Origin of the sequence: Bradyrhizobium sp. Arg237L (genome assembly GCF_029990105.1) — a bacterium.
Taxonomy (GTDB): Bacteria; Pseudomonadota; Alphaproteobacteria; order Rhizobiales; family Xanthobacteraceae; genus Bradyrhizobium.
In genome coordinates, this window is the sequence record NZ_JAQMIL010000009.1 from 1 (window position 1) to 57,012 (window position 57,012).

Genomic DNA, 57,012 nt, shown 5'->3' on the forward strand with positions numbered 1-57,012 from the left:
ACGGGACCCATGGGTGCAACCGGCACCCGGCTTTCCCTGCGCCCTCTGCTATCGAGGAGGGTGGAAAGTGAAGCAAAGCTCGGGCGCAATGCGCCGCGAGAATGCGAACGCGCATCCGCTGTTTGAATCAGACGTAGGATGGGTAGAGCGCAGCGAAACCCATCATTCGCGCAGCGTGCTCGCAAAGCTGATGGGTTTCGCTTCGCTCTACCCATCCTACGGGACCGCTGTTTGAAAATTGAATCATGATTTGCGGCGATGCCGTAGGGTGGGCAAAGCGAAGCGTGCCCACCATTGCGAGCGCGGCGCTGGATGGTGGGCAGGGCGCAAGTGCGCCTTTGCCCCCCTACAGCCTGGATCGTCCGCTTTCGGGACGACGACGGCAGGGCTGTCACTTGTCCGGTGGCGGTGGATCGCTCGCCGCGCTCCGGCTGGCCATCAGCCCCAGCGCCAGCCCGCCGATCGCCAGGATCGGGACCAGCCGTTTCACGCCGATGGCGCGGACGAGCTGCAGGCCGGTTGCTAGCACCGCCGGGTTGGTGAGGAGGGATTGGCGTGCCGCCCGGGCCATCTCCTCGGCGCGCAGTCGCATCTGCCGCTTCCGTGCGACGTAGAGGGCGGCGGCGATCACCGCGACCACCACGAAAAGCGCGGCGCAGGCAAGACATGCCCAAATCGGCCCATTGGTCTGGTGCACCCAGACGAAGAACGCCGCACACAGGAAGCCGAGCGCAATGAGCGCGGTTGCGGCGATCACGACCGCAAGCGACGTCAGCCGCATGGCATTGCCCGCCTGCTCCCTGACGTCACTGACCAGTCGCTGCAGCATGGGGACGTGTCCGCCGCTACCTTCGCCAGGCCATGCCGATCAGGAAGCCGAGGCCGAGCGCAATGCCGACGGTCGCCAGCGGGCGCTGGGTGATGGCGTCCTCCAGCGTTTCCTCGATCGAGGAGTACGCGTCCTGCGCGGCGTCCATCATCGCGCTGCCGCGCTCCGACATGTCGTCGACGGCGGTTTCGGCGCGGTCGCGCGCCTGGTCGTAGCCGCGGCGTGCTTGCTTTCGCGCGCTGCCGGCGAACGAGTTGAGCACCTCGGTGATCTGGTCGGTCAGCGCGGCGATGTCGTCCTTCACGGTGGCGACATCCTTCTGCAGGCGTTCATAGGTTGCTTTGTCTGTCATGTTCTTCAATCCGAAATCGCTTGTCACCGACATCGAACAGCTCCCGAACCAATGTTGCTTCACCAATGTTGTTCTTGGCAGAACGCCGCGTCGGGAACTAAGTTCCCGAGCCGAAATCCGGTTCACGCCTCCGGCAGATGCGGCGAATTGACCGGCATCAGATGCTCCTTGAGGATCAGCGCGACGATCAGGAGTGGGGAGGCCAGGAAGGCGCCCATCGGGCCCCACAGCCAGGTCCAGAACGCCAGTGCGATGAAAATGGCGAGCGCATTCAGGGCAAGTCTTCGGCCGATGATGGTCGGGGTGATGAAATGCCCCTCGAGGAAGGTCAGCACCGCAAAGCAGGCCGGCGCGATCAATCCGGCGCTGATGGTCGAGAAGCTGACGAGACCGACCAGAACCAGCACCACGAACATCGCGACCGGCCCGATGATCGGGATGAAGTTCAGCGTGGCGGCGAGCGCGCCAAGGCCCGCCGGGTTGGGCATGCCAGTGACGGCACAGATCAGCCCGGTCCCGATCCCGACGCCGATATTGATCATGGTCACCATGAGCAGGTAGTTGCCGAGATGTCCCTCGATCTCGTTGAGGATGCGCAGGGTGCGGAGCCGCCAATCGCGATCGCCGAAGGCCATAACGAGCCCCCGCCGCAGATCCTTCCAGCTTGCGATGAACAGGATCAGGGTGGCGATGAACAGCAGGAATTCGGCAAAGGTCGGCGACAGGAATTCCACCGTCGGCTGCACCCATTCGAACTTCGGCAATTGCAACGGGGCAAGCGTCTCGGAGCCGCCGATCATGCTCTGCAATTGCTGCCACAGCGCGAGCGGCCGGTCGAAGATGTGCATCTTTTCTTTCAGCGCCGCTGCGAGCTCCGGCAACCGGGCGCTCCACTCGATCGCCGGAGCGGAAATCAATCCGATAATGAAGGTGGCGGCAGCGCTGACGGCGGCCACGATCAGCACTGCGGCGACCGCGCGGGGCACGCGGTAGCGCTCGAGGAAGCTTGCCGCCGGCGACAGCATGGTGCCGACGATGAAGGCCATCGTGATCGGCAGGAAGAAGGCCTTGGCCAGATAGAGCGCCGCGACGATGGCGATAACCAGGAGCCCGACCAGCGACAGGGCGACGAGCTCGGTGCGGCGGATGACCGGCGGCAGCTCGGCGTGGCCATCGGGGGCGGGCGTGCCTTCGGCGCCATTGGACAGGAGACGCTCACTGGGAAGGACACGCACGCTGGTTCTCTCCCGCCACGGGCGCATGTCAAGGCGACGCGCGGTGTGTGCGTGCCACGACCGGAAATTCTTGGAGGGCCAACTCCAGGCCGGCCGCCAGGTTCCATCGCGCGATCGTGAGCGGTTGTGTTCTTGACTGATGCGACTCTGCCACGGCGGAGCCGGAACCGCGAAGCGATGGCGCGCGTTTGGTTGGGGCAGAGCATCAGCGTGATGCGTATCCAATGGGGCAGCACATGACACCGTCATCCGCTCTATTCCGCCGATCGTCGCGCGCGGCAAACGCGCTTGTCTTCGCCGCCAGCCTGCTGGCGACGCCAATCGCTCTCTCGACCTCGGCAGGTGCTCAGTCGCTGGGCTACGCCCCCATCCGGCAGAGCGCCTTTCCGTCCGATGAGGCGTTGACGCCCGAAGCGAGGGACGCGGAGGCCGGCGTGCTGCCGGAGCGGTTGCGCCGTGCGGTGGTGCCGTTTGCGAGCAGCGAAGCGGCAGGCACGGTCATCATCGATACCGGCAACACCGCGCTGTACTATGTGCTCGGGCAGGGCCGCGCGATCCGCTACGGCGTCGGCGTCGGCCGCGAAGGCTTCACTTGGTCAGGCGTGCAGACCATCAGCCGCAAGGCGGAATGGCCGGACTGGTATCCGCCCGCCGAGATGATCAGGCGCCAGCCCTATCTGCCGCGGTTCATCGCCGGGGGTCCCGGCAATCCGCTGGGCGCGCGTGCGATGTATCTGGGATCGAGCGAATACCGCATCCACGGCACCAACGATCCCTCGACCATCGGCAAGTTCGTCTCCTCCGGCTGCATCCGGATGACCAATGAGGACGTCACCGATCTGTTTGGCCGCGTCAATGTCGGCACCAAGGTCGTGGTGCTGCCGAAGAATGCGCCAGTGCTCGCCCGCGGTTCGGATACCAGGACCACGATCAGCGTGCGCCCGGCGCCGCCGCGTCCGCAAGCCGCGGCGACCACGCTGCCGTCGGGCCAGCAGGCGATACGACTGAACGTGTCGTCGGTGAATTGAGGCGAAAATGGCCCCGATCTCGCATTGGCGATGGATATTCGGCGCGACGGCGCTCGTCCTTGCCGTCGCCGCGCCCGCGGCGCAGGCCCAGGATTTCATCTCGCTCCTGTTCGGCGGCTTCGGCCGGCCTCCGATGATCCGACCGCCGTTCGACGACGGCCCGCCCGCCGTGCAGCAACGGATTTGGCGGCCGCGCGCCTATGACCGCAGCTATGATCGCGCTTATAGCGGCGGGGGTCAGGCGTTCTGCGTGCGTACCTGTGATGGTCGTTACTTCCCGCTGCCGGTCTCCGACAATGCCAGTCGCGCGCAGAGCTGCAATAATTTCTGTCCGGCGAGCGAGACCAAGCTGGTCTATGGCGGCAGCATCGACAACGCCGAGACGGAGGACGGAACGGCGTATTCGGAACTGCCGAACGCGTTCCGTTACCGAAACGAGATCGTGGCGGGTTGCACCTGCAACGGCAAGGATCCCGGCGGGCTGGCGCAGGTCAAAATCGAGGATGATCCCACCCTGCGGAAGGGGGACATCGTCGCCAGCGAAAACGGCCTGATGGTCGCCGGCCGCCCCGACAAGCGCGGTGCCTCGCTGCAGCTCTCGCCCGCGCCCGACCGCATCCGCGCCAAATATGGGCGCGTGCCGGTGGTGGCGCGGGAGTGAGTGGTGAATAGGGGCTAGGCGGCGCGGATCTTGCCGAGGAAATCGGTGACTTGGTCGCCGAGCCCACGGCTTTGGGTCTCCAGCGTCTCCGAGGCGACGCGAACGTCCGCAGCGGCGGCCGCCGCGGTGTCCGCATCGGCCTTCACGCCGGTGATGTTCTCGGACACGTTCTTGGTGCCCTGGGCGGCAAACTGCGTGCTGCGTGTGATCTCCTGGGTCGCGGCGCCCTGCTCCTGGACGGCGGCGGCAATCGCGGTCGCGACTTCATTGACTTCGCCGATGATGCTGCCGATGCCCTTGATGGCGTCGATGGCTTCGCCGGCGACCTTCTGGATGTCGGCGATCTGCTCGGAAATCTCCTCCGTCGCCTTTGCGGTCTGGCTCGCCAGCGACTTGACCTCGGAGGCGACCACGGCGAAGCCGCGTCCGGCCTCGCCGGCGCGGGCGGCCTCGATGGTGGCATTCAGCGCGAGCAGGTTGGTCTGCGCCGCGATGGTGTTGATGAGGCCGATCACCTCGCCGATGCGGCCGGCGGATTTCGCAAGTCCCTGCACGGTGCCGTCGGTGTTGCGGGCCTGGTTGACCGCGCGGCTGGCGATACCGGCCGCATGCGCCGCCTGCTGGCTGATGTCGTTGATCGAGGCGCTCAATTCCTCGGAAGCCGCTGCGACCGTCTCCACGCTCATCGACGCCTCGCCGGACGCCTTTTCGGCGATCTCGACCCGTTCATTGGTCTGGCGCGACACGGCGGAAAGGTTGGCGGACGTCGCCCGCATCTTGCCGGAGGCGTCGCCGAGATGTTCGAGCGTCTGGCGCACCAGATGCTCGAACTCGCCGACATGGTTCTCGATCGTCTGCTGGCGGGCGGCTGCGCCGGCATTGCGCTCGCGCTCCTGCGCTTCGATGCGGAGCTTGTCCTTGGCCTGCTGCCTGAAGGTTTCAAGCGCACCGGCAAGCGCGCCGATCTCGTCCTTGCGCCCGGCATAGCCGCTATCGACATTGAGGTCGCCGGAGGCGACTTTCAGCATGGCATCGCGGATGTTGTGCAGCGGCGTGATGACGCGGCGGCCGATTGCGATCATGGCGCCGACGGTGACCGCGATCGCGCCGGCGAGCAGCGCAAGCTGTGTGATCAGCGAGCGCTGCGCCAGGGCGTATTGGGCGGCGGCGTGATCCTTCGCCGCATCGAGCGCTGCTTCCGCGACCGCCACGGCCGTCCCCATCCGGCCGACGGTGACCGGGCTCCACTGGTTCGCGGCCATCTCCGGCTTCCCGCCATTGGCAAGCGCCGCCATCAGCCGGTCGCGCAGCCTTTGATAATCAGGATCGAAATAGGCGGTCTTGGAGGCGGGAATCGCAGCCGCGAGCTTCGGCGGCAATTGCATGCCTGAGGTTGCCACCTCGAGCGCCTTCCAGGCGGCATCGATGCCGCCGACGAATTTGGTGTAGCTTTGGTGGATTTCCGGCGTGATACGGCCTGCACCGAGTCCGTCTGACACCAGCGCGGAGGCTTCGCCGGCGGTGTTGCGCAGCAGCCAGGCAGTCTGCTTGATGTTGAGCAATTGGTCGATCACCGCATCCTGGTGATTGACGTCGGCGGCAAGCGTTCCCGACAATTTATTGAGCACGTCGAGCAAGGCCTGCGTCGTTGCCTGATACTCCTTCGCCAGGTCGGCGCGACGCGCTTCCTTCGGCTTGGCCATCTCCTGCCAGAATTCCGTCTGCTCGGCCGTCAGCAGCGAGAACAGCCGTTCGAACTCCGCCACTAAGGTCTTCTGCTGGGCGAAGTCCATGGTCTTGAGCCGGGCGAGCCCGTTCGCCATCGCCAGCATTTCGGCATCGCGGAGGTCGCGAAGGTACTTCTCGATCCCGCCGTCCATCGGAGACCCGCCGGTCAGAAGGCGGTTGGTGGACGAACGATCGGTTCGCAGGCTGTGCATCGCCTTGAAAAGGTCGGCCGAGACGTCGGCAATCGTCGAAATCCGGCCCGCCGCCTGCAGCCGGCCCCAGCTATCCCACGCATTCAGCGAGAAACCGACGACGATGCAGAATGCAGTGCTCAGGATAACGATCTTCAGCAACGCGGATACAGAAAGGCGATTCAGCATGTGGCTCCCCCAAAGCTGTCGCCATTTGGAACAATAAGGGTAAAAATTTCCGGAAACGCTATTGCCGTATATTTACGGAGCGCGCTGAAATGACCGAGCTTTTCGCAAGTGGGCAAGTTCCCCGTCAGGAACCTCGCGGGCTTCCGGCAGTTAAGAAAGTGCTAACACGCCATTCATGACGTCCCCGGGGGCCGCATGCTCATCAGCATACTCATCACGTTTCTGGTCGTTGTCCTCGTCCTTTACCTGATCAACCTGCTGCCGCTCGACGCACGCGCCAAGCAGATCGCGCGTGTCGTCGTGATCATCCTCGGCGTGATCTCGCTCTTGAAATACATCTGAAATCCATCGCGGTGTTCTGACAACACACCAAGCAAAAGCCCCGGCGTCGGCCGCGGCTTTTGCTGCAAGAGCCTATCGCAGGCTTCGGAACCAGTCGTCCACATCCTTGCGGATCTGGTCCTTGGCGAAGCCGTAGCGTTGCTGCAGCTTGCCTTCGAGCTGCTCGCGGCGGCCTTCGATCACGTTAAGATCGTCATCGGTGAGCTTGCCCCATTTCTCCTTGGCGGCGCCCTTGAACTGCTTCCAGTTGCCCTCGATCCGGTTCCAATCCATTGCCATCTCTCCGATGCTTCAGTTGAGATGGCGTTGAAACGGATTGACGCCGCACGGGTTCCAACCACGCGGCGTCATGCTCTGTAGCCCGGATGAAGCGAAGCGTAATCCGGGGATGGTGGTCCCGGGTTGCGCTTTAGCTCCACCCGGGCAACGGCGATGTGCCAGATCAGCCGGCGGCCTTCGCTTCGCGACGGCGGGCGGTGAGAATGAACTCGGTGTAGCCGTTCGGCTGCTCGCGGCCCTTGAAGATCAAGTCGCAGGCCGCCTTGAAGGCGACACCGTCGAAGGACGGCGCCATCGGCTTGTAGAGCGGATCGCCCTTGTTCTGGCCATCGACGACGATAGCCATGCGCTTCAGCGACTCCATCACCTGGTCCCTGGTGACGACGCCCTGGTGCAGCCAGTTCGCCAGATGCTGGCTCGAGATGCGCAGGGTGGCGCGGTCTTCCATCAGGCCGACGTCGTGAATGTCAGGCACCTTGGAGCAGCCGACGCCCTGGTCGATCCAGCGCACGACATAGCCCAGGATGCCCTGGCAGTTGTTGTCGATCTCCTGCTTCACGTCATCGGGCGCCCAGTTCGACTGCGACACCGGAATGGTGAGGATGTCGGAGAGTTTCGCGCGCGGCCCACCCTTGGCCAGCTCCTGCTGGCGCGCGATCACGTTGACCTGGTGATAGTGCAGCGCGTGCAGCGTCGCAGCGGTCGGCGACGGCACCCAGGCGGTGGTGGCGCCGGCCTGCGGATGGCCGATCTTCTGCGCCAGCATGTCGGCCATCTTGTCGGGCGCCGCCCACATGCCCTTGCCGATCTGCGCATGGCCGGGCAGGCCGTCGATCAGGCCGATGTCGACATTCCAGTCCTCATAGGCCTTGATCCAGGGTTGCGCCTTCATGTCGTTCTTGCGGATCATCGGACCCGCTTCCATCGAGGTGTGAATCTCGTCGCCGGTGCGGTCGAGGAAGCCGGTGTTGATGAACATCACGCGCTTGCCCGCATTCTGGATGCTGGCCTTGAGGTTGACCGTGGTGCGGCGCTCCTCGTCCATGATGCCGACCTTGAGCGTGTTCTCCGGCAGCGAGAGCAATTTCTCGACCTCGCCGAACAACTCACAGGTCAACGCGACTTCATCGGGGCCGTGCATCTTCGGCTTGACGATGTAGACCGAGCCGGTGCGGCTGTTCTTCACCTTCGACTTGCCCTTGAGATCATGGATCCCGAGCAGGCCGGACACCGCGGCATCAAGGATCCCTTCCGGGATTTCCTCGCCCTTCGCATCGAGCACGGCGTCGGTGAACATGTGATGGCCGACATTGCGCATCAGAAGCAGGCTGCGGCCGTGCAGCGTCAGATCCTTGCCGTCGGGCGTCTTGTAGATGCGGTCGGCATTGAGCGAGCGCGTCAGGCTCTTGCCGCCCTTCTCGAAATCAGCCGACAGCGTGCCGGCCATGAGACCAAGCGTATTGCGATAGACCAGCACCTTGTCCTCGGCGTCGACGGCCGCGACGCTGTCTTCCATATCGAGGATGGTGGAGACCGCCGCCTCCAGGATCATGTCGGCGACCCCTGCCGGATCGTCCTTGCCGATCGGATGATTGCGGTTGATCGTCACGTCGATGTGCAGGCCGTTGTTGACGAGCAGCACGGCGCTTGGCGCGGCGGCATCGCCCTGATAACCCGCGAATTGCGTGGCCGATTTCAGTGCGGTGGTGTTGCCGTTCTTGAGCTTCACCGCGAGCTTGCCGCCGCTGACGCTGTAGGAGGTCACATCAGTGTGGCTTCCGGTCGCGAGCGGCGCGGCCGAATCCAGCAGCGCCTTGGCCTTCGCGATCACCTTGTCGCCGCGCGCTTTGTTGTAGCCCTTGCCACTCTCGCTCGGGTCATGCGGGATCGCGTCGGTGCCGTAGAAGGCGTCATAGAGGCTGCCCCAACGCGCATTCGCCGCATTCAGCGCATAGCGCGCATTGGTCAGGGGCACCACGAGCTGAGGACCGCAGATCTTGCCGATTTCTTCGTCGACATTGGCGGTCTCGACCTGCCTGGTCGGCGGCTCCGGGAGGAGATAGCCGATTTCCTTCAGGAAAGCGGTATAGGCGTTGATGTCGAACTTCTTGCCCTTGTTGGCGCGGTGCCAATCGTCGATCTTGGCCTGCAGCGTGTCGCGGAAGGCGAGCAGCTCGCGGTTTTTCGGCCCCAGTTTTGCGATGATGGCGGCGAGCCCCGCCCAGAAGGCGTCGGGCGCGATCCCGGTGTTGGGGGTCGCTTCCTTGGCGATGAAATCGAACAGGACAGGGGCGATCTTCAATCCGTGGGCTTCGACACGCGTCATGTTGGGCTTTCCAAGAGAAATGGCGTTTACGGACTGTTTTCGGGACGAAAACAGCAAAAAACGCGCCAAAAGGCGGGCGGTTCAGCGCCCTTTTAGCGCTAAAGCCACGGCCATGAGAAGGCCCCCCGGGTGGCCATATTACCCGCAACCGTCATGCCCCGCGGAGGCGGGGCATCCAGTACGCCGCGGCTTCTCGGTTCAACTACGATCATCTCCGAAATACTGGATCGCCCGGTCAAGCCGGGCGATGACGGAGGGAGTTGTTCTCTAAATATTCGCCGCGAGGTCGGCGACTTCCTCGAACAGGATGCCGGTTTGGGCCAGCATCCGTTCGATTTCGTCTACTGCGTCAGCGACTGTCCGGCTCGACGTATCGATGGTCAGTTCGTTACCCGCCGGCGGCTCGTAATCATTGGTGATGCCGGTGAAGGAGGGCAGGCCGCCCGCGCGGGCCTTGGCGTAGTGGCCCTTGGGATCGCGGCTTTCGCAGATTTCCGCGGGCGTCGCGACATAGATCTCGCGGAACGCGCTGTCGGCGATGCGGCGCGCGGCGGCGCGGTCGGATGCGGCGGGCGAGACCGCGGCGACGATCGCGATATGGCCGTTGCGCGCCAGATGCGTCGCGACCTCCGCGAGGCGGCGGATGTTTTCGCTGCGATCCGCGTGCGAGAAGCCAAGGTCGCTGTTGAGGCCGGCACGCAAGGTGTCGCCATCGAGCAGGATCGGCGAGCCGCCATTCGTGAACAGCCGCCGCTCCAGCGCAAGCGCCAATGTCGATTTGCCGGAGCCGGGCAGCCCCGTGAACCAGAGCACGGCGCCGCCATGACGATAGCGGGCCGCACGCTCGTCGGCGCGCAACGCGGATTCCACCGGCACGATGTCGACGGGCACGGCGCGCTGGCCGGCATCGACCGACAGCACGAGGCCGCCACCGGCGATCCGGCCGTTCACCTCGATCACCAGCCGCCCGGTGCGCGGGCTTTCATGATAGGGATCGGCAGCAATCGGCTGCGCCAGCGAGATGTCGATCTCGCCGACATGGTTGCGTGCGATCGAATTGGTTTCCTTGTTGGAGAGCGCGCCGGGATCGACTGCCTTGTCGATCGCGACCACGCTGGCGCGGGTCTCGCGCGTGCCGAGCCGGATCAGGATCTGGTCGCCCTTCGACAATGGCTTATCGTGCAGCCAGAAGATCCGGGCGTGGATGCGGCGGGTGTCGCGCGGGCTCAGGCCGACATGGCCGATGACGTCGCCGCGCTCGATGAAGAGCTCGCGGTCCAGCGTGATGCCGACCGAGCGGCCGGCCGTTTGCGGTCCCTGAAGCGGCGTCACCGGCCAGCTCTCGACGGTCTTGATCTTCGCGATCTTGCCGGCGGGCATGATCACGATCTCGTCGCCGGCCTTCAGGCTGCCGGATTCGATGCGGCCGGCGATGATGCGGCGGTCGTCGAACTTGTAGATCGCCTGCACCGGCAGTCGCAGCGGCAATGTTTCCGCCGGCCGCGCCGGCTCCAGCGCATCCAGCGCCTCGACCACGCTCGGCCCCTTGTACCAGCCGATCCGCGGCGTGTGCGCGGCAACGCCGTCGCCGTCGCGCGCGGAAATCGGAATCACCGCCGATGGCTTCACGCCAAGACCGGTCAGGTGCGCCGATATCTCGTCGCTGATCTCGTTGAAGCGCTCGGCGCTAAAATCGACCCGGTCCATCTTGTTGACGACGACAGCGACCTGCTTGATGCCGAGCAAATGCAGGAGATAGCCGTGCCGCCGCGTCTGGTCGCGCACGCCTTCGAGCGCGTCGATGATCAGCACGGCGCCGTCGGCCTGCGAGGCGCCGGTGATCATGTTGCGGAGGAACTCGGCGTGGCCGGGCGCGTCGATCAGCACCACGTCGCGCGAGCGGGTACGGAAGCGGATCTGCGTGGTGTCGATGGTGATGCCCTGGTCGCGCTCGGTCTGCAGCGCGTCCAAGAGGAACGACCATTCGAACGGCATGCCGCGCCGCGCGCTGACGGCCTTCAGCATTTCGAGCTTGCCATCGGGCAGGCTGCCGGTCTCGTGCAAGAGGCGGCCGACGAGGGTGGATTTGCCATGATCGACATGGCCGACGATGACGATGCGGACTTGCGGGCGCGTGGTGCCGTTCGGTGTCGCCGAAATCGCGCTGGGAAGAACCATGTTCATCGAAGATCGCCTTAACTTGCCAAGAGCTCAGAGATAGCCGGCGACACGCAGCCGCTCGAACGCATCCTCGGTCTCATGATCGAGTGCGCGGCCCGCGCGTTCCGGCACCTTGGTGTCTTCGAGCTCGGCCAGGATCTCATCGATGTCAGACGCGGTCGACGCGACGGGGAAGGTGATGTCGGCATCACCAAGCGAACGATAGCGCTTGCCGTCCTTCGCCAGATAAAGCGGGATGATCGGGATGTTCTCGCGTCTTGTGTAGGCCCAGATGTCGGCCTCGGTCCAATGCAGGATTGGATGGATGCGCAGATGCGCGCCTTGCGGCGGCGAGGCGTTGAAGTGATCCCAGAATTCCGGCGGCTGGTCGCGCACATCCCATTCGCCCTCGAGTCCGCGCGGCGAGAACACGCGCTCCTTGGCGCGCGTGGCCTCTTCGTCGCGGCGGATGCCGGCGATCAATCCGTCAAAGCCGTGCTTGACCAGCGCGAGCTTCAAGCCCTCGGTCTTGCGCGCAGCAGAGCGCGCCGCAGGCGGCAGCGTGGGGTCAACACTATCGATCGGCGGGCAGGGTTCGACGCGCAGGTCGATATCCCATTCCTTCGCGTACTGGTTGCGGAAGGCATACATCTCCGGAAATTTCTTGCCGGTATCGACATGCAAGGCAGGGAAGGGCACGCGGCCGAAGAACGCCTTGCGCGCGAGCCAGATCATCACGTTGGAGTCCTTGCCGAGCGACCACAACAGCGCGAGCTTCTTCAACCGGGCGAACGCCTCGCGCAGAATGTAGATGCTTTGCGCTTCGAGCTCGTCGAGATGATCCATTGAAGGGACGGTCGCGGGTGCTTCGACGAGGATTTTGCGCGACGCCTTTATTCCCTCGCGGGGCTCGGATGAGCGCAACCGTGCTGTGCCGGATTCGTTGTCGAGAAGATGCATCTCTGTGCCTTGGCCTTTGGAGGCGAAAATTCTATAGTTGCGATGCAATAGAGAAGAAATAAATTTCTCTTTGCGGGCGCTTGCCGACACATATATAGAATAAAATTCCAGTCAACCCATAAGTTGGGGAAGCGAGTGGCGCATGCGGTTCTTGCCGGTGTTCCTGGATCTGCAAACAGGCGTGGTGCTGTTGGTCGGCGCCGGCGATCTCGTGCGTGCGAAGCTGCGTCTGCTCGCAGCCGCCGGCGCGCGCGTCCGCTGGTTTGCGACCGACGGCAATCATGATGTGAGCGGGATCGATGTGACGCGCATCGAACTCGCGGCAGGCGATCCACTTGCTGCCGATCTCAGCGGTGTCATCGCGGTGCTCTGCGCGGGCGCCGGCGATATCGGTGTTGCGATGGCGGCGCGTGCGAAGGCTGTCGGCCTGCCCGTCAATGTGATGGACGATCTCGACCATTCCACCTTCATCTTCCCGGCGATCGTTGATCGCGGCGATGTCGTGGTCGCCGTCGGCACCGGCGGCGCTTCGCCTGTTGTGGCGCGCCGCGTGCGCGAGCGGATCGAGGCGGTGCTGCCCTCGCGCATCGGCGATCTCGCGTCTTTCATCGGCCAATTCCGCAAATCTATACACGCGCGCATAGGCGAATTCGCACTGCGCCGCCGCTTCTGGGAGCGCGTTGTCGACGGTCCGATCGGCGCGCTGGTGCTGGCCGGCAAGAGGGGCGAAGCGGAAAAGGCGCTGCAGCAGATTTCCGATCCCTCCGCCTTTGCCGGCGCGACCGCACTCGGCAAGGCCAAGGGCCATGTGACGCTGGTCGGTGCGGGACCCGGCGATCCGGATCTCCTCACTATCAAGGCGCTGCGCGCGCTGCAGGACGCTGACGTCGTGTTCTACGATGAATTGGTGTCATCGGAGATTCTCGACCGCGCGCGCCGCGACGCATCGCGCATTCCGGTCGGCCGCCGCGTCGGCAAGCCCGGCATCGGCCAGGACGCGATCAACGGACTGATGATCGAGGCTGCGAAATCAGGACAGCGCGCGGTGCGGCTGAAGGGCGGCGATCCCTTCATCTTCGGCCGCGGCGGCGAAGAGATCGAGGCGCTGCGCCAGGCGGGCATCGCCTATTCGGTGATCCCCGGCATCACGGCGGGCCTCGGCGCCGCCGCACAATTCGAGACGCCGCTTACCTTCCGCCATGAGGCGCTGCGCATCACCTTCCTCACCGCGCACAAGGCGCGCGACGCCGAGACTGTCGACTGGTCGGCGCTAACAGACAAGAAGATGACCGTCGTCGTCTATATGGGCATGACCGCGGCGCCGACGATCCGCGCCGGCCTCCTAGCCGCCGGTCGCTCGCCGCAAACGCCGGTCGGCGTGTTCGCGCGGGTGTCGCGGCCGGATGCCAAGGCTGCGGTCGGAACGCTCGAACATCTGCCGTCGCTGGTCGAGAAGATCGATGGCGGCCCCGCCATCCTCGTCATCGGCGACGTCGTCTCCCACTCCGCGCCGTGGCGTCAAGCCAACCTCAACCAAGTGATCTCGGAACTTTTGGAAGCTGCCGAATGACCTCTCCGCTTGAACAGAAGAAAATCAGAATTACCGGGCCTTCGGTAGTGACTGCCAACCGCACTCATGACGGCGTGGTGATCTATCGCACGCCGCAGCATGGCTGGTCGTCGCGCCTCGCTGATGCCGCGATCGTGCGCACATCCGACGATGCGCGGGCGCTGCTTGCCGAAGCGGTTGCCGACGATGTCGGTGCCATCGGTTCCTACATCGCGCCTGTCGAAATCAAGGACAATGGAGAGATTGCGCCCGGCAATCTCCGCGAACATATCCGGTCGGAAGGCCTCACCATCGAGCTTCCGGTTCCGGCTTAAGGTTTTCCCTCATGTACGCATATGACGAACTCGATCGCACGCTCCTTCACGAACGTGTCGAAGAATTCCGCGACCAGGTGAAGCGCCGCCTTTCCGGCGAACTCACCGAGGACGAATTCAAGATCCTGCGATTGCAGAACGGCGTGTATCTGCAGCTCCACGCCTATATGTTCCGCGTCGCGATCCCCTATGGCACGCTGTCGTCAAAGCAACTGCGCGCGCTTGCCCATGTCGCGCGCCGCTACGATCGCGGTTACGGCCACTTCACGACGCGGCAAAACATCCAGTTCAACTGGATCAAGCTCGCCGAGCTGCCGGACGCGCTCGCCGATCTTGCCGAAGTCGGCATCCACGCCATGCAGACTTCCGGCAACAACATGCGCAACGTCACCTCGGACCAGTGGGCGGGCGTCGCGCCCGGCGAGGTCGAGGATCCCCGCATCTGGTCAGAGCTGCTCAGGCAGCATACGACGCTGCATCCGGAATTCTCCTTCCTGCCGCGCAAGTTCAAGATCGCGATCACCGCGTCCGATCACGACCGCGCCGCGATCAAGATCCACGACATCGGCCTGCGGCTGCACAAGAACGCCGATGGCGAGACCGGCTTCGAGGTGCTGGTCGGCGGCGGGCTCGGCCGCACGCCGTTCATCGGCAAGGCCATCAAGCCGTTCGTGCACGGCCGCGACATCCTGAGCTATGTCGAGGCGATCCTGCGCGTCTACAACCAGTATGGCCGCCGCGACAACATCTACAAGGCGCGCATCAAGATCCTGGTGCACGAGCTCGGCATCGAGAAGTTCGGCAAGGAAGTCGAGGAAGAGTGGCAGCTATTGCGCGACAGCGCGCTGACGCTGGATGATGCCGCGATCGAGGAAGTGCGCTCGCGCTTCAGCTATCCCGCCTACGAGAAGCTGCCGCATATGCCCGACGAGCTCAAGCAGGCGGCGCATGATCCGCTGTTTGAGCGCTGGCGCAAGAATTCGGTGTTTCCGCACAAGGCGCAGGGCTATTCGATCGTGACGCTGTCGCTGAAGCCGGTCGGCGGCCCGCCCGGCGACGCCACCGCCGAGCAGATGGACGTGATCGCCGATCTCGCCGATCGCTATTCCTTCGGCGAGATTCGCGTCGGCCATGAGCAGAACCTGGCGCTGCCGCACGTCGCCAAGCGCGACCTACCGGCGTTGTGGAAGGCGCTCGACAAGGTCGGGCTCGCGACGCCGAACGTGAATCTGGTCTCCGACATCATCGCCTGCCCGGGGCTCGATTACTGCTCGCTCGCGAACGCGCGCTCGATCCCGATGGCGCAGGAATTGACGCGGCGCTTTGCCAATCATGACACCGCGGGCCTGATCGGCCGGCTGCACATCAATATCTCCGGCTGCATCAATGCCTGCGGCCATCACCATGTCGGCCATATCGGCATCCTGGGTGTCGAGAAGAACGGCGAGGAATTTTACCAGATCACGATCGGTGGCCGCGCCGATGAGAGTGCCGCGCTCGGCACGCTGATCGGCCCGTCGGTGCCGTATGCCGAGGTCGCCGACGTGGTCGAGGACATCGTCGAGGCTTATCTGGCGCTGCGCGATTCCCCCGATGAACTCTTCATCGACACGGTCAAGCGGCTTGGCGTCGAACCTTTCAGGGAGCGGGTCTATGCCACTCGTTAAGAACGGAAAAATCGCAACCGATATCTACGTCCACGTCTCCGAGGGCGCGGAGATTCCAGCCGAGGGCGCGATCCTGGTGCCGGCGGCGCGCTTCCTCGAAGATCCCGAGGCGCTGCTGCAGCGGCCGGGCAAGGTCGGCGTGATCTGGCCCAATAACCGTGACCTCGACGATCTCGTGCCGTATCTCGATCGGCTCGCTGCGGTCGCGCTGGTGTTTCCGTCCTTCCGCGACGGCCGTGCCTATAGCCAGGCGCGGCTGCTTCGCGAGCGCTATCGCTTCCAGGGCGAATTGCGCGCCACCGGCCAGGTGCTGCGCGACCAGTTCGTGTTCATGCTGCGCGCCGGCTTCGACGCGCTCGACGTGAAGAAGGAAAGCGATGCGGACGCCTTCGCGGAGACGGTGAAGCGCTACACGGTGTTCTACCAGCCGACCGGCGACGGCCGCGCCACCGCGCTGAGCCGCCGCACGCAATTGCGCCATTCCGAAAGCGCCAGCCCATGAAGGCGCTCGCGCCCGAGATGCCGGTCGAGGCGCGGTCGGCGCTGGAGCTCAATCGCGCCCTGCGCATGGCGGCGCCGTTCGAGGTCATCGAGTCCGCGCTGAAGACGGTCGGCCGCGAGCGCCTTGCTCTGGTCTCGTCCTTCGGCACGGAATCGGCGGCGCTGCTGAAGGTGATGGCCGATGTCGATCCGGCCATCCCCGTGATCTTTCTCGATACAGGCTGGCTGTTCGCGGAAACGCTTGCCTATCGCGACACGCTGATCGACACGCTTGGTCTGACCGATGTTCGCTCGATCAAGCCGCTCGAGGAGACGCTTGGTCGCGAAGATCCCGAGCGCGATCTCTGGTTCTCCGATCCCGACGCCTGCTGCCGCATCCGCAAGGTCGAGCCGCTCTCGCGCGCGCTGGCGCCGTTCGCGGCCTGGCTCAATGGGCGCAAGCGCTTTCAGGGCGGCGCCCGCGCCGACATTCCCGTGGTCGAGGAAGACGGCGTCCGCCTGAAATTCAATCCCTTCGCCAACGCGACGCGCGAAGAGATTGAAGCGATCTACCGGGACGGCAAGCTGCCGCCGCATCCGCTGATTGCCTCTGGGTACATGTCCGTCGGCTGCATGCCCTGCACCAGCCGCATCGCATCCGGCGAGGATGCGCGCGCCGGCCGCTGGCGCGGCCGTGCCAAGACAGAATGCGGCATTCATACGATGAAGACTTCTTAGGACAATGACGCTGCCACGCCGCAAACAATGAAATGCGGTTCCGTTGACTAAAGCGCTCTCCGCCGCGAGTTATGTTCCGCGTGCTCCGGTGTTGCTTCATCCGATTTGAATGGAGATAGAGATGGTTCGTCGTATCCTGCCGCTCGTCGCGGGTCTGCTGTGGGCGGGTTCGGCCTTCGCTGCCGATTACTCCCTGCTCAACGTGTCCTATGATCCGACGCGTGAGCTCTATGCCGATTTCAACAAGGCGTTTGCCGCCGCCTATCAGAAGGAGACCGGCAAGAGTGTCGAGATCAAGCAGTCGCATGGCGGCTCCGGCTCGCAGGCGCGCGCCGTGATCGACGGCCTGCAGGCCGATGTGGTGACGCTCGCGCTCGCTTACGACGTCGACGCGGTCGCGGCCAAAGGCCTGATCGCGCCGGACTGGCAGAAGCGCCTGCCGCAGAATGCCGCACCCTACACCTCGACCATCGTTTTCCTGGTGCGCAAGGGCAATCCCAAGGGCATCAAGGATTGGGACGACCTGATCAAGCCGGGCGTTGCCGTCATCACGCCGAACCCGAAGACCTCGGGCGGCGCGCGCTGGAATTATCTCGCCGCCTGGGGCTACGCACAGAAGAAGTTCGGCTCCGCCGACAAGGCCAAGAAGTTCGTCGCCGACCTCTATCAGAACGTGCCCGTGCTCGACACCGGTGCACGCGGCTCGACCGTCACCTTTGTCGAGCGCGGCGTCGGCGACGTGCTGCTTGCCTGGGAAAACGAGGCGTTTCTGGCGCAGCGCGAATTCGGCAAGGACAAGTTCGAGATCGTCTCGCCGCCGCTGTCGATCCTCGCCGAGCCGCCGCTCGCGATCGTCGATGCTGTCGCGGACAAGAAGGGCACCAGGGCGGTCGCCGAGGCCTATCTGAAATATTGGTATACCAGGGAAGGCCAAGAAATCGCCGCGCGCAATTCTTACCGTCCGCGCGATCCGGAGATTGCCAAGGAATACGAGAAATCCTTCGCCAAGGTTGAACTTTTCACCATCGACGACGTTTTCGGTGGTTGGACCAAGGCGCAGAAGGAGCACTTCGCCGAAGGCGGCATCTTCGACCAGATCTACAAGAATTGATCTGGTCGGGCCCGTGGGGGCAGAAGCAGGGGGATAGGTGAGCACAGCGGTTGCACGGCGCAGCACTTTGCCGGGATTCGGTCTCACCATGGGACTGACCCTGACGTGGCTCTCCGTTATCGTCCTGATTCCGCTCGCGGGTTTGTTCCTCAAGACGTTTGAGCTGAGCTTTGACCAGTTCTGGGGCATCGTCACCAGCCGTCGCACCCTGAGCGCGCTGAAGATTTCGTTCGGGCTTTCGTTTGCCGCGGCCTGCGTCAATCTGGTGATGGGCACGATCATCGTCTGGGCGCTGGTGCGCTACCGCTTTCCGGGACGGCGGCTGTTCGATGCGATCGTCGACATTCCCTTCGCGCTGCCGACCGCGGTTGCCGGCGTCGCGCTGACCCAGCTCTTTGCGCAGAAGGGCTGGTTAGGCGCGCCGCTTGCCGAACTGGGCATCAAGGTCGCGTTCACGCCGATCGGCATTTTCGTCGCCATGGTCTTCATCGGCATTCCCTTCGTGGTGCGGACGGTACAGCCTGTGCTGATCGATCTCGATCCCGAGATCGAGGAGGCCGCGGCAAGCCTCGGCGCCAACCGCTGGCACACGGTGTTTCGCGTGATCCTGCCGAGCCTGATCCCGGCGCTCCTCACCGGCTTTGCGCTCGCCTTTGCCCGTGCCGTCGGCGAATATGGCTCGGTGATCTTCATTGCCGGTAATCTGCCGAATGTCTCCGAGATCGCGCCATTGTTGATCGTGATCCGGCTCTCCGAATTTCGCTATGCGGATGCCACCGCGATCGCGGTGGTCATGCTGCTGGCTTCCTTCGTCATCATTTTCGCGGTCAATCGCCTGCAGCGCTGGGCGCAGACCCGCATTCCCACCCACTGAGGGGCCAGCATCGATGTCGCTGCAATCGAATCTGGCCTCCTCCACCACGCAGGTGCGGGCCTACGCCCCGACGGCAGACCTCAATGTCGTCTCGCCGCCGTCGCAGCGGGAGAAGGTACGCCCGCACACGGCGGCCTCGAAGCGGGATCTGCGCACCGAGCCCCGGCCGATCCGCTTCCTGATCGTCGCGCTGGCGCTGATCTTCCTCACCGTGTTCGTGGTGCTGCCACTGGTCGTGGTGTTCGCGTCGGCGTTTTCGCGCGGCGTCACGGCCTATTTCGCCGCGCTCACCGAGCCGGAGGCGCTCTCGGCGATCTGGTTGACGCTTCTGATCGCGGCGATCTCCGTCAGCCTCAACCTGATTTTCGGCGTGATTGCGGCCTGGGCGATCTCGAAATTCGATTTTGCCGGCAAGACTTTTTTGATCACGCTGATCGATCTGCCGTTTTCCGTCAGCCCCGTGATCTCGGGCCTGGTCTTCGTGCTGCTGTTCGGCGCGCAGGGCTTCTTCGGGCCATGGCTGCAGGCGCACAACATCCACATTCTGTTTGCGGTGCCCGGCATTGCGCTCGCCACCATCTTCGTGACCTTCCCCTTCGTCGCGCGTGCGCTGATTCCATTGATGCAGGAGCAGGGCACGCAGGAGGAGGAGGCGGCGACTTCGCTGGGCGCGTCAGGACTACAGACCTTTTTCCGCGTCACTTTGCCCAACATCAAATGGGGCCTGCTCTACGGCGTCCTGCTATGTAACGCGCGCGCGATGGGTGAGTTCGGTGCGGTGTCGGTGGTCTCGGGCCATATCCGCAACGAGACCAACACCATGCCGCTGCTGGTCGAAATCCTCTATAATGAATATCAGTTCGTGGCGTCGTTCGCGATCGCGTCGCTGCTTGCGATGCTGGCGTTGATCACGCTGGTCGTGAAGACGATCCTCGAACGGCGTCTGGACGAAGGGCAGATGGTCAGTGACGATTGAAGTCAAAAATATCGTAAAGAAGTTCGGCGATTTCGCAGCGCTCGATAATGTCAGCCTGAAGGTCGGCGACGGCGAGCTGTTGGCGCTGCTCGGGCCGTCCGGCTCCGGCAAGACCACGCTGCTCCGGATCATTGCCGGTCTCGACTGGCCCGAGGCGGGCGAAGTGACGATCGACGGCGAGGATGCGCTTGGCCGGGGCGCCAGCGAGCGCCATGTCGGCTTCGTGTTCCAGCACTACGCGCTGTTCCGCCACATGACGGTGTTCGAGAACGTCGCCTTCGGCCTGCGCGTGCAGCCGCGCGCGATCCGCAAGGACGAGAAGGCGATCCGCGCCCGCGTCAAGGAGCTGCTTGATCTCGTGCAGCTCGACTGGCTGTCGGATCGCTTTCCCAGCCAGCTATCCGGCGGCCAGCGCCAGCGCATCGCGCTCGCCCGTGCGCTCGCAATCGAGCCGCGCATCCTGCTGCTCGACGAGCCCTTCGGCGCGCTGGATGCCAAGGTGCGCAAGGAGCTCAGGCAATGGCTGCGCTCGCTGCATCAGGAAATTCACGTCACCTCGATCTTCGTCACCCATGACCAGGAAGAGGCGCTCGAGGTCGCCAACCGTGTGGTGGTCATGGACAAGGGCCGCATCGAGCAGATCGGCACCCCCGGCGAGGTTTATGACAATCCGGCGACGGCCTTCGTCCACGGCTTCATCGGCGAATCCATCGTGCTGCCGGTCGATGTCAGCGACGGCGCGGTCCGGCTCGGCGGCAGGCCGCTCAACATCGCCGCCAATGGCGCGGCGCCCGGCGCCTCCAAATTGTTCGTGCGCCGCCATGACATGCAGATCGGCCCGGCGGGGGGCGGATCGCTGGAAGGGGCGGTGCGCCGTGTCCGTTCCTTCGGCCCGATCCAGCGTGCCGAGGTCGCGCTTGCGGACAGCGAAGGCAAGACCGTGATCGAGATCGATGCGCCGCGCGACCGGGAACTGCAGGCCGGCGAAATCATCTCGCTGGAGCCCCGCCGCTACCGGATTTTCGCGGCTCACGAATAGCCCTGTAGCCCGGGTGAAGCGAAGCGCAACCCGGGATCTGCATCCGCTTGCGAGAAAGCCCCGGATTACGCTTCGCTTCATCCGGGCTACGGGACCTCGCGGACGGCAACCGCCGCCGCAAAAAATCGTCCCGCGTTCACCATTCAGCCACGGTTGGTATGCAACAACGGCGGACCAACCTTGGGGGAATCCTTTCAGTGAAACGGACGACGGTCGCCCTTCTTGGGCTTCTGGTGCTGGGCGGCTGCGCGACAGACACTCCACTTCCGGAACAGCCGGCCATGTATGTCAACATGGCTGCACCCGGCGCTGTCCTAGACACCCAGGCCGCCGCGACCATGATCTCGCAATATCGCCAGAACAACGGCCTCGGCACCGTGGTGGTGGACCCTGCGCTCGTGAAGCTCGCCGAGCAGCAGTCGCAGGCCATGGCGGCCCGCAACAAGATGGACCATGACGTGAAGGCCCCGCTCGGCAAACGGCTGGAAGGCTCCGGCTATCCGGCAACGGTGGCGGTCGAAAACGTCTCGGCCGGCTATCATACGCTGGCGGAAGCGTTTTCCGGCTGGCGCGATTCGCCGCCGCACAAGGCCAATATGCTCAACGGCGGTGTCACAAAATTGGGCATCGCGGCGAGCTACGCGCCGAACACCAAATACAAGGTGTTCTGGACGCTGATCCTGGCGTCAACCTAACTCTGTGTGATCGAAAGCCTCGATCACGCCGATTGACGCGGTCGCGAACTGCGGCCACGGTGCACGCCATTATGCCCCACTGATTGACGGTCACGATGGATACTTCCGATCCCGCGCCCGCCACGACGCCCGCCAAGGCGCAGCGCGTATTGGTCCTGCAGGGCGGCGGCGCCCTTGGCTCCTATCAGGCCGGAGCGTTTCAGGCGCTGTGTCGCGCCGGCTTCGAGCCGGAATGGATTGCCGGCATCTCGATCGGCGCCATCAATGCCGCGATCATCGCCGGCAACGAGCCGGACAAGCGCTTGCCGCGCTTGAAGGAATTCTGGGAGATGGTATCGCGTCCGGTATCCTGGAATCCGGTGACGCCAGGCGACCGCGCCCGCACCTTGTTCAATGAGACCAGCGCCGCCATCATCGCGACATTCGGCGTGCCGGGCTTCTTCGCGCCGCGGATTCCGCCGGCGCCGTTCTGGCCCATGGGCAGCTCGCAGTCGCAGAGCTATTACGACACCGCGCCGCTGAAGAAGACGCTGGAGCGGCTGGTCGATTTCGACCGCATCAACGATCTCAAGACCCGGCTTTCGGTCGGCGCGGTCGGCGTGACCTCGGGCAATTTCAGGTATTTCGACAATTACGAGTTCAAGAAGCTCGGCAAGAAGATCGGCCCCGAGCACATCATGGCCTCCGGCGCGCTCCCGCCCGGCTTCCCGTCCGTCCTCATCGAGGGCGAGCATTACTGGGATGGCGGCATCGCCTCCAACACTCCGCTCGACTTCGTGCTTGATGAGGAGACCCGCCGCGATCTCCTGATCTTCCAGGTCGACCTGTTCAGCGCCCGCGGGCCGTTGCCGAACTCCCTGCTCGAAGCGGCCGAGCGCGAAAAGGACATCCGCTATTCCAGCCGCACGCGGATGAACACCGACAAGAACAGGCAGATCCACAATGCGCGCATGGCGGTGCGCGACCTCATCGGCAAGCTGCCGGATTATCTGAAGAATGACCCCTCCGTTGAATTGCTGCGGCAGGCCTCCAAGGAGAACACCGTCACGGTGGTGCACCTGATCTACCGGAGCAAGAACTACGAGACGTCGTCGAAGGATTACGACTTCTCCCATGTCGCCATGGTCGAGCACTGGGAGGCGGGCGTCCGCGACGTGCATTTGTCGATGCGTCACAAAGAATGGCTAGAACGACCGCAGTCCGGCGAAACCATGGTGACCTACGATCTCACGGGGGACGTCGATCCGTTCCCCGCACGCAAGAAGGAGTGAAGCAGATATGGCTACGTTGACAGGCAAGACCGCCGTCGTGACCGGCTCAACCAGCGGCATCGGATTGGCGATCGCGCGCAAATTCGCCAGCGCTGGGGCCAATGTCGTCATCAATGGCATGGGCGTGCCGGCCGATATCGAGCGGGAGCGCTCCGGCATCGAGACCGATTTCAAGGTCAAGGCCGCCTATTCGCCGGCCGACATGACCAAGCCCGCCGAGATCGCCGAAATGATCGCGCTCGGCGAAAAGACCTTCGGTTCGGTCGACATCCTCGTCAACAATGCCGGCATCCAGTTCGTCTCCCCGATCGAGGAATTTCCGATCGAGAAGTGGGATGCGATCATCGCCATCAACCTGTCGTCGGCGTTTCACGGTATCCGCGCCGCGATTCCGGGCATGAAGAAGCGCGGCTGGGGCCGCATCATCAACACCGCCTCCGCGCATTCGCTGGTCGCCTCGCCCTTCAAGTCGGCCTATGTCTCCGCCAAGCACGGCATCGCCGGCCTCACCAAGACGGCGGCGCTCGAACTCGCGACCTTCAAGATCACCTGCAACTGCATCAGCCCGGGCTATGTTTGGACGCCGCTGGTCGAGCACCAGATTCCGGAGACCATGAAGGCGCGCAACATGACCAAGGAGCAGGTCATCAAGGACGTGCTGCTCCAGGCCCAGCCCACCAAGGAATTCGTCACCGCCGACCAGGTCGCCTCGCTCGCGCTGTTTCTGTGCAGCGACGACGCGGCGCAGATCACCGGCTCGAACTACTCCATCGATGGCGGCTGGACCGCGGAGTAGGCGTCACGCCTCGCTAAACGTACTCGTCATGCCTCGCGAAAGCGGGGCGTGACTTGGCCTTTCGGACTACACCGACCGAAATCTTGCGAAGATTTCCTGTATCTCAGTGTCAGTCGCCACTTCGCCCGCATCGATAGCGGCCATTGCCGCGTCGATAATCAATAGCTCTTCCTGAGTCGCAACGTATTCGCCATTTTGCGGATCGCCTTCGATCGGGTTCACCACAGCATCGCCTTTGGATCGTTCAGGTTATCTTGAAACCGTATCGCGAGAGAGACTGGTTTCCAAGCGCTTCCCAAACGCCAGCACGTGCAGCCCGAGCCGCCGGCGGACGATCCAGAACAAGAGCACCGTCTCAAAGCTTAGCGAGGTCGATATAGCTATGGCGGCGCCATGGCCGCCGAAGTGCGGCACCAGCGCGACGCACAGTACCAGGTTCATGACGAAGGTGAGCGCGTAGGCGAGCGCGCAGATCTTCTGGTGGCCGAGCATGTTGAGGAGCCGCTCGACCGGGCCGATCGCGGCGCGCACCACGAGCCCGATCGCCGCCAGGAACATGATGTCATAGCCGACGACGAATTGCGGCCCGAACAGCCAGAGCAGCGGCTTGCCGAAGGCGAGCAGCAGGATGGTCGCGGCGAGCGAAGGCCAGAACGTCCACTGGATCGCATGCGCGACATAGGCCGACAGCCGCGCCTTGTCGCCGAGCGCATTGTATTCGGCGAAGCGATGCGCCGTTGTCGCGGACATCGCGTAGTGGATGAAAGACACCAGCGCCAGCGTCTTCACCACGGCGAAATAGACGCCGACCTCCTCGGAGGAGCGGAACTGCTGCAGCACCAGCACATCGGTGTAGGACAGCAGGAGATAAAAGCTTTCGACCAGCAGGATCGGCAGCGAGACCGCAAGCCAGCCGCTGACGTCGTAGGCCTTCTCACCGGGCTCGACATGGGCCGCGAGCCTGCGGTTCAGCACCAGCATCTGGCCGATCATGGCGATCCACACCGCCGCGGCGCTGGCGAGCATCGCGGCGGTGGCGCCGAGATCGAAGCCGAGCACGACAGCGCCGGCGGTGAAGCCGATGATCAGCGCCTGGCGCACGATGAATTGCGGCATCAGCCCGAGCCGCATCCAGTCATGCGAACGGGCAATCCCGTCCTGGGTATTGGCGACCACGAAGGCCGGGAGCGTCAGGCAGCCGATATAAAGCGGCACGACCGTGTCCGTGCCGATCCATGGCGACAGCAGCCTGACGAGGCCTGCGAGCAATAGCGAGACCGCGGTCGACACCGCAAAGGTCAGCCAGCGGCTGCCAGAGAGAAAGCCGCGCAATAGCGCGTGCTCGCCTGCCGTGCGGTATTCCGGAATGAGCTTCTGCGCGGAGGCCGAAATGCCGAAATCCATCATGCTGCCGAGCAGCAGCACCCAGGTCCAGACATAGACATAGACGCCATAGTCCGAGCTGCCCATCCAGCGCGCGAGCAGGATCTGCGAAAGATAGGCGGCGACGGCGCTGACGACGCGGATGACGAAGATCGTCCCCGCCAGCCGCCGCGTGACGGATGCCTCGCCCGAGCCGCCGACCAGGCCGCGCATGCGCGCCATCATGCCCGTGGGCGAAGCGGTTGCGGATTGGGCGTCCATCACGGCCAAGGCGAAGTTCCGGAAAAAGCTGCGGCGAGGGCCGTGAAGTATCAACGAAACGTTAAGAATGGGTTCGGTGGATAGCGGTGAAACCGTAGCCCGGATGGAGCGAAGCGCAATCCGGGGCCGGTCTTTCTGCGTGCGCCGCTGTTCCCGGGTTGCGCTGCGCTTCACCCGGGCTACAGGGGTCAATCCAGATTGGTGTTGAACTCGTAGGCGCGGTCGCCGCCGACCAGGGTCAATTTCAGCGCGGCACCGTCCGGATTGGCGCCCGGGGGCAGGCCGTCGAGCTCGAAGGAGAACCGTTTCACCCCGGGTGGCGAGTTCGGCTCGAGTTTCGGCACCGGCAGGGCCCAGTCCGGCGTCGGTCCCTCGACGTACAGGCTGACCTCCTTGCCTTCGGGCGCGGCGACGTCGACCAGCACGGTCGACTTGCCGCTGCGTTTGACATCGCGGATCGTGACCGGGTTGGGATCGCCGATATTGGCCGGCTTCGGCACGGTGTCGAGCGCGGATGACAGCGCGCCGTCCTCGGTAGAGGCGACGCTCGCAAAGGCAAGCTCGACGCTGGTCTCCACAGGAATGCACAGCTTCTCGCACACCGCATAATTGATGTTGGCGCGCAGCATCAGCGGCTTGTCGGCACTCTTGGCGACGATCCGAAGCGGCAGCACCACCTGGTGCTTGTAGCCGAGCGAGGTGCCGCCGGCGCCGTCGTCAAATTTCATCGGCGCCGGCCATAACACCGTCACCGCGTCGACATTTTCCGACTTCGAGAAATCGAAACGCGGCGGCACGCCGGAATCGCCGGGGGTACGCCAATAAGTTTTCCAACCGGGCTCGAGTTGGATGGCTATACCGCCTAGCAAAACCGCGCCGCTGCGCGAGCCTGCGAGCAGCCGTACCGCCGAATGGGCGTCCCGCTGCCAGGGCGAGGAATCCTCGGCACGTACCTCTGTCGCAGGCCAGACGACTGAAAGAGTGGCTAGCAGGCCGAGCGCAACCCGCATGGGAACTATGGCGATCATGGAACGTCTTTACCGGCTGGTTATTGCGTAAACCATTGAATTGCGTGTGATGGATGGCGCGAATACGGCGCTCTGCTTGATTGACAGAAGCCTCACCCAATATCAGGATGTCAAATCAGCATGGAGGCCTTTCAGATGACTCCTGAAGGCAAAGCACCAAAGACCGCCCGCGGCAAGGTGGCCGGCGTCGGCGACAATTCGTCGGGCAGCGGTTATCTCGACGGCCAGATCCTGATCGCCATGCCGGTTATGAGCGATCCCCGCTTCGAGCGCTCCGTCATCTACATGTGCGCGCATTCCGCCGAGGGGGCGATGGGCATCATCGTTAACCGTCCGGCCGGAAGCATCGATTTCCCGGGGCTGTTGGTGCAACTCGACATCATCCAGAAGGCCGACCAGATCAAGCTGCCGGAAAATGCCGAGACCATGAAGGTAATGAAGGGCGGCCCGGTCGATACCGGCCGCGGCTTCGTGCTGCATTCCAGCGATTTCTACATCCAGGATGCGACGCTGAATATCGACGCCGAGATTTGCCTGACCGCAACCGTCGATATCCTGAAGGCGATCGCCAAGGGCTCCGGCCCCAAGCATGCGATCCTGGCCCTGGGCTATGCCGGCTGGGCCCCGGGGCAGCTCGAAAGCGAGATCCAGCACAATGGCTGGCTGCATTGCGACGCCGATCCGGAATTGATCTTCGGCGACGACGTCGAGGACAAATACGACCGTGCCCTGCGCAAGATCGGCATCGACGTCGGCATGCTCTCGAACGAAGCTGGCCACGCGTAACTCCCGCTCTTTCTTGTTTCCCTGCAATAACCGCTTGCTCTACTCCGCCTCTCCCCTTGTGGGAGAGGCCGGATCGCATGCAGCGAAGCGGAATGTGATCCGGGTGAGGGGTCTCGGTCTACCGAGGGACGAACGCACGCGGAGGCAAACCCCTCACCCGGTATTTCCCGCGTGCCGCGTGAAATCCCGGCCTCTCCCACAAGGGGAGAGGCGGGGAGTTTGCGGCTCCAGTCTCACCTCATAGCACACTTGTGGTTATGGGGCCCAGCTCAAGCCCGGGACGACAGCTACTCCGCAGCCTGCTGCGCCACGGTGGGCTCGGTGCCGGCCACGGTGGCGCGGCGCATGTCGCGCGGCTGCGACTGGTCGTAGCGGCGGACGCGATGCATGGTCTGGCGATTGTCCCACATCACGAGGTCGTGCAGCTTCCACCTGTGGACATAGACGAATTCCGGCTGGGTCGCGTGCTCGGTGAGGTCGCGCAGCAGCAGCCGGCCTTCCGGCATGCTCATGCCGCGCACCGCGCCCGCGTGCGATGAAAGGTAGAGCGACTTGCGGCGATGCACCGGATGGGTCCGCACCAGGCGCTGCAGCACCGGCTTGAACATTTCCTTCTCTTCGTCGCTATAGTCGAGGAAGCCGAGCGAGCCGCGTGAATACATCAGCGAGTGCTCGCAGATCAGGTCCTCGATGTCAGCCTTGGTCTCGTCATCAAGCGCGTCATAGGCCGCGCGCATGTCGGCGAATTCAGTGTTGCCGCCCTTCGAGTTCACCACCCGCGCCGACAACAGCGAGAATTTCGCCGGGATCGGCCGGAACGAACTGTCGGAATGCCACAGGCAGTTGCCGAGATTGAACAGATGGGTGCGGTGATCCTTCGGCAGCGGCTTGCCGTCCTTGCCGAGATTGGAGACGTCGTTCAGCCCTGAGGACAGGCGATAATCCTCCTTCTTGGTCACGTTGCCGCCGCGCGCGTTTTCGCGCTCGCCGAAGTTCAGCGCAAAGGCCAGTTGCTGCTCGTCTGTTATGTCCTGGTCGTGGAAGACGAGCACGGCGTATTTGTCCATCGCCGCCTCGACGTCGATCGCTTCCTGCCTGGTCAGCGGCTTTCGCAGATCGAGGCCTGTGACCTCACCGACAAAATGCGGGTGGAGCTGCCGGATCGCGATGGCCATGGCGTTCTCTCCTCATGTGCAGGCGGTTTTCCGCTTCGTTTGAGGAAAGGCTATCCTGTGACGTTGCCATGTCAACGCGGCGCCGGCGCATGGCCCCTTGCACGAGGCGGCCTGGATCATGATCCGATTGGACGGAATCGGATCATGATCTCATCTCTTTGTTTGAGCATGATCTTTCGGAAAACCGGTTTCCACTTTTCCGGACCATGCTCTAGAGACGCTGCAGCGCATCACGCGTTTCGTGCCATCAGCCCGCCATCCACCGGGATCACCGCGCCGGTCAGGAATGACGCCGCCGGCAGGCACAGGCTCAAGGTCATGTGCGCGACCTCCTCCGGCTCGCCATAGCGGCCGAGCGCCGTGCGGCGCTTGGCATAGATCGTCTTATGCTCTTCCGGAATCCGGTCGGTAATTCCAGTGCGGATCGGGCCCGGGCAGATGCAGTTCACGGTGATGCCCTCGCGGCCCAGTTCCACGGCAAGCGAGCGTGTCAGCCCGGTGACGCCGGCCTTCGCCGCGGAATAAGGACTGTGCAATGCGGTAGCGCCGAGCGCTTCGGTGGAAGCGATATTGACGATGCGCGGGCATTTCGATTTTCGCAAATGCGGCAAAGCGGCGCGGATGATGCGTTGATGCGCGGTCAGCATCACAGCAATCGCCTTCGCCCAGGCCTCGTCATAGCCGTCGTCGTCGATCGCGACCCGCACGGAGATACCTGCGTTGTTGACGAGGATGTCGAGCCCGCCGAAATGCGCGGCGACGCCGTTAATCACGGCCGGGATTGCATCGCGATCGGCGACGTCGAGCACCCACGCCTTTGCTTTCCCTCCGCTCTTGCCGATCTCCTGCGCAACCCCCTCCGTGCCTTCGGCGGTGATGTCGGTGACGGCGACATTGGCGCCTTCGGCAGCGAATACTTGCGCGGTGGCGCGGCCCATGCCGCTGGCGGCGCCGGTGACGAGAACGGTCGAGCCTTGCACCGAGCGGCTGAGCTGTTTGAATTCAGACATCGCGTGACTCGTGGGATGGAGGGAATAGGTTGCAGGATTGACAAGGCTGGCATCGATCCGCAGACAGGTCAAACAAGCAAGAAGCAAGGGAGAAAATGCGCAATGAATGAGCTCGATTTCAGCGGCAGGCAGGTTCTCGTGGTGGGCGGCTCCAGCGGCATCGGCAACGGCATCGCGCAAGCATTTCGCGCCAAGGGCGCGCGCGTGCATGTCTGCGGCACGCGCGCCAAGGCCAGCGACTATTCAGCCGAAGAAGGTTCGCATCTGGAAGGGTTGGAATATTCGCAGCTCGACGTCGGCGACGTTCATGCGATCGAGCAATTCAAGCCGACCTTCGACCGGCTCGATGTGCTGGTGCTGGCGCAGGGCGCGGTGATCTACCGCCGCGGCGAGTTCGAGATGGAAGGCTTTCGCAAGGTCGTCGAGGTCAACCTCATGAGCTTGATGGCGTGTGCGACCAAATTCCATGCGATGCTGAGCGCGAGCAAGGGCTCGCTCATCATCGTCAGTTCGACCGCCGCCTATCATTCGACGATGGGAAATCCCGCTTACAACGCCTCGAAGACCGGCGCGGTCGGATTGACGCGGACGCTTGCCGAGGCCTGGGCCGAGGATGGCATCCGCGTCAATGGCATCGCGCCGGGTCTGGTCGATACCAAGATGACCAGGGTGACGACGGCGAACCCGAAGCGGCTCGAAGGCGCGCTGGAGCGCATTCCGCTGAAGCGGCTCGGCACGCCGCAGGACATGGCGGGTGCCGCGCTGTTCCTGGCCTCGCCGCTCGCCGCCTACATCATCGGCCAGACCATCGTCGTCGACGGCGGACTGATTTTGTAGAGCATGATCCGGAAAAGTGGACGCCGGTTTTCCGAAAAGATCATGCTCAAGCAAAAGATGGCGCAGGAACCGCGGCTGGGCTCGCCGGTTACTTTCCCGGAGAAGGAGAGGAGTAACCGCGATGGATACTGATCGGATCGCTGGTGCCGCCAAGGAGTTTGCCGGCAAGGCGGAAGGCGCCGTTGGTGAAATGACCGGTGACAGCAAGACGGAAGCATCAGGCCGCGCGCGCGAAGCCGCCGGCGCGGTGCAGAATCTTTACGGCCAGGCCAAGGATGCCGCGGACACCGCTGTCAACTACGCCAAGGAGACTTACGAGAATCGCGGCGAGACTATTCGCAGCGGCCAGCAGGCGCTGACCAAGACCGTGCAGGACAATCCGATCGGCGCCTTGCTGGTTGCCGGCGGCCTCGGTTTGGCGCTCGGGCTATTGCTGTCGCGCCCGCCGCGCCGCCCGCCACCGCGCTGGCGCTATTAGATTAGGGGCGTTAGGGTGGGCAAAGGCGCCCTTCGCGCCGTGCCCACCATCGATGGCTCCGCTCGGAATGGTGGGCACGCTTCCGCCGGTGTTCGTTAGAACGGCGGTGCAAAAAGTCGCTTTGCCCATCCTACGCCGTCACCATCTCAGGAAATTGCCGAACGGTGCTTCCGCGGATCGCCCGACGTCCGCCGGTGGACGTGGGATGATCGGCGTCGGCGGACGCGGCGGCGCCGTCTGCTGGCGTGGCGAGCCGAAGAAATCGCCAAAGGTCGAGGCAGGCGGCGGATTGGTCTGAGCCGGCCGGAACACACGCTTCTGCGGTGCCGGCTTTGGCGGCGCGGGAGCTGCGGCCGTCGGCGCCGGCGCCGTTCCGGCGCCAGTCCCCTCGGGGGTGGTCGCGGCAACCGGCGTTTCGCCCTTGGCCTGCTCGCGACCGATTTCGCGGCGCGGCCAGGCAAAATCGTCGGCGCGGCCGGCGGGCGGCGCGAGCGGTTCGCCCTTCACCAGGGTTCGTGCCGTGAGCGGATCGACCGCGGCTGGACGCGAGCCGGGCCCGCCGAGCAACTGATCGGTGCCGACGGAGGAGGCGACCAGCGGCACGATTGGTCCGGCCAATGGCCGCGCAGGCTGGCCGGGCGCAGCATTGGCGTCCGGCGTCGCCGGCTCGGTCGGCAGCGCGACCGGTGTGGAACGCGCGAGCAGCCGTGTCACCTCGCGCTCCACGTAATGCGCCAGCTTGCGCGCGCCGGCCTTGGTGAAGAAGACGCCGTCCGAGGTGCGGAGCTGGCGGATCTGGCCTTCGAAATCTGGGCCTTTCTGCATGAAGCGACCGGCCTCGTCGACGAAGCCGTCCCAGACATCGACATAGGTGATGCCGGCCTTGGCCGCGCCTTCCCGGTACAGCGCATCCAGGAACAGCATGTCCGACGTTCCCTTCTGGCCGCGGATCGCCGGCAGGCCGACCCACAAGACGGGCACGCCCTTGCTCTTCAGCACGCCGATCAGTTCGTCGATCTTCTTGTTGTAGAGCTCGACCCAGCGTTCGTCGCGGAATTCATAGACGCCGTTCGCCGAACGCGCGCTCCGCTCGGGGGTCGCGGTCTGCGGCGCGTCGGCGGCATCCTCGGGCGACAATTCGGTATCGACCGGCTTGTCATCCGGCTTGGCGGTGCCATCCGAAGGCTTGGTGTCCTTCGCATGGGTGTTCTTGTCATCCTTCTTCTCGGTTTTCTTGTCGTCCTTCTCGACGACAGGCTCGCGGATCGAGACACGGTCATTGAGGCCGAGCATCACCACGATGGCATCCGGCTTTTCGGTGGCGAGGATGCTCCGCGCGGCGGCGGCCCAGTCGGAGGGCTCGCCCTTGGGCTGGTATTTGATCAGGCCGGACACGGTCTTGTGCTTGCGGATCACGCCCATGTCGGGCTGTTCGGAATAGGTGTCCTCGAGGCCATAGGCGAGCCAGTCTGCCATGGCATCGCCAAGCACCAGCACGTTGCGCTCCGGCGCCGTGTCGCGCTTCGCCGGCGGTGGCGCTCTCGAAAAATCCTGACGCGGAGCCTGCTGCTGCTGCTGCTGTTGTTGCGGCGCATGCTGGAAGGGAGCGAAGAAATCCCCGCCTCCGCCGAACCAGCCGCCGCCGTTGCTGCGCGGCGCCTGCCGCTGCGGCGGGCCGCCGCCGAAGCCCGGAAAGCCGAAGAACTGCGCCGAGGCAGGACCGGCGACCCCGACCAGAAGCGCGATCGCAACGGCGAGCGCGACCAGCGGGCCAGGCTCGGTGAACACGCGCAGGAAGGACTTTGGCTTCAGCATCAAAGCTCGGTCGAAATGGATTTTGAAGACAACGCCATACTAGCGGAATCGGGCCGCAAGCGGGCATATTTTCCAGCATGGATCGGGCATCCGCCCTAGCCCTCAAGGCGGCGGCCAAATAGCGGTATTTAGGTGATTTTCGGGTCTTATCGCCCCCTCAGCCGCTCCAGCATGTCGGAAGTGGCAAATCCGTCGGCGGGCGTCCCGATCGAGGCCTGGAAACTGCGCAGCGCTTCCCTGGTCTGGCCGCCGATCTGGCCGTCCGGCGTGCCGCGGTAAAAGCCACGCTGGGCGAGCAGTTGTTGCAGTTCCAGCCGTTCGGCCCGCGACAGCACCCGTTCCTGGCGTGGCCAAGGCTGCACGAAGGGCGGCCCGCCGCGCAGGCGGTCGGCGAAATGGCCGATCGCCAGCGCATAGGCCTCGGCCGGGTTGTACTTCATAATCACCCGGAAATTCTGCATCATCAAAAAGCCCGGACCCTCGGCGCCGGCAGGGGCGAGCAGATAGGCCTTGTCGGTCGAGCGCGGGAACGGCTGGTTGTTGGCGCGCCGCAGTCCCTGCTGCTGCCATTGCGCGAGCGTCATCGCCTTGGCGCGGTCGGCCATCATGTAGTTGAAGTCCTTGGGAACGACGACTTCGTAGCCCCAGCTCTGGCCGGTCTGCCAGCCGTCCTTTTTCAGGTTGTTGGCGGTCGAGGCGATCAGGTCGGCCGGGTTGTCGACGACATCGCGCCTTCCATCGCCGTCACCATCGACCGCGTAGCGCTTGAACGCCGTCGGCATGAACTGCGTCGGACCGAAGGCGCCGGCCCAGGAGCCGCGGAGCTGCTCAGGGCGCAGATCGCCACGATTGAGGATCTCCAGCGCCGAGAGGAATTCGTCCTTGAAGTAGTCCTGCCGGCGGCCGATGCAGGCGAGCGTGGCGGTCGATTGCACCACGCTGCGGTCGCCCATCTGGGTCGAATAATTGGATTCGATGCCCCAGATCGCCGCGATCGCGTAGCGGTCGACGCCATAGGCTTTTTCCGCGGCGTCGAATTGCGCCTTGTACTTGGCGAGGATCTCGCGGCCCTTGGCGAGACGGTTGTCGTTCACGAGGATGTCGAGATAGTCCCAGATCGCCTTGGTGAATTCGGGCTGCGAATCCAAGAGATCCATGATGCGCAGGTCGGGCGTGAGCCCCGCGATGAAGCGCTCGAAATTCTCGCGTGTGACGTTGCGTCGCGCCGCGTCGGGCCACATCGAGGCGACACAATTGTCGAAATTGGCCGCTGCCTGCCGAATCGCGGCCGCCGTCATCAGCGGGTGACCGGACGCGCCGTCCTCGCCGCTCCAGGGCGGAGCAGAGCCGTCGGTGCCAACGGCAGCCTCCGGTGGGGGCGAGGATTTGGATCCCGGAAACAAGCCGCCGAGCAGATCCGCGAGCCCGCCCTGGGACTGAGCGAGAGCCTGATTGGAAACAAGCAGAACCGCCGCGATTATCATCGCGATGGTTCGGCTCTTGGTCGCTGTTCCCGTCCGCCGCATGGCTCGATCTGCCCGTTCCAACGATTGGTTCAGAAGGCCTTGTGACGGTTTCCAACAGCTTAACAAAGGCGAGATTTTGTTTTGATCTGTCACAACGACAAAAGCGACGTGGCATCACACATCCGCCTTTGTTCCCGGCTGCAAACCGGATAGCAAGATGCGATATCCGTCTCACACATTTCAAGGCGCCCGACATTCCCATGAGAATCCGTAAAGCCGTCTTCCCCGTCGCCGGTCTCGGCACCCGGGTCCTGCCCGCCACCAAGGCAATGCCGAAGGAAATGCTGACCATCGTCGACAAGCCGCTCATCCAATACGTGTATGACGAGGCGAAGGAGGCCGGGATCGAGCATTTCGTCTTCGTCACCGGCCGCAACAAGGCCACCATCGAGGACCATTTCGACCGGATGTTCGAGCTCGACACCACGCTGGTTGCGCGCGGCAAGAAAGCGGAGATGGATGTCCTGGCGCAGAACCAGCCCGAAGCGGGCGCCGTCAGCTTTACCCGCCAGCAGGCGCCGCACGGGCTCGGTCACGCGGTGTGGTGCGCCCGCGACATTATCGGCAATGAGCCTTTTGCGGTGGTGCTGCCGGACGAGCTGGTGCTGAACACGCCGGGCTGCCTCGCCCAGATGATCGAGGCTGCGGGCAAGCTCGGCGAGAAGTCAAACCTGATCGCGGTCGAGGAGGTGCCCGACCATCTCACCCACCAATACGGCATCTGCGGCGTCGGCCCGCGCCACGCCCATCCCACGATGTTCGAGATCAACGGCATGGTGGAGAAGCCGCCGAAGGGCACGGCGCCCTCCAACCTCTCGATCACCGGCCGCTATATTTTGCAGCCGGAGATTTTCGAAATCCTGGCGACGCAGGAGCGCGGCGCCGGCGGCGAGATCCAGCTCACCGATGCCATGATCGGGCTGGCGAAGACGCAGAAATTCTATGGCGTGGAGTTCGAAGGCGAGCGCCACGATTGCGGCTCCAAGGCCGGCTTCCTGCGCGCCAACCTCGCCTATGGCCTGCGCCGCCCCGAACTGCGCGACGGCCTGCTGGCGGAGATGAGGAAGTATATGGAGAAGTAGTGTCCAACTTGCTGTCTATCGCTGTCATTGCGAGCGAAGCGAAGCAATCCATTTCGCCACTTGCGGAGCCATGGATTGCTTCGCTGCGCTCGCAATGACGAGTGCGGGAAGAGAAATGGCAGAGGCAGCGTTCGACAAGGTCAAGGCCGGGCTGGATGAGGCCAAAGCCTATCTGGATCGGTTACGAGACCGACGCAAAGACTTAGCCGACGCTCCGGCTGAGAAATGTCAGGCTCCGACTGAGAAGCAGTGACGCGGCGCCTCACGCTACCAGCGACAGCGCCTGCAGGCTGGCGACCACGCTCTGGTTGCGGCCATTGGCCTTGGCGGCATAGAGCGCCCTGTCGGCGGCTTCCACCAGATCGCTCCAGTTCTGGCCGGCCAGAGGCGTGAGACTCGCGACCCCGATGCTGACCGTGGTGATGGTCTCACCGTCGCACCATTGCTCGACTTTTCGGCGGATCATCTCCGCCACGCCGAATGCTTCCACGGCGCTCTGGCCGGGCAGCAGCACTGCGAATTCCTCGCCGCCCAGGCGTGCCGTGCAATCGCCGGCGCGCCGGACCGAATCCGAAATGCAGATCGCGATGCCGACCAGCACCTGGTCGCCGGCCTGGTGACCATAGGTGTCGTTGAAGGCCTTGAAATGGTCGGCGTCGATGATGAGCAGCGCGAGCGGCGTCTCATGCCGGCCGGCGCGGCGCCATTCCGTATCGATATCGGCATCGAACTTGCGCCGGTTTCGCAGGCCGGTCAGTGCATCGGTGGTCGCAAGCTCCTCGAGCTTCTCCTCGGCCTCGGCGCGGCGGCCGATCTCGCGCGCCAGGAACAGCGTGGTGCCGAGCACGAACAGGACCAGTGCCGCCATGATGGCGCCGATCCGGGTCGCCTCCTTGCGCCAAAGGCTGAAGACGCCGTCCAGGGGTTTTCCGACCACGGTGAACAGCGGGCCGTTTCCGCTGCGACGGACATAGAGCCGCGGGGTCGGGTCGATCGGGCCCGCACCGGAGTAGGAGCCGTTGTTCTTCAGATTGTCCGACGTCCAGTTGGGTCGCTCCGCCAGATTGGTGCCGATGACATCGAGATCGAACGGCGTGCGCATGATGATCGTGCGGTCGCGACGCAGCACGGTGATGGCGTCGCCGGGGGCAAGCGTCAGCCGTCCGAACAGTTCGTGGAAATAGCTGAAGCGGATCGAGCCTGCGACGACGCCGAGAAAGCTTCCGTCTTCACCGCTGATGCGCCGGCTCAGCACGATCGCGTAGGCCCCGCGGTGGAGCATCGGCTTTGAGACGTAGAGGCCGGTATAGGGCTGGTCGCGATGGATGTGGAAATATTCTTCGTCGCTGCGGTTCTCCGCCAGGGGATCGAGCGTCGATGCATCGTCCACCAACCGCCCCGTGCTGTCGAACACCTGGATCGCGCCAAAGTGCTTTGCGGTGGCTGCGTGGTCGAACAGGATCAGGTGCCGGACCTCCTTGCTGACGTCCTTGATCTCCGGCATTACCATGGCGCCGGCGACCGCGCGCAGCGAGAGGTCGAACAGTTCGATATTGCGGCCGATATCGGCGTCGATGCCTGAGGCGAGGTTTTCCAGCGTCTGCCGGGCCAGTTCCTCCTCGCCGTGGCGCATGTCGAGCATGACGCTGGTGCAGATGGTGGAAAAGCCGATCACGGTCGCGACCGAGGAAGCGATCAGGAGCTTCGTCGATAGCCGCCAGCGCCGCTTTGCTTGTTGTCGCCGTTCGTGTGGCATGTTTCGTCCCGGGCCACCCTTCATGCACCGGAAACATTGTTGCGGCCTTAAGCGGCGACAGCGAACCGCGAATGGGTTAACGATTGGTTGGCGTGCATGACGTTTTTCGGCGATGGCGCGAGTCTTGAGGACCTGAAGTGAACGATTACGGCCCGTTGCGGGACTATCTGAAGAAGCAGACGCTGACCGAACTGGTGCTCAGCTTCGAGGAGATCGAGACCATCATCGACGCGTCGCTGCCGCGCGCGGCGCAGCGCGCCTCCTGGTGGGATAGCCTCCGCAGTCCACAGGAAAGGATGCCCCAGCGCGAAGCTTGTCTCGAGGCCGGCTACGCCGCCACGCGTCAGGCCGACGGCAACAGCGTGAAGTTCAAGCGGCTTCCTCGCGATGTCCGTCGTTCCCGCGAAGGCGGGAGCCCATAACTACAGGGCTTGTTGTGGCGCTCGGCCGTCGCAAACGTAAGGGTGGGCAAAGCGCAGCGTGCCCACCATTCCGGAACGAGAATGTGGAGAGATGGTGGGCACGCTGCGCTTTGCCCACCTTACGGGTCTCCGCGGGGCATGACAGTTGCCGGCTCAAGGCCGGGATGACGGATCAGCTCGCGGCTTCCAGCCGCTCCTCGGTGAGCAGGCGCATTGCGGCGTCGGCATCCATCGGCTCGCCGAAGGCGAAGCCCTGCGCGTATTCGCAGCCGAGCTGGTAGAGCTCGACCGCATCCGAATCCGTTTCCGCGCCTTCCGCCACCACGTCCATGCCGAGGTCGTGGGCGAGCGCGATGATCGATTTCAGGATCACGGGCCGCGTGCCGCGGCTGGTGGTGCGGACGAAGGACTGGTCGATCTTGATGGTGTCGAACGGGAAGCGCTGCAGGTAGGACAGTGAGGAGTGGCCGGTGCCGAAGTCATCCAGGGAGAGGCCGGTGCCGAGCTCGCGGATGCGCGCCAGCATCTGCGCGGCGTGCTCCGGATTCTCCATCACCAGCGATTCCGTCAATTCCAATTTCAGTGTGCCGCGCGCGACCGAGGAGCGCGACAGCACGGTCCTGATGTCGTGGATCAGGTCGTGGCGCAGCAATTGCCGCGATGAGACATTGACGGAGGCAAAGATCGGCTCGCGTGACCGCATCGCGCGCTGCCAGATCGAAAGCTGCCGCGCGGTCTGGTCCATCACGAAGGTGCCGAGGTCGACGATCAGGCCGATCTCCTCCGCGATGGAGATGAATTCGGACGGCGACATCCGCCCGAGTTTCGGATGGTCCCAGCGCGACAGGGCCTCGAAGCCGGCAATCGAACGGTCCTCGAGCCGCACGATCGGCTGGTAGAGGATCGTGATCTCCTGCCGCTCGATGGCGCGGCGCAGCTCGCTCTCCAGCGTCAGGCGGTCGGTCTTGCGCGCGCGCATCGCCGGCTTGTAGACGTCGATGCGGTCGCCGCCGATGCGCTTGGAGTGATACATCGCAAGCTCGGCGTCCTTGATGATCTCGTCGGTGAGCTGCGTCTGCGGGTCGGAGAGCGCCAGCCCGATCGAAGCGGTCAGGAAGATCTCGCGGTCGTTGAAGGCGATCGGCGCGCGGATGGTCTTGCGGATGGTTTCGGCAAAGGCGGTGATCCGCGCTGGGTCCTGCTCGGACAACAGGATCAGGCCGAACTGGTCGCCGGCCAATCGCGCCAGCGTGTCCTGCGGTTTGAGGATGCGGGTCAGGCGGCGCGTCAGCGTCAGCAGGATGGAATCGCCGACCGCCATGCCGACGGAGTCGTTGACCTGCTTGAAGCGGTCGAGGTCGATCACCATCAACGTCGGCCGCAGCGTCGGCACGGTCTTTGCGAGATTGGCGACCGCGCTGAGCCGGTCCATGAACAATTTGCGGTTCGGCAGGCCGGTCAGATTGTCGTGGACCGAGTCATGCAGCATCCGCTCTTCGGAATTCTTGATGTCGGTGACGTCGGTAAGCGTGCCGACCACGCGCGAGACCTCGCCGTCGGAGCCGACGACAGGCCGCGCCTTCAGCGCGAACCACATGAAATGGCCGTCCGGGGTGCGCAGCCGGAAATCCTGCACCAGGCGGCCGCGGCGCTGGTCGAGCACGCTGTCAAGTGCTGCACGGAAACGGTCCTGGTCGAGCGGATGCAGCACCTCCAGCCATTTCGCCGCCGGCCCTTCCAGCGTGCCGCGCTTCAGGCCGAGCAGGGCCTCGGTCTCGGGGCTGGTGAACACCTTGTCGGCAGAGACGTCCCAGTCCCAGATCAGGTCGCCGGAGCCGGTCAGCGCCAGCGCCCGCCGCTCGACATCGGAGACGACGCCCGTGGTGGCGCCGCCGCCGGCAAAGGCATGCTGCATCACCGTGAAGCCGATCAGCATCACTATCAGCACGAGGCCGCCGAGCAGCGCCGGACCAACGATGTCATTGGTGACACTGCCCGCCACCGTCATGCCGGCCGCGACCACCCAGACCACCAGCAGGAACCAGGTCGGGATCAAGAGAACGGCGCGGTCAAAACCGTGGGTCGAAAGATAGACGATCAGCGCAAAGCCGGCGAAGGCGATCATGACGAGCGACATGCGCGCGATGCCGGAAGCCACCGCGGGATCGAACAGCGCCAGCGCCACCAGCGATCCCAGGAACAGCAGCCAGCCGATGGTGATGTGGGAATAGCGCACATGCCAGCGGCTCAAATTGAGATAGGCGAACAGGAACACGAGCAGCGTCGCCGCCAATATCGCCTCGCCCGCCGCGCGCCAGACGCGCTCGGCGTTGTTCGACATGTCCAGCACCTTGCCCCAGAAGCCGAAATCGACGCCGATATAGACCAGCACCGCCCAGGCGAGCGCGGCGGCCGCCGGAAACATGATGCTGCCCTTGACCACGAACAGGATCGTCAGCACCAGCGCCAGCAGTCCGGAAATGCCGATCACGATGCCCTGGTAGAGCGTGAAGGAGTTGACCTTGTCCTTGTAGGACTCGGGCTCCCAAAGATAGAGCTGCGGTGGCAGCTTGTCGGTGCGCAATTCCGCGACGTAGGTGACGACCGCGCCCGGATCGAGCGTGATGCGGAAGACATCCGCGGTCGGGCTCTCCTGCCGCTCGGGACGGTCGCCGACCGACGGTGTGATGGTGGCGATGCGCGACAGGCCGAGATCCGGCCAGAACAGGCCGGATGAGACGATGCGGTAATGTGGCGCGACGATCAGGCGGTCGAGCTGGTCATCGGTGTTGTTGGCGAGCGCGAACACCACCCAATATTGCCCGCCCTCGCGCGCGCGGACCTCGATGCGGCGGACGATGCCGTCGGTACCGGGCGCGGTCGAGACCTGGATGCGATCGGTGTCGCTGCGCTGGTGGTCGAGAACGGCGGTGAGATCGATCGCGGGCGCGTCGCTGCGGACGCTGACGGCATCAACTGCACGCGCCGGGGCCGCGCCGACAACCATCATGAGGGCCAGCGCAAGCGGCGCAAGCCACCTGATCAGACGCAATGTCAGTACTCCGCGCTTTCACGATTCATGCGGGCGAACCAGCGCCCTGCCGCTCCCGGATAAATGCCACGAAAGCGAAGGAAATCAAAGGGTTTCCGGTTGGGCCGGGCGGTGGAAGCGTTAAACGACCAACACAATTTTGCCAATATGCGCACTGGTTTCCATCCGCCGGTGGGCGTCGGCAGCCTTTTCCAACGGGAAAGTGCTGTCCATCAGCGGTTTTACCCGCCCCTCGCGGAGTAGCGGCATCACCTTGGCCTCGATCGCGGCGACCATCGCCGCCTTGTCCGCATGACTACGGGGGCGGAGCGTCGAGCCGGTATGGTGCAGGCGCTTCATCATCAGCTTTGCAAAATTGGCGCTCGCCTTCGGCGCTCCGGCCAGGAAGGCGATCTGCACGATTCGCCCTTCGACGGCGGCTGCGTCGTAGTTGCGATCGATATAGTCGCCGCCGACCATGTCGAGGATGACATTGGCGCCGGCGCCATCGGTTGCGGCCTTCACCTCGGCGACGAAATCCTCGCTCTTGTAGTTGATCGCGCGATCAGCGCCGAGCTTCAGGCAGGCCTCCGCCTTGTCCTGCGAGCCGACGGTGACGATCACCTTGGCGCCAAACGCTTTCGCAAGCTGGATCGCCAGGGTGCCGATGCCGGAGGAGCCGCCATGGATCAGCAGCGTCTCGCCTTTTTGCAGAGCGCCGCGCTCGAACACATTGTGCCACACCGTCATCAGCGTTTCGGGAAGTGCGCCGGCTTCCTCGATCGACAGTGACGGCGGCACCGTCATCGCTTGCGCGTCCTGCGCGATGCAATATTGCGCATAGCCGCCCCCGGCGACCAGCGACATCACGGTATCGCCGACCTTGTGCCTGCTCGCGCCGGGCCCGACCGCAACCACTTCGCCTGATATCTCGAGGCCGGGCAGGTCGCTGGCGCCGGGCGGCGGCGGATAGGAACCGGAACGCTGCGCCACGTCAGGCCGGTTGACGCCGGCCGCCTTCACCTTGACCAAGATTTCGCCTTGGCCCGGCTCCGGCACCGGGCGCGTCTCCGGCAGCAATACTTCCGGCCCGCCGGGCTTGCTGATGCCGACGACGGTCATTTGCGCGGGCAGCTTTTCCATGGTTTTTCCTTGGCGAAATGGGAGGATTCCAGACGCGGCACGTTGATTACCCAGCCTGCATCGCGCTGGCAACCGCTGCAACGGGATCGTGACAGAGCATGACCGGAAAGTGGAGACCGGCTTTTCATGCTTAGGGCAAAACACGGAGGAAGCGCATGGCGATGGAAGATGACGAGCGGCCGCGGAAGAAGATTTCGCACGAGATCGGGCAGGACCTGTCGCTGCTCTCGGTCGAGGAATTGAGCGACCGCATGGCGATGCTCTCGGCCGAGGTCGAGCGCCTGCGCGAGGCGGTCACCAAGAAGCGCGCCTCGAAGGACGCCGCCAACAGCTTCTTCAAGTCGTAGCGCTCACCCGTAGCCCGGATGGAGCGCAGCGTAATCCGGGACACCGGTGCATCCGGCTCGCACCGGTCCCCGGATTGCGCTGCGCTCCATCCGGGCTACGAAACTGGAGGCCTGTCCCAAACTAGGCCAATGGCCGATATGGCAAACGAAGCTTAAACAAAATCGCTCATTTACGATCAATTAAGCTTTCTCGTTTATGACTGCATCGTCCTCGTTTGGACACCGAGTGGCTCCTGTCCACTCTGTTTGACGCCTCCCTGTTATCAACTTCAAAGCCGCCGGAAACGGCGGCTCTTTTTTGGCGTTGTCACAGGCTTGTCGTTTCCAGCATTTGGCTGGAAACCATAATTCCGCTTGCGGCTGGACTCTTCGTCCCGCAAGCGCAATGATTTGTTCATCATAAAGCTGGCGCAAAGCCGGTGGTGTTCAAAATTAAAAGTGGCGTGAGGGCGTTAACCATGCTGGAGCGGTCGCAAAGCGATTCCGCACTTGTTCTGTTCAGTGAGCGGCTGACCAATTCTGCTGCATTCGGAGCCTTGTTCCGTGAGGGCATGGACTTGGTCGAGGAGACCGCCGCCTATCTCGATGGCGACGGCCGCAATCAGGCCAAGGCGCTGGAACGGTCCGTCAGCCTGACCTATGCGACCGAAAGCATGCGCCTGACCACCCGTTTGATGCAGCTTGCCTCCTGGCTCCTGCTCCATCGCGCGGTGAAGGAAGGCGAGATGACGCTGACCCAGGCCAATCGCGAGAAGACCAAGGTGAAGCTCTCCGCGGCCGATCCGGGCTCGGCGGAACTGATCGAGAAACTGCCGCAACAATTGCAGGACCTGATCGCCCGCTCGATGGACCTGCAGGCGCGCGTGCGCCGGCTCGACAGCACGATCCATGCGCCGCAGGCCGATCGCGCCGCGATCGGCAACCCGCTGGTGCCGCAGCTCAACCGCCTGAAGGCCGCGTTCGAGCGGTAACGGCCGTTTCCCGTCGACCCCCGTCATTGCGAGGAGCGAAGCGACGAAGCAATCCATGCCGCAGCGAGCGGAGAGATGGATTGCTTCGCTTCGCTCGCAATGACGCGTGAAAACAGAAACGCCCCTGACTTGGCAGGGGCGTTTGTCGGACGATAACAGGAAAGAGCGAGCCTTTGCGCGCTCAGTCCTTTTTCAAAAAGCCGGAAAACTTCTTCTGGAACCGCGACACGCGGCCGCCGCGGTCGAGGAGCTGCTGCGAGCCGCCGGTCCAGGCCGGGTGCGACCTGGGATCGATATCGAGCTGCAGCTTGTCGCCTTCCTTGCCCCAGGTGGAGCGGGTCTGGTACTCGGTGCCGTCGGTCATCACGACCGTAATCGTATGATAATTCGGGTGAATATCGGCTTTCATGGCAGTTCCTTCGGCGCGCCGGCGCCCGTCTCAAGTGGTCCAAAGATACGGGATTTGGGCAGCTCTATAGCCTAAGGAGCCCCCCAAAACAAGCCACCGGGGGGTTACCGGATTAGGACTCTTCCGGATTTGCCAGCCGCCTCCGCGGGGCCTATCTGGAAAACATAAAAACTGGTCCTTGTCCCGATGAGCGCAGCCGAACAGCTTGACCACCCGCCCAGCCCGATGCCGCCGCGGCGCGATGCGCTGCTCGAAGGCGAAGCGCCGGTCGAATCCACCTTGACCGAAACGGAAGGGAAGAGCCGCGCCAGGCTGAAGCCGCTGCTGGCGCTCGCGCCCTATGTAGCGCGCTACCGTGGACGGGCCATCCTCGCTTTTATCTCTCTGACGGTTGCGGCGATCACGACGTTGATCGTGCCGGTCGCGATCCGGCGCATGATCGACTTCGGCTTCACGGCCGAAGGCATCGCCATGATCAACAGCTATTTCAGCGTGATGATCGCGGTGGTGGCGGTGCTCGCCTGCGCCAGCGCCTCGCGTTACTATCTGGTCATGACGATCGGCGAGCGCATCGTCGCCGATCTCCGCCGCGACGTGTTCGCGCATCTGATCTCGCTGTCGCCTTCCTTCTTCGATTCAGCGCGCAGTGGCGAATTGGTGTCGCGCCTGACCGCCGATACCACCCAGATCAAATCAGCGGTCGGCGCCTCCGTGTCGATCGCGCTCCGCAACATGATGCTGTTCCTCGGCGCCGCCGCGATGATGGTGGTCACCAGCGCGAAGCTTTCCGGCTTCGTGCTCTTGGCGATCCCGATCATCGTGATCCCGCTGGTCGCGTTCGGGCGCTGGGTGCGCCGATTGTCGCGCAATGCGCAGGACACGCTCGCGGAGGCCAGCGCCTATGCTTCCGAGCTGGTCGGCGCCATCAGGACCGTGCAGGCCTTCACCAGCGAGCGGCTCGCCGCCTTGCGCTTCGGCGGCGAGGTCGAGCAGGCCTATGACGCCGCGCGCAGCTCCACCCGCGCGCGGGCCGTGCTCACCTTGATCATCATCTTCATCGTGTTCTCGAGCGTGGTGCTGATCCTCTGGGTCGGTTCGCACGACGTGCTCGCGGGCGCGATGACGCCGGGACGTCTGGGCCAGTTTATTCTCTACAGCGCCTTTGCTGCCAGCGCCCTCGGCCAGCTCAGCGAAGTCTGGGGCGAAATCTCCGCAGCTTCCGGTGCTGCCGAGCGGCTGTTCGAGATCCTGCGCGTCAAGCCGGAGATCACGGCGCCGGCCGCGCCGCTCGCGCTGCCGCAGCCCGCCCGCGGCGACGTTGTGTTCGACAACGTCAGCTTTGCCTATCCGACGCGGCGGTCCGTGAAGACCGTCGACGGCGTCTCGTTCTCGGTACGATCAGGCGAGAAGGTCGCGATCGTCGGTCCTTCCGGCGCAGGCAAGAGCACGCTGTTCCATCTGTTGCTGCGCTTTTACGATCCCGTCTCGGGCACGATCTCGTTCGACGGCGTACCGATCCGGCAGGCGGATCCAGGCGCGGTACGCTCGCACATGGCGCTGGTGCCGCAGGACACCGTGGTGTTCGCGACGTCGGCGCGCGAGAACATCCGTTTCGGTCGCCCCGATGCGTCAGATGCCGAAGTCGAGCGCGCCGCCGACCTTGCGCACGCCACCGAATTCCTGCGCCGGCTGCCCGGCGGCTTCGAGGCCCAGCTCGGCGAACGCGGCGTGACGCTGTCGGGCGGCCAGCGCCAACGCATCGCGATCGCGCGCGCGATCCTGCGCGATGCACCGCTCCTGCTGCTCGATGAAGCCACCTCCGCGCTCGACGCCGAAAGCGAGACCTTGGTGCAGACCGCGCTGGAGGAATTGATGCGCCACCGCACCACGCTGGTCATCGCGCATCGGCTCGCGACCGTGCTCTCCTGCGACCGTATCCTGGTGATGGAGCATGGCAGAATCGTCGAACAGGGCACCCATGCCGAGCTGGTCGCCTTGAACGGGCTCTACGCAAGGCTGGCAAGGTTGCAGTTCGAGGGGGGTTGAGTTCGCGCTCCGCGCCGCGAACTCCGCTGTCATCGCCCGCGAAGGCGGGCGATCCAGTATTCAAGAGACCGTCGTGGGATACGGAGAAGCCGCGGCGTACTGGATGCCCCGGTCAAGCCGGGGCATGACGGCGGTGTTTGTGGCAAGCAAGTCCCGTTACGGCTTCCACGCCATCCTCAATACCGGACGTCCTGACGTCGGGTTGACGTCCTCGCCAGCATGCACAAAGCCGTTGCGCTCGTAAAAGCGGATGGCTCGCGTGTTGTCCTTGTTCACCAGCAGCGTCACGCCATCGGGCGAAAGGCGCTTGGCTTCATCTACCAGCGCGCTTGCCAGCTTCGAGCCCCAATGCGCGGGATCGACCACCAGCTGGTCGAGATAGCCGCTTGCATCGATGGTCACGAAACCGACCAGCGCATCCGCCTCTTCCGCGACGATGATGGTTGCCTTCGGCACCAGCTCGCTGCGCCAGCGCTCGCGCCACCACGCCACGCGGGCATCAAAATCGATCGACGGATAGGCCTGCTGCCAGGTTTGCCGCCAAAGCTCGATCGCGGCGTCCTCGTCCTCGGCGCGATAGGGGCGAAGCTTGAACCCGCTCGTCACTACCGTTCCGTCAGCTTCAATTCGATGCGGCGGTTACGCTTGTAGGCGTCTTCCGTCTGGGCGGTGTCGAGCGGCTGGAATTCGCCAAAGCCGGCGGCGACCAGCCGCTGTGCCGGCACCCCGAGCGAGATCAGATATTGCACCACCGAGATCGCGCGTGCGGCGGAGAGATCCCAGTTCGACTTGAAAACCGGGCTGTTGATCGGCCGCACGTCGGTGTGGCCATCGACCCGCAGCACCCAGGCGATCTCGCTTGGGATCTGCTTGTCGAGGTCGATCAGGGCAGCCGCGAGCTTGTCGAGCTCGGCGCGGCCTTCAGGCAACAGCGTGGCCTGTCCGGTATCGAAGAAGACTTCGGATTGGAACACGAAGCGGTCGCCGACGATGCGGATGTCCGGCCGGTTGCCCAGGATGGCGCGCAGGCGGCCGAAGAACTCCGAGCGGTATCTCGACAGTTCCTGCACCCGCTGCGCCAGCGCCACGTTCAATCGCTGGCCGAGATCGGCGATGCGTCCCTGAGATTCCTTGTCGCGTTTCTCGGAAGCGTCGAGCGCTTCCTCGAGCGCGGCAAGCTGACGGCGCAATGCGCTGATCTGCTGGTTCAGCACCTCGATCTGCGCCAGCGCCCGCGAGGAGACCTGCTTCTCGGAATCGAGCGCCTTGGTGAGCTCGGTAGCTCGGCCCTGCGCGTCGCTGCCGGCATTGGCCAGGCCCTCATAGAGTCCCTTGATGCGGTCGCGCTCGCCTTCGGCCGTGACAAGCCCGGCGCGGAGCTGCGCTATCTGTTCGCCGAGGCTGAGCTTGCCGAGCTTTTCCAGCGACAGCATGTCGTTGAGCTGGGCGATCTTGGCGTTGAGCTGCTCCAGCGCCTTGTCCTTGCCGGAGACTTCCTGCGACAGGAAGAACTGCACCACCAGGAACACCGAGAGCAGGAATACTATCGACAGCACCAGCGTCGACAGCGCGTCCACGAAGCCCGGCCAGTAGTTGAAGCCGGATTCACCGCGGCGGGCACGGGCAAGGGCCATTTTGACTCTCTACTAGCGTTGGTGTTTGGACGGCCGCCGCGGGTTTCCGTCGGCGGCACCGTCCCTGTTTCTCTAACTCTTCTCCGGCTGACGCGCGAGGCGTTCGAGCAGGCGCTTGATCTCGCGGTTCTGCTCGCCCTGGCCGTCGGCCCATTCCCGGATCATCTGTTGCTCGGTGCGCATATGCGCAACCAATCCCTGGATCGCTTCGGCGAGATTGGCCATCGCCGCGGTGGTGCCGCGGCTTCCCCCGCCTTCCTCCACCGCGACGCGCAGCCGCTCGATCGCGTGCTGCAGGTTACCGCCACCACCCGCGGCGGCGACGACGCCGTCACCGGCATATTCCCGCACTGTGGTCGCAAGCCAGTCCTCGAGGTCGGTATAGAAACGGTTCTGCGCCTGGCTGGATTGCAGGTCGAGGAAGCCGAGGATCAGGGAACCGGCGAGGCCGAACAGCGAGGACGAGAACGAGATGCCCATGCCGCCGAGCGGCGCGGCCAGGCCTTCCTTCAGCGTGTCGAACAGCGCGCCGGCGTCGCCGCCGACCTTCAGCCCATCGATCACCTTGCCGACCGAGCCGACGGTTTCGATCAGGCCCCAGAAGGTGCCGAGCAGGCCGAGGAACACCAACAGGCCCGTCATGTAGCGCGAGATGTCGCGCGCCTCGTCCAGGCGGGTCGCGATGGAATCGAGCAGGTGCCGCATCGTCTGCTGCGAGATCGACATCCGCCCGCTGCGCTCGCCGCCGAGGATCGCCGCCATCGGCGCCAGCAAGGTCGGCCGCCGGTCGATCGCGAGCCCGGGATCGGCGATCCGGAAATTGTTGACCCATCGCACCTCGGGATAGAGCCGGATCACCTGGCGGAACGACAGGATGATGCCGATCAAAAGCACCGCGCCGATCAGCGCATTCAGCCCCGGATTAGCGAAGAAGGCGACGACGATCTGCTTGTAGAGGACGATGCCGATCAGCGCGCACAGCACGAGAAATACCAGCATCCGCACCAGGAAGATCCGTGGAGAGGACAATTTGCTGAGTTCGGTCTCCATGTCGGAGCGGGGAGAGGAGGGCATTGCCGGCATGTCCGTTGCGAAAAGCCGCGTTGGGCAGCCAATATGGCACAGCGGCCACGGGAAAAAAGATCGGAAACCGGGTATTTCGGGGCGGAAGCGGAACAGGACAGCGACGGCGGTCGTGTCATCCACCGAAATCGTCTCGCTCGAAGCTGTTCCGCCTGTTGCGAATTGGCCGACATCGGTCGTAGCCGCACGCGCCCGCATTTCCGGATCGCGCATTCGCCCGCCATCGTCGAAGCGGGCGAACCGATCTCGATGCCGGATAACGAGAGACGACCGAGCAACCGGAAAATGTCGGCAGGGATTCTCCGTTACAGCGCGCCCGCTTGATTCGGAGATAGCAGCAGATCGGCGGTAGCCACGCTGTGTCGAGGAAGGCGTAGTACGTTACCCCCACAAGCTCCGATGGAACCGGTTTCACAATCCGGTGAATCGGAGAAAAACATGCCAATTCAATATATTATACGTGTGTGACATTGAGCCGCCGCAGCGATGTATTGCGTCGCAGCACCTCGACCTTATCCTGAACGGCGTGACAGGCGGAGTCGGCAGCGACGCCGCGGTGTCATTTGTGTTCAACAATTCAAACTCGGGGCGACGCTTTCAATGTCCGGACTACGCGCACGAACGGCATGCATTCTCCTGATGCTGGCCGCCACGGCGCCACTGCTAGCCGGCTGTGATGAGCCGACTGCCGCGACCGCTGCGTCGGAGGCGGCGCCCGAACCCGAGGTCAGCGTTGTCGTCGCCAAGCCGCAGTCGCGCGCGGTGGTGCGCGAGCTGCCCGGCCGTGTTGCGCCCACGCGCGTCGCCGAAGTCCGCCCGCGCGTTTCCGGCATCGTCGTCGAGCGCTTGTTCCACCAGGGCACCGAGGTGAAGGCCGGCGATCCCCTGTATCGCATCGATCCGCGGCCATTCGAGGTCGAGGTGCAGTCCAATCAGGCTGCGCTCGCACGCGCCAAGGCCGTGCTCGATCAGGCGGCCCAGCACGCGCATCGCGTTATGACCCTCTACAACCAGAAGGCGATGCCCGAGGCCGAGAACGAGAAGGCGATTGCCGCGCAGCGCCAGGCCGAAGCGGATGTCGCGGCCCGCGAGGCCGATCTCGCGCGCGCCAAGCTCAATCTGGATTACGCCACCATCCGTGCTCCCATCGACGGCATCGTCGGCGCCGCCCTGGTCAGCGAAGGCGCGCTGGTGGTGCAGAACGACTCCACCTCGCTTGCGACCATCCAGCAGATCGACCCGATCTATGCCGACTTCACCCAGTCGGTCACCGAGCTCAACCAGCTACGCCGCGCATTCGAGACCGGCGAACTCGACCGCATCGCGCCTGACGCGATGAAGGTGCGCCTGTTGCAGGACGATGGCACGATCTATTCGATTCCCGGCAAGCTGTTGTTCTCGGACGCCAAGGTCGACGCCTATACCGGGCAGGTGACCCTGCGTGGCGAGTTCCCCAATCCAAGGCGAGAGCTGCTGCCGGGCATGTATGTGCGCGTGCTGATCGAGCAGGGCATCGACTCTGACTCGATCGCGGTGCCGCAGCAGGCGATTCAGCGCAATGGCGGTGGCGGCAGCGAGGTGTTCGTGGTCAAGGACGACGGTCGCGTCGCGGTTCAGCCCGTCCGTACCGGCTCGCTGCAGAACGGGCAGGTGTTCGTGACCGAAGGTCTGAAGTCCGGCGACCGCGTCGTGGTCGAGGGCTTCCAGAAATTCGCGGCAGGCGACAAGGTCCGACCGCAGGCGTTCACCGAGGCCGCGGATGCTTCGACCGCTGTACCGGGGGAAAATAAAGCCGCGCAAGCGCTGCGGTGATCCGAGATGGCGAGCTTTTTCATCGACAGGCCGATCTTCGCCTGGGTCGTCGCGCTCTTCATCTGCCTGATCGGCGCGATCTCGATTCCGCTGCTGGCGATCGCGCAATATCCGATCATCGCGCCGCCCTCGATCTCAATCTCGACCAGCTATCCCGGCGCCTCACCGGAAAATCTCTATAACAGCGTCACCCGGCTGATCGAGGAGGAGCTGAACGGCGCCTCCGGCATCCTGAATTTCGAATCCACCAGCGACTCGCTCGGCCAGGTCGAGATCATCGCCAATTTCGTCCCGGGCACCGAAACCAGCCAGGCCTCCGTCGAGGTACAGAACCGCCTCAAGCGCATCGAGGCGCGCCTGCCGCGCGCCGTGATCCAGCAGGGCATCCTGGTCGAGGAAGCCTCCAGCGCGGTGCTGCAGATCATCACGCTGAATTCGACCGACGGCAGCCTTGATGAAATCGGTCTCGGCGATTTCATGATCCGCAACGTGCTCGGCGAAATCCGCCGCATTCCCGGCGTCGGCCGCGCCACGCTCTATTCGACCGAGCGCTCCTTGCGCATCTGGCTCGATCCGGCAAAGCTGGTCGGTTATGGCTTGACCGCCGATGACGTCAACAAGGCGATATCAGCGCAGAACGCGCAGGTCGCCTCGGGCAGCATCGGTGCCGAGCCGGCGACGGACTCGCAACGGGTTTCAGCGCTGGTTCTGGTGAAGGGCCAGCTCTCCTCGCCGGACGAGTTCGGCGCCATCATCCTGCGCGCTAATCCTGATGGTTCGACCGTGCGCCTGCGCGACGTCGCGCGGCTGGAGATCGGCGGCCTCAGCTATCAGTTCCAGACACGCCTCAACGGCAAGCCGACGGCGGGCCTCTCGGTGCTGCTGTCGCCGAGCGGCAACGCGCTGGCGACCGCGAGCGCGGTGGAAGCCAAGATGAAGGAGCTGTCGCGCTTCTTCCCGGCCAACATCTCCTACGAGATCCCCTACAACATCACGCCCGTGGTCGAGGCCGCGATCGAGAAGGTGCTGACGACGCTGGTCGAAGCCGTGGTGCTGGTCTTCGTCGTGATGTTCCTGTTCCTGCAGAACATCCGCTACACCATCATTCCGACCATCGTCGTGCCGGTCGCGCTGCTTGGGGCCTGCGCCACGCTGATGATGCTCGGCTATTCCATCAACATGCTGACCATGTTCGGCATGGTGCTCGCGGTCGGCATCCTCGTCGACGACGCCATCGTCGTGGTCGAGAACGTCGAGCGCATCATGGCCGAGGAAGGCTTGCCGCCGAAGGAGGCGACCCGCAAGGCGATGTCGCAGATCACCGGCGCCATCATCGGCATCACGCTGGTGCTGGTTGCCGTGTTCATCCCGATGGCGTTCTTCCCGGGATCGGTCGGCATCATCTATCGCCAGTTCTCGGTCACCATGGTCGCCGCCATCGCGTTCTCGGCGCTGCTGGCCCTGTCGCTGACGCCGGCGCTGTGCGCGACATTGCTCAAGCCGGTGACCGCAGGCCATGGCCATTCCCGCAAGGGCGTGTTCGGCTGGTTCAACCGCACGCTCGATGTCACCCGCGACGGCTATACCCGCACGGTTCGCGGGACGCTGAAGCGTACCGGGCGGCTGATGCTGATCTATGTGGCGCTTCTGGTCGGGTTGGGCTGGGGCTTCGTGCGACTGCCCGGCGGCTTTCTGCCGGTCGACGACCAGGGCTTCATCACCACCGACGTGCAGACGCCGTCGGATTCCTCCTTCGCCCGCACCGAGGCCGCGATCGAGAAGGTCGAGAAATATCTCCTGGCGCGCTCGGCCATCGAGAACGTCACGTTCCTCACCGGCTTCAGCTTCCTCGGCCAGGGCTTTAACACCGCGCAGGCCTTCATCACGCTGAAGGACTGGTCGGAGCGCGGGCCGAAAGATTCGGCGGCCGCGATCGTCGCCGACATCAATCGCGACCTTTCATCGATCCGCGACGCCAAGATCTCGGCGCTGCAGCCGCCGCCGATCGACAACCTCGGCAACTCCTCAGGCTTCTCGTTCCGCCTGCAGGACCGTGGCCAGAAGGGTTACGTCCAGCTCATCGCCGCCGCCGACCGCCTGATCGCGGAAGCCAATGCCAGCCCCGTGCTGCAGAAGGTCTATATCGAAGGCCTGCCGCCGGCGCCGCAGGTCAATCTGGTGATCGACCGCGAAAAGGCCGGAGCCTTCGGCGTCACCTTCGAGGACATCAACGCCACGATTTCGACCAATCTCGGCTCGAACTACATCAACGATTTCCCGAACCGCGGCCGCATGCAGCGCGTCGTGGTGCAGGCGGACAAGTTCACCCGCATGAATGCGGATGACATCCTCAACTACAACGTCAAGAACAACCGCGGGCAGCTCGTGCCGTTCTCGTCGTTCGCCACGATCGAATGGCAGAAGGGACCGACCCAGATCGCGGGTTTCAATTATTATCCCGCCGTGCGCATCTCCGGCGAGGCGCGCCCCGGCTACACCTCCGGCGATGCCCTGAACGAGATGGAGCGGCTCGCGAACAGATTGCCGCGCGGCTTCGGCTATGAGTGGACCGGACAGTCGCTGCAGGAGAAGCTGTCGGGCTCGCAGGCGCCGTTCCTCTTGGCCTTGTCGGTGCTGGTGGTGTTCCTCCTGCTCGCCGCGCTGTATGAGAGCTGGACGATTCCGATCGCGGTGCTCCTGACCATACCGCTCGGCGTCACCGGCGCGGTGATCGCCGCGAGCATGCGCGGCCTGGCCAATGACGTCTATTTCACCGTCGGCCTGATCACCATCATCGGCCTCGCCGCCAAGGATGCCATCCTGATCATCGAATTCGCCAAGGATTTGCGGGCCCATGGCAAGCCGCTGATCGAGGCGACCGTCGAAGCCTGTTCGCTGCGTTTCCGCCCGATCCTGATGACCGGCCTCGCCTTCGTGTTCGGCGTGTTCCCGATGGCGATCGCCTCCGGTGCCGGTGGTGCCAGCCAGCAGGCGCTCGGCACCGTCGTCATGGGCGGCATGATCGCGGTCGTGATCCTGGCGCTGTTGATGGTCCCGGTGTTCTTCGTCAGCGTGCAACGCGTGCTGGCCGGCGACCGCGAGCCGAAGCAGGCCCCGGTGCCGGAGCCGCACGCGCCGCCGGCGCCGGCTCCCCAGAAGCCATAAGCGCAATCGCTCAGAGCCGTCATGCCCCGCGCAGGCGGGGCATCCAGTACCCACTTGGGCCGGAGATGACGCATCACTGGCGCCGCGGGTTACTGGATTATCCGCCTTCGCGGATGATGACAGCGAGCAGAGGCACCTGCTATCCCAGCGGCTTCAAAATCTTCACCAGTTCGCCGTGCACGAATTCGTTACCGCAGACCACGTGTCCGGTTTGCAACGGATCGTCATTGCCCTCGATCCCGCTCACGGTGCCGCCAGCTTCGCGCACCATGATCTGCCCGGCCGCGATATCCCAGGGCTGCAGGTTGCGTTCCCAATAGCCGTCGAGGCGGCCGGCGGCGACGAAGGCGAGGTCGAGCGAGGCGGCGCCGAAGCGGCGGAAGCCGGCGACCTTGTTCTGCAGCACGGCCATCTCTTTCAGCGCCAGTCCATGGTCGCCGCGGCCGATATGGGGCAAGCCGCAGGCGACCACGCATTCGTCGAGCCTTCGGCGGCCGGCGACGCGCAGGCGCTGGTCGTTGAGGAAGGCGCCCTTGCCGCGCTCGGCGATGTAGAGCTCGTCGTTGGCGGGGTTGTAGATCACCCCCGCAATCACCGTGCCCTCGCGCGCCAGCCCGATCGAGATCGCGAATTGCGGGATGCCGTGCAGGAAGTTGGTGGTGCCGTCGAGCGGATCGACGATCCAGCTATGGCTCTTGTCGGTGCCCTCGCGGGTGCCGCCTTCCTCGCCGATGAAGCCGTAGCCCGGGCGGGCCTTGGCGAGGTCGGTGTAGAGCATCTCCTCGGCGCGCTTGTCGGCCAGCGAGACGAAGTTCGCCGGCCCCTTCAGCGACACCTGCAGGTGTTCGATCTCGCCGAGATCGCGCTTGAGGCTGCGGCCGGCGCGGCGCGCGGCCTTGACCATGACGTTGATGAGGGCGGAATAGAGCATGATGGAGGGCTTGTCGGTGGGAAAACGGCCCAAGCGCCGTCGGAGATTTCCGACTGCGTGCCCTCTCGGGATGGCGCCGTCAAGGCGTCATTTGCCGGTGCCGAGCCATTTGCGCGCGGCCTCCTCGCCCTTGGCGCGGTCCTGCGGGCTCATGTCCAGCAGTATCTCGTCCAGTTCCGGATCGCCCTTGCCGGCGGTCTTGGCGACGGTGTGCCATTTCAACGCCTCGACTTTGTCCTGCGGCACGCCCTGGCCGGTGGCGAGCAGGCGGGCGAGGCGGTTTTGCGCGATCGGCGAGTTCTGCCGGGCCGCCTTGCGCAATAGCGCCACGGCCGCCGGCTGGTTCCGCGGCGTGCCGGAGCCGTTGTAGAGCGCGATCGCATATTCGACCTCGGCATCGACATTGTCGGCGAGCGAGGCGGCCTGCAACAGCCGCACCGATTTCTCGAGATCCTTGGGTACGCCGGTGCCCTCCTTGTAGAAGGTCGCGAGCGCATATTGCGCTTCGGGGCTGCCGGCGTCGGCCGCCATTCGCAACAATTCGGCACAGCGCTTGAGGTCCTGCGGCAGCGTCTGGCCGTCGAGATAGAGCAGCGCCAGATTATAGGCCGCTTTGGGATTGCCGAGCTTGGCTGAGGACGCCAGCAGCTTGACCGCCTCGTCCTTGTTCACGGGGGCGCCGCGGCCCGCAAGCCGCATCATCGCGAGCGCGAACATCGCCTCGCGGTCGCCCCCGTCGGACGCGCGCTGATACCATTCGATCGCCTTGCCGTAATCTCGCTTGACGCCGAGCCCGTTGGCATAGAGCTCGCCCAGCATCGTCATCGCCCTGGGGTCGCGGGCGTAGTTTGCGCGGTTGGTGGCGAGGTCGAAGGCGGTCTTGTAGAGGCCACGCTGATAGGCGCCATAGACGAGATCGACATTGGGATCGTCGAACGGGTGCGTCGGGCTCGGCGATGGCGTCGGTGAAGGCGCCGGCTTTGGCGCGGCCTGCTTCTTTTCCGCCGCTGCCTTCGGCTTCGGCGCAGGCTTCGGCGCTTCCTTTTTCGCAACCGGCTTGCTGGCCGGCGCCTGCGCCGCGGGCGGCGTCAGCGAAATCTGCGCGGCCGCGCCCGTCGTCAGCACGGCGCAGCCGAGCACCACGGCTATCGGACGCAGCAGGCTCATTCCGGGGTCAGTCCTGCCCTTGCCTTCCCAAATGCGCTCGCATGCGCTTCCCGGATGGTCGCGCTGACCTCCGCGAGCGCCGCGCCGGCGCCGCGCTGGTCGGCGAAGATGAAGTCGCCGACCAGGACGAAGTCTGCGCCGGCGGATGCAAATTCGAAAGCTTCTTCGCGCGAGGTGGCGTAGCCGACGCAGGGCGGCTCGAACAACTCGTCCCACCAGTTGAGCCGCTCGGCGATCGCCTGCGTCGAGGGCCGCTGTCCGTGCGCATCGGGCTCGCCGAACAGCACGTAGTCGGCGCCGAGCTCGCCGGCGGCCATGGACTCGTGGCGCGTCGGCAATCCGCCGACGCCGGCGATGCGGTCCGGCTTCAGCGACGGCAGCGCCTCCTCCAGCGCGACAAGGCCGGTGAGATGCGCGCCGTCGGCGCCGGCGCGTGCGACGAGCTCGACATGGCCGTCGATCAGGAGCGCGGCGCCGGCGCTCTGGATCACCGGCACCAGCGCTTTCACGCGCGAGATCATCGTGCGCTGGTCGGTCTCGCGCAGCCGCACCAGCACCGCTGCGACATCGGCCGCGGCGAGCAAAGTGGGCAGGCTTGCGATGAGTTCAGAGGGGTCCTCCACCACCGGCACCGCGAGATAAAGGCGCGGCGCCGGGCGGGGCGGAACGGGCTTTGCGGGCAATTATGCCACCTTCTTTTCCAGGCCAGTCTCCCACTCGCCCTTGCTCGCGAGCGCGTTCATGCGCGCGCGGTGGGTGAAGGCGCGCTGGCCGGCCGCGACATTCTCGGCCTTGCCGGACCACGCCTTTTGCGGCGCCGCCTGCAGCGCGCGGCCGTAGGAGAAGGTGAGCTTCCAGGGTAGGCCGCCGATCCGGTTCATCGCGTCAAGATGCGCGGTCGCCTCTTCATCGCTCTGGCCGCCGGAGAGGAAGGCGATGCCCGGTACAGCCGCGGGCACGCAGGCCTTCAGAAGGCGAATGGTCTTTTCCGCAACTTCCTGAACCGATGCCTGCTTCGGGCTCTTCTTGCCGGATACCACCATGTTCGGCTTCAGCACCATGCCTTCGAGTTCGACGCGCTGCACGAACAGTTCGTGGAATACGGTGTTGAGCACCTGCCGCGTCACCTGATAGCAGCGGTCGATGTCGTGGCCGCCGTCCATCAGCACTTCCGGCTCGACGATCGGCACGATCTGCGCCGCCTGGCACAGCGCGGCGTAGCGCGCCAGCGCATGCGCGTTGACATGGATCGCGGTCGTGGTGGGAATTCCTTGTCCGATGTCGATGACTGCGCGCCATTTCGCAAAGCGCGCGCCGCGCTCGTAATACTTCTTCAGCCGCTCGGCAAGCTTGTCGAGGCCAACGGTCACGAGCTCGCCGGGGCAGGCGGGCAAGGCTTGCGTGCCCTCGTCCACCTTGATGCCGGGGATGCTGCCGGCCTGCTCGATCAGCTTGACCAGCGGCGTGCCGTCCTTCGCGTTCTGCCAGATCGTCTCGTCATAGAGGATGACGCCGGAGACATATTTGCTCATCGCCTCCGTCGAGCGAAACAGCATCTCGCGGTAGTCGCGACGGTTCTCCTCGGTCGATTCCACCCCGATTGCGTCGAAGCGCTTCTTGATGGTCCCTGAGGATTCGTCGGCGGCCAAAATGCCCTTGCCTGATGTGACCATGGCAAGCGCGATCTTGTTGAGGTCAGCGAGATTCATGGAACGTCCTCCAGATGGTTTCATGCCCTTGCAAACCAAAATAGGCGGTTATCGGGCAATTGCCTAGAAAACGTTCGCCGCGGCGGGCGGTCGCGCAGTCTGGAGCAGGATTAACATTAAAATCGAACAGCGATTACAAATCGAACTACCCTCCGCCTCCCAGGTCCGAGGGGAGGGCGGAGAGCTTGTAGCCC

The 57,012-nt window shown here is 64.3% G+C and carries 52 protein-coding genes; 26 read left to right on the forward strand and 26 right to left on the reverse strand.

Translation table 11 applies throughout. From position 1 onward, the window contains the following. Positions 1-235: hypothetical protein (locus OZ411_RS07375; RefSeq protein ID WP_282527402.1), on the forward strand; the 235-nt coding region annotated here is incomplete at its 5' end. Between the two features lie 156 nt (positions 236-391). Here the strand turns inward: OZ411_RS07375 and OZ411_RS07380 are convergent. From OZ411_RS07380 to OZ411_RS07390, 3 genes are all read right to left on the reverse strand, one after another. Further along, positions 392-829, reverse strand: coding sequence for a phage holin family protein (locus OZ411_RS07380; protein WP_282527403.1), 438 nt, complete (start codon positions 827-829; stop codon positions 392-394). Between the two features lie 16 nt (positions 830-845). Next, complete coding sequence (locus OZ411_RS07385; protein ID WP_282527404.1) at positions 846-1,214, reverse strand: DUF883 family protein; 369 nt, start codon at positions 1,212-1,214, stop codon at positions 846-848. Between the two features lie 89 nt (positions 1,215-1,303). Continuing rightward, complete coding sequence (locus OZ411_RS07390; RefSeq protein WP_282527405.1) at positions 1,304-2,416, reverse strand: AI-2E family transporter; 1,113 nt, start codon at positions 2,414-2,416, stop codon at positions 1,304-1,306. A 236-nt stretch (positions 2,417-2,652) separates the two neighbouring features. Here OZ411_RS07390 and OZ411_RS07395 point away from each other — a divergent pair, with 236 nt between their 5' ends. Both OZ411_RS07395 and OZ411_RS07400 read left to right on the forward strand, forming a co-directional pair. Continuing rightward, positions 2,653-3,444 (forward strand): L,D-transpeptidase, encoded by a 792-nt coding sequence (locus OZ411_RS07395; protein ID WP_282527406.1) that lies wholly within the window; start codon positions 2,653-2,655, stop codon positions 3,442-3,444. A 7-nt stretch (positions 3,445-3,451) separates the two neighbouring features. Next, positions 3,452-4,105, forward strand: coding sequence for a DUF2865 domain-containing protein (locus OZ411_RS07400; RefSeq protein WP_282527407.1), 654 nt, complete (start codon positions 3,452-3,454; stop codon positions 4,103-4,105). 14 nt (positions 4,106-4,119) lie between these two features. Here the strand turns inward: OZ411_RS07400 and OZ411_RS07405 are convergent, their stop codons facing one another. Next, complete coding sequence (locus OZ411_RS07405) at positions 4,120-6,213, reverse strand: methyl-accepting chemotaxis protein (protein ID WP_282527408.1); 2,094 nt, start codon at positions 6,211-6,213, stop codon at positions 4,120-4,122. Between the two features lie 195 nt (positions 6,214-6,408). On the opposite strand from OZ411_RS07405, the gene OZ411_RS07410 reads away from it, so the two are divergent. Continuing rightward, positions 6,409-6,555 carry a Thivi_2564 family membrane protein gene (locus OZ411_RS07410; protein ID WP_282527409.1) on the forward strand — a complete coding sequence of 49 codons (147 nt, stop codon included), beginning with the start codon at positions 6,409-6,411 and terminating at the stop codon, positions 6,553-6,555. Positions 6,556-6,627: 72 nt separating this feature from the next. Here the strand turns inward: OZ411_RS07410 and OZ411_RS07415 are convergent, their stop codons facing one another. The 4 genes from OZ411_RS07415 to cysD all read right to left on the reverse strand — a co-directional run bounded on the left by OZ411_RS07415 (position 6,628) and on the right by cysD (position 12,166). After that, positions 6,628-6,828, reverse strand: a complete 201-nt coding sequence (locus OZ411_RS07415) for a CsbD family protein (RefSeq protein WP_165421142.1) — start codon at positions 6,826-6,828, stop codon at positions 6,628-6,630. A 169-nt stretch (positions 6,829-6,997) separates the two neighbouring features. Then, positions 6,998-9,160: a malate synthase G gene (locus OZ411_RS07420; protein WP_282527410.1), complete on the reverse strand. Its 2,163-nt coding sequence runs from the start codon at positions 9,158-9,160 to the stop codon at positions 6,998-7,000. A gap of 267 nt (positions 9,161-9,427) precedes the next feature. Continuing rightward, a complete protein-coding gene (cysC, locus tag OZ411_RS07425) occupies positions 9,428-11,344 on the reverse strand; it encodes an adenylyl-sulfate kinase (RefSeq protein ID WP_282527411.1) in 1,917 nt (638 codons plus the stop codon). 27 nt (positions 11,345-11,371) lie between these two features. Continuing rightward, positions 11,372-12,166, reverse strand: coding sequence for a sulfate adenylyltransferase subunit CysD (cysD, locus tag OZ411_RS07430; protein ID WP_282527412.1), 795 nt, complete (start codon positions 12,164-12,166; stop codon positions 11,372-11,374). A gap of 256 nt (positions 12,167-12,422) precedes the next feature. Between cysD and cysG the strand changes: the two genes are divergently transcribed. From cysG to OZ411_RS07490, 12 genes are all read left to right on the forward strand, one after another. Beyond that, positions 12,423-13,850, forward strand: a complete 1,428-nt coding sequence (gene cysG / locus OZ411_RS07435; RefSeq protein WP_282527413.1) for a siroheme synthase CysG — start codon at positions 12,423-12,425, stop codon at positions 13,848-13,850. Next, complete coding sequence (locus tag OZ411_RS07440) at positions 13,847-14,164, forward strand: DUF2849 domain-containing protein (RefSeq protein ID WP_130579440.1); 318 nt, start codon at positions 13,847-13,849, stop codon at positions 14,162-14,164. The genes cysG and OZ411_RS07440 overlap by 4 nt, the downstream gene beginning before the upstream one ends. 11 nt (positions 14,165-14,175) lie before the next feature. Continuing rightward, positions 14,176-15,831 (forward strand): nitrite/sulfite reductase, encoded by a 1,656-nt coding sequence (locus OZ411_RS07445; protein WP_282527414.1) that lies wholly within the window; start codon positions 14,176-14,178, stop codon positions 15,829-15,831. Then, on the forward strand, positions 15,818-16,333 hold the full coding sequence (locus OZ411_RS07450) for a DUF934 domain-containing protein (protein WP_282527415.1): 516 nt from the start codon (positions 15,818-15,820) through the stop codon (positions 16,331-16,333). The genes OZ411_RS07445 and OZ411_RS07450 overlap by 14 nt, the downstream gene beginning before the upstream one ends. Next, positions 16,330-17,049 (forward strand): phosphoadenylyl-sulfate reductase, encoded by a 720-nt coding sequence (locus tag OZ411_RS07455; RefSeq protein ID WP_282527416.1) that lies wholly within the window; start codon positions 16,330-16,332, stop codon positions 17,047-17,049. Before OZ411_RS07450 ends, OZ411_RS07455 begins: the two co-directional genes overlap by 4 nt. A 121-nt stretch (positions 17,050-17,170) precedes the next feature. Further along, entirely contained in the window at positions 17,171-18,160 is a 990-nt protein-coding gene (locus OZ411_RS07460; protein ID WP_282527417.1) for a sulfate ABC transporter substrate-binding protein, read from the forward strand. A gap of 67 nt (positions 18,161-18,227) precedes the next feature. Then, positions 18,228-19,034 carry a sulfate ABC transporter permease subunit CysT gene (gene cysT, locus OZ411_RS07465; protein ID WP_165421146.1) on the forward strand — a complete coding sequence of 269 codons (807 nt, stop codon included), beginning with the start codon at positions 18,228-18,230 and terminating at the stop codon, positions 19,032-19,034. A gap of 13 nt (positions 19,035-19,047) precedes the next feature. Then, positions 19,048-20,010, forward strand: a complete 963-nt coding sequence (cysW, locus tag OZ411_RS07470; protein WP_282527418.1) for a sulfate ABC transporter permease subunit CysW — start codon at positions 19,048-19,050, stop codon at positions 20,008-20,010. Then, positions 20,000-21,049, forward strand: a complete 1,050-nt coding sequence (locus tag OZ411_RS07475) for a sulfate ABC transporter ATP-binding protein (RefSeq protein WP_282527419.1) — start codon at positions 20,000-20,002, stop codon at positions 21,047-21,049. The genes cysW and OZ411_RS07475 overlap by 11 nt, the downstream gene beginning before the upstream one ends. A gap of 197 nt (positions 21,050-21,246) precedes the next feature. Then, positions 21,247-21,744 carry a CAP domain-containing protein gene (locus OZ411_RS07480; RefSeq protein ID WP_282527420.1) on the forward strand — a complete coding sequence of 166 codons (498 nt, stop codon included), beginning with the start codon at positions 21,247-21,249 and terminating at the stop codon, positions 21,742-21,744. A gap of 95 nt (positions 21,745-21,839) precedes the next feature. Further along, positions 21,840-23,015 (forward strand): DUF3734 domain-containing protein, encoded by a 1,176-nt coding sequence (locus tag OZ411_RS07485; protein WP_282527421.1) that lies wholly within the window; start codon positions 21,840-21,842, stop codon positions 23,013-23,015. 7 nt (positions 23,016-23,022) lie between these two features. Further along, positions 23,023-23,811 (forward strand): 3-hydroxybutyrate dehydrogenase, encoded by a 789-nt coding sequence (locus OZ411_RS07490; RefSeq protein WP_282527422.1) that lies wholly within the window; start codon positions 23,023-23,025, stop codon positions 23,809-23,811. 66 nt (positions 23,812-23,877) lie between these two features. Here OZ411_RS07490 and OZ411_RS07495 read toward each other — a convergent pair whose 3' ends face one another. The 3 genes from OZ411_RS07495 to OZ411_RS07505 all read right to left on the reverse strand — a co-directional run bounded on the left by OZ411_RS07495 (position 23,878) and on the right by OZ411_RS07505 (position 26,483). After that, on the reverse strand, positions 23,878-24,033 hold the full coding sequence (locus tag OZ411_RS07495; protein ID WP_282527423.1) for a hypothetical protein: 156 nt from the start codon (positions 24,031-24,033) through the stop codon (positions 23,878-23,880). Between the two features lie 27 nt (positions 24,034-24,060). Continuing rightward, positions 24,061-25,464 carry an oligosaccharide flippase family protein gene (locus tag OZ411_RS07500; protein WP_282527424.1) on the reverse strand — a complete coding sequence of 468 codons (1,404 nt, stop codon included), beginning with the start codon at positions 25,462-25,464 and terminating at the stop codon, positions 24,061-24,063. 179 nt (positions 25,465-25,643) lie between these two features. Next, the gene (locus OZ411_RS07505; RefSeq protein WP_282527425.1) at positions 25,644-26,483 is read right to left on the reverse strand and encodes a protein-disulfide reductase DsbD domain-containing protein; all 840 of its coding nucleotides are present in this window, start codon (positions 26,481-26,483) and stop codon (positions 25,644-25,646) included. A gap of 135 nt (positions 26,484-26,618) precedes the next feature. Between OZ411_RS07505 and OZ411_RS07510 the strand changes: the two genes are divergently transcribed. Then, positions 26,619-27,269, forward strand: a complete 651-nt coding sequence (locus OZ411_RS07510) for a YqgE/AlgH family protein (protein ID WP_282527426.1) — start codon at positions 26,619-26,621, stop codon at positions 27,267-27,269. A gap of 287 nt (positions 27,270-27,556) precedes the next feature. Here the strand turns inward: OZ411_RS07510 and OZ411_RS07515 are convergent, their stop codons facing one another. Together OZ411_RS07515 and OZ411_RS07520 are read right to left on the reverse strand one after the other, a co-directional pair. Beyond that, entirely contained in the window at positions 27,557-28,444 is an 888-nt protein-coding gene (locus OZ411_RS07515; protein WP_130579458.1) for a TauD/TfdA family dioxygenase, read from the reverse strand. 230 nt (positions 28,445-28,674) lie between these two features. Next, the gene (locus tag OZ411_RS07520; protein ID WP_282527427.1) at positions 28,675-29,454 is read right to left on the reverse strand and encodes an SDR family NAD(P)-dependent oxidoreductase; all 780 of its coding nucleotides are present in this window, start codon (positions 29,452-29,454) and stop codon (positions 28,675-28,677) included. 102 nt (positions 29,455-29,556) lie between these two features. Here OZ411_RS07520 and OZ411_RS07525 point away from each other — a divergent pair, with 102 nt between their 5' ends. Beyond that, the gene (locus OZ411_RS07525) at positions 29,557-30,291 is read left to right on the forward strand and encodes an SDR family oxidoreductase (protein ID WP_282527428.1); all 735 of its coding nucleotides are present in this window, start codon (positions 29,557-29,559) and stop codon (positions 30,289-30,291) included. Between the two features lie 121 nt (positions 30,292-30,412). Next, complete coding sequence (locus OZ411_RS07530) at positions 30,413-30,769, forward strand: CsbD family protein (RefSeq protein ID WP_130579460.1); 357 nt, start codon at positions 30,413-30,415, stop codon at positions 30,767-30,769. A 138-nt stretch (positions 30,770-30,907) separates the two neighbouring features. On the opposite strand, the gene OZ411_RS07535 is transcribed toward OZ411_RS07530, so the two are convergent. Next, entirely contained in the window at positions 30,908-32,584 is a 1,677-nt protein-coding gene (locus OZ411_RS07535) for an SGNH family hydrolase (protein WP_282527429.1), read from the reverse strand. 146 nt (positions 32,585-32,730) lie between these two features. Then, complete coding sequence (locus tag OZ411_RS07540; RefSeq protein ID WP_282527513.1) at positions 32,731-34,068, reverse strand: lytic murein transglycosylase; 1,338 nt, start codon at positions 34,066-34,068, stop codon at positions 32,731-32,733. Positions 34,069-34,310: 242 nt separating this feature from the next. On the opposite strand from OZ411_RS07540, the gene OZ411_RS07545 reads away from it, so the two are divergent. Continuing rightward, positions 34,311-35,192, forward strand: coding sequence for a UTP--glucose-1-phosphate uridylyltransferase (locus OZ411_RS07545; protein ID WP_130579028.1), 882 nt, complete (start codon positions 34,311-34,313; stop codon positions 35,190-35,192). 262 nt (positions 35,193-35,454) lie between these two features. Here the strand turns inward: OZ411_RS07545 and OZ411_RS07550 are convergent, their stop codons facing one another. Then, positions 35,455-36,948 carry a sensor domain-containing diguanylate cyclase gene (locus OZ411_RS07550; protein WP_282527430.1) on the reverse strand — a complete coding sequence of 498 codons (1,494 nt, stop codon included), beginning with the start codon at positions 36,946-36,948 and terminating at the stop codon, positions 35,455-35,457. A gap of 137 nt (positions 36,949-37,085) precedes the next feature. Here OZ411_RS07550 and OZ411_RS07555 point away from each other — a divergent pair, with 137 nt between their 5' ends. Next, the gene (locus OZ411_RS07555) at positions 37,086-37,370 is read left to right on the forward strand and encodes a hypothetical protein (protein ID WP_130579026.1); all 285 of its coding nucleotides are present in this window, start codon (positions 37,086-37,088) and stop codon (positions 37,368-37,370) included. 172 nt (positions 37,371-37,542) lie between these two features. On the opposite strand, the gene OZ411_RS07560 is transcribed toward OZ411_RS07555, so the two are convergent. Then, on the reverse strand, positions 37,543-40,422 hold the full coding sequence (locus tag OZ411_RS07560) for an EAL domain-containing protein (RefSeq protein ID WP_282527431.1): 2,880 nt from the start codon (positions 40,420-40,422) through the stop codon (positions 37,543-37,545). A 120-nt stretch (positions 40,423-40,542) separates the two neighbouring features. After that, positions 40,543-41,544, reverse strand: a complete 1,002-nt coding sequence (locus OZ411_RS07565) for an NAD(P)H-quinone oxidoreductase (RefSeq protein WP_282527432.1) — start codon at positions 41,542-41,544, stop codon at positions 40,543-40,545. A gap of 155 nt (positions 41,545-41,699) precedes the next feature. Between OZ411_RS07565 and OZ411_RS07570 the strand changes: the two genes are divergently transcribed. Together OZ411_RS07570 and OZ411_RS07575 are read left to right on the forward strand one after the other, a co-directional pair. Next, on the forward strand, positions 41,700-41,891 hold the full coding sequence (locus tag OZ411_RS07570) for a DUF1192 domain-containing protein (protein WP_130579022.1): 192 nt from the start codon (positions 41,700-41,702) through the stop codon (positions 41,889-41,891). 458 nt (positions 41,892-42,349) lie between these two features. Further along, positions 42,350-42,862 (forward strand): DUF1465 family protein, encoded by a 513-nt coding sequence (locus OZ411_RS07575; protein ID WP_282527433.1) that lies wholly within the window; start codon positions 42,350-42,352, stop codon positions 42,860-42,862. A gap of 181 nt (positions 42,863-43,043) precedes the next feature. On the opposite strand, the gene rpmE is transcribed toward OZ411_RS07575, so the two are convergent. Further along, positions 43,044-43,271, reverse strand: coding sequence for a 50S ribosomal protein L31 (gene rpmE, locus OZ411_RS07580; protein ID WP_027579286.1), 228 nt, complete (start codon positions 43,269-43,271; stop codon positions 43,044-43,046). A 186-nt stretch (positions 43,272-43,457) separates the two neighbouring features. Between rpmE and OZ411_RS07585 the strand changes: the two genes are divergently transcribed. Continuing rightward, positions 43,458-45,317, forward strand: coding sequence for an ABC transporter ATP-binding protein/permease (locus OZ411_RS07585; protein ID WP_282527434.1), 1,860 nt, complete (start codon positions 43,458-43,460; stop codon positions 45,315-45,317). A 156-nt stretch (positions 45,318-45,473) separates the two neighbouring features. On the opposite strand, the gene OZ411_RS07590 is transcribed toward OZ411_RS07585, so the two are convergent. The 3 genes from OZ411_RS07590 to OZ411_RS07600 all read right to left on the reverse strand — a co-directional run bounded on the left by OZ411_RS07590 (position 45,474) and on the right by OZ411_RS07600 (position 48,025). Then, positions 45,474-45,923 (reverse strand): GNAT family N-acetyltransferase, encoded by a 450-nt coding sequence (locus OZ411_RS07590; RefSeq protein WP_282527435.1) that lies wholly within the window; start codon positions 45,921-45,923, stop codon positions 45,474-45,476. Next, positions 45,923-46,951 (reverse strand): peptidoglycan -binding protein, encoded by a 1,029-nt coding sequence (locus OZ411_RS07595; protein ID WP_130579015.1) that lies wholly within the window; start codon positions 46,949-46,951, stop codon positions 45,923-45,925. Before OZ411_RS07595 ends, OZ411_RS07590 begins: the two co-directional genes overlap by 1 nt. A gap of 72 nt (positions 46,952-47,023) precedes the next feature. Then, positions 47,024-48,025, reverse strand: a complete 1,002-nt coding sequence (locus OZ411_RS07600) for a flagellar motor protein MotA (protein ID WP_130579013.1) — start codon at positions 48,023-48,025, stop codon at positions 47,024-47,026. Between the two features lie 609 nt (positions 48,026-48,634). On the opposite strand from OZ411_RS07600, the gene OZ411_RS07605 reads away from it, so the two are divergent. Both OZ411_RS07605 and OZ411_RS07610 read left to right on the forward strand, forming a co-directional pair. Beyond that, positions 48,635-49,846, forward strand: coding sequence for an efflux RND transporter periplasmic adaptor subunit (locus tag OZ411_RS07605; protein ID WP_282527436.1), 1,212 nt, complete (start codon positions 48,635-48,637; stop codon positions 49,844-49,846). 6 nt (positions 49,847-49,852) lie between these two features. Then, positions 49,853-53,011: a multidrug efflux RND transporter permease subunit gene (locus OZ411_RS07610; protein ID WP_282527437.1), complete on the forward strand. Its 3,159-nt coding sequence runs from the start codon at positions 49,853-49,855 to the stop codon at positions 53,009-53,011. A gap of 139 nt (positions 53,012-53,150) precedes the next feature. On the opposite strand, the gene OZ411_RS07615 is transcribed toward OZ411_RS07610, so the two are convergent. The 4 genes from OZ411_RS07615 to OZ411_RS07630 all read right to left on the reverse strand — a co-directional run bounded on the left by OZ411_RS07615 (position 53,151) and on the right by OZ411_RS07630 (position 56,818). Continuing rightward, positions 53,151-53,942, reverse strand: a complete 792-nt coding sequence (locus OZ411_RS07615) for an inositol monophosphatase family protein (protein ID WP_130579010.1) — start codon at positions 53,940-53,942, stop codon at positions 53,151-53,153. Positions 53,943-54,029: 87 nt separating this feature from the next. After that, positions 54,030-55,109, reverse strand: a complete 1,080-nt coding sequence (locus tag OZ411_RS07620) for a tetratricopeptide repeat protein (protein WP_282527438.1) — start codon at positions 55,107-55,109, stop codon at positions 54,030-54,032. Then, positions 55,106-55,792 (reverse strand): thiamine phosphate synthase, encoded by a 687-nt coding sequence (locus OZ411_RS07625; protein WP_282527439.1) that lies wholly within the window; start codon positions 55,790-55,792, stop codon positions 55,106-55,108. The genes OZ411_RS07620 and OZ411_RS07625 overlap by 4 nt, the downstream gene beginning before the upstream one ends. Further along, the gene (locus tag OZ411_RS07630; RefSeq protein ID WP_282527440.1) at positions 55,793-56,818 is read right to left on the reverse strand and encodes a class I fructose-bisphosphate aldolase; all 1,026 of its coding nucleotides are present in this window, start codon (positions 56,816-56,818) and stop codon (positions 55,793-55,795) included. Positions 56,819-57,012: the final 194 nt, after the last annotated feature.

Bases quoted from the DNA above. Each gene is read 5' to 3' on its own strand.
- OZ411_RS07570 (WP_130579022.1), top strand. From the start codon at position 41,700: ATGGCGATGGAAGATGACGAGCGGCCGCGGAAGAAGATTTCGCACGAG.
- OZ411_RS07550 (WP_282527430.1), bottom strand. From the start codon at position 36,948: ATGCCACACGAACGGCGACAACAAGCAAAGCGGCGCTGGCGGCTATCG.
- cysC (WP_282527411.1), bottom strand. From the start codon at position 11,344: ATGAACATGGTTCTTCCCAGCGCGATTTCGGCGACACCGAACGGCACC.
- OZ411_RS07575 (WP_282527433.1), top strand. From the start codon at position 42,350: ATGCTGGAGCGGTCGCAAAGCGATTCCGCACTTGTTCTGTTCAGTGAG.
- OZ411_RS07410 (WP_282527409.1), top strand. From the start codon at position 6,409: ATGCTCATCAGCATACTCATCACGTTTCTGGTCGTTGTCCTCGTCCTT.
- cysD (WP_282527412.1), bottom strand. From the start codon at position 12,166: ATGGATCATCTCGACGAGCTCGAAGCGCAAAGCATCTACATTCTGCGC.
- OZ411_RS07600 (WP_130579013.1), bottom strand. From the start codon at position 48,025: ATGCCCTCCTCTCCCCGCTCCGACATGGAGACCGAACTCAGCAAATTG.
- OZ411_RS07450 (WP_282527415.1), top strand. From the start codon at position 15,818: ATGCCACTCGTTAAGAACGGAAAAATCGCAACCGATATCTACGTCCAC.
- OZ411_RS07605 (WP_282527436.1), top strand. From the start codon at position 48,635: ATGTCCGGACTACGCGCACGAACGGCATGCATTCTCCTGATGCTGGCC.
- OZ411_RS07380 (WP_282527403.1), bottom strand. From the start codon at position 829: ATGCTGCAGCGACTGGTCAGTGACGTCAGGGAGCAGGCGGGCAATGCC.
- OZ411_RS07510 (WP_282527426.1), top strand. From the start codon at position 26,619: ATGACTCCTGAAGGCAAAGCACCAAAGACCGCCCGCGGCAAGGTGGCC.
- OZ411_RS07445 (WP_282527414.1), top strand. From the start codon at position 14,176: ATGTACGCATATGACGAACTCGATCGCACGCTCCTTCACGAACGTGTC.
- rpmE (WP_027579286.1), bottom strand. From the start codon at position 43,271: ATGAAAGCCGATATTCACCCGAATTATCATACGATTACGGTCGTGATG.
- OZ411_RS07505 (WP_282527425.1), bottom strand. From the start codon at position 26,483: ATGATCGCCATAGTTCCCATGCGGGTTGCGCTCGGCCTGCTAGCCACT.
- OZ411_RS07630 (WP_282527440.1), bottom strand. From the start codon at position 56,818: ATGAATCTCGCTGACCTCAACAAGATCGCGCTTGCCATGGTCACATCA.
- OZ411_RS07535 (WP_282527429.1), bottom strand. From the start codon at position 32,584: ATGCTGAAGCCAAAGTCCTTCCTGCGCGTGTTCACCGAGCCTGGCCCG.
- OZ411_RS07385 (WP_282527404.1), bottom strand. From the start codon at position 1,214: ATGTCGGTGACAAGCGATTTCGGATTGAAGAACATGACAGACAAAGCA.
- OZ411_RS07520 (WP_282527427.1), bottom strand. From the start codon at position 29,454: ATGTCTGAATTCAAACAGCTCAGCCGCTCGGTGCAAGGCTCGACCGTT.
- OZ411_RS07405 (WP_282527408.1), bottom strand. From the start codon at position 6,213: ATGCTGAATCGCCTTTCTGTATCCGCGTTGCTGAAGATCGTTATCCTG.
- OZ411_RS07595 (WP_130579015.1), bottom strand. From the start codon at position 46,951: ATGGCCCTTGCCCGTGCCCGCCGCGGTGAATCCGGCTTCAACTACTGG.
- OZ411_RS07415 (WP_165421142.1), bottom strand. From the start codon at position 6,828: ATGGATTGGAACCGGATCGAGGGCAACTGGAAGCAGTTCAAGGGCGCC.
- cysW (WP_282527418.1), top strand. From the start codon at position 19,048: ATGTCGCTGCAATCGAATCTGGCCTCCTCCACCACGCAGGTGCGGGCC.
- OZ411_RS07420 (WP_282527410.1), bottom strand. From the start codon at position 9,160: ATGACGCGTGTCGAAGCCCACGGATTGAAGATCGCCCCTGTCCTGTTC.
- OZ411_RS07565 (WP_282527432.1), bottom strand. From the start codon at position 41,544: ATGGAAAAGCTGCCCGCGCAAATGACCGTCGTCGGCATCAGCAAGCCC.
- OZ411_RS07620 (WP_282527438.1), bottom strand. From the start codon at position 55,109: ATGAGCCTGCTGCGTCCGATAGCCGTGGTGCTCGGCTGCGCCGTGCTG.
- OZ411_RS07585 (WP_282527434.1), top strand. From the start codon at position 43,458: ATGAGCGCAGCCGAACAGCTTGACCACCCGCCCAGCCCGATGCCGCCG.
- OZ411_RS07545 (WP_130579028.1), top strand. From the start codon at position 34,311: ATGAGAATCCGTAAAGCCGTCTTCCCCGTCGCCGGTCTCGGCACCCGG.
- cysG (WP_282527413.1), top strand. From the start codon at position 12,423: ATGCGGTTCTTGCCGGTGTTCCTGGATCTGCAAACAGGCGTGGTGCTG.
- OZ411_RS07455 (WP_282527416.1), top strand. From the start codon at position 16,330: ATGAAGGCGCTCGCGCCCGAGATGCCGGTCGAGGCGCGGTCGGCGCTG.
- OZ411_RS07540 (WP_282527513.1), bottom strand. From the start codon at position 34,068: ATGATAATCGCGGCGGTTCTGCTTGTTTCCAATCAGGCTCTCGCTCAG.
- OZ411_RS07530 (WP_130579460.1), top strand. From the start codon at position 30,413: ATGGATACTGATCGGATCGCTGGTGCCGCCAAGGAGTTTGCCGGCAAG.
- OZ411_RS07490 (WP_282527422.1), top strand. From the start codon at position 23,023: ATGGCTACGTTGACAGGCAAGACCGCCGTCGTGACCGGCTCAACCAGC.
- OZ411_RS07460 (WP_282527417.1), top strand. From the start codon at position 17,171: ATGGTTCGTCGTATCCTGCCGCTCGTCGCGGGTCTGCTGTGGGCGGGT.
- OZ411_RS07400 (WP_282527407.1), top strand. From the start codon at position 3,452: ATGGCCCCGATCTCGCATTGGCGATGGATATTCGGCGCGACGGCGCTC.
- OZ411_RS07525 (WP_282527428.1), top strand. From the start codon at position 29,557: ATGAATGAGCTCGATTTCAGCGGCAGGCAGGTTCTCGTGGTGGGCGGC.
- OZ411_RS07610 (WP_282527437.1), top strand. From the start codon at position 49,853: ATGGCGAGCTTTTTCATCGACAGGCCGATCTTCGCCTGGGTCGTCGCG.
- OZ411_RS07485 (WP_282527421.1), top strand. From the start codon at position 21,840: ATGGATACTTCCGATCCCGCGCCCGCCACGACGCCCGCCAAGGCGCAG.
- OZ411_RS07395 (WP_282527406.1), top strand. From the start codon at position 2,653: ATGACACCGTCATCCGCTCTATTCCGCCGATCGTCGCGCGCGGCAAAC.
- OZ411_RS07440 (WP_130579440.1), top strand. From the start codon at position 13,847: ATGACCTCTCCGCTTGAACAGAAGAAAATCAGAATTACCGGGCCTTCG.
- OZ411_RS07615 (WP_130579010.1), bottom strand. From the start codon at position 53,942: ATGCTCTATTCCGCCCTCATCAACGTCATGGTCAAGGCCGCGCGCCGC.
- OZ411_RS07515 (WP_130579458.1), bottom strand. From the start codon at position 28,444: ATGGCCATCGCGATCCGGCAGCTCCACCCGCATTTTGTCGGTGAGGTC.